Origin of the sequence: Streptomyces sp. YIM 98790 (assembly GCF_011421595.1) — a bacterium.
Classification (GTDB): Bacteria; Actinomycetota; Actinomycetes; order Streptomycetales; family Streptomycetaceae; genus Streptomyces.
Genome location: NZ_WTLH01000029.1, coordinates 1 through 44,646, shown reverse-complemented (window position 1 = coordinate 44,646; position 44,646 = coordinate 1). Strand labels below are relative to the sequence as shown.

The 44,646-nt window shown below is 74.4% G+C and carries 41 protein-coding genes; 17 read left to right on the top strand and 24 right to left on the bottom strand.

What is annotated here, in order from left to right:
- Window positions 1-824, top strand: an 824-nt coding sequence (locus tag GQS09_RS07960; protein WP_207957567.1) for a peptidoglycan-binding protein, incomplete at its 5' end; no start/stop codon positions are given.
- A 117-nt stretch (window positions 825-941) separates the two neighbouring features.
- Here the strand turns inward: GQS09_RS07960 and GQS09_RS07955 are convergent.
- The 4 genes from GQS09_RS07955 to GQS09_RS07940 form a co-directional block, all read right to left on the bottom strand.
- On the bottom strand, window positions 942-2,219 hold the full coding sequence (locus GQS09_RS07955) for a YncE family protein (RefSeq protein ID WP_207957566.1): 1,278 nt from the start codon (window positions 2,217-2,219) through the stop codon (window positions 942-944).
- A gap of 246 nt (window positions 2,220-2,465) precedes the next feature.
- Window positions 2,466-2,966 carry a nitroreductase family deazaflavin-dependent oxidoreductase gene (locus GQS09_RS07950; RefSeq protein WP_243761208.1) on the bottom strand — a complete coding sequence of 167 codons (501 nt, stop codon included), beginning with the start codon at window positions 2,964-2,966 and terminating at the stop codon, window positions 2,466-2,468.
- Window positions 2,963-3,517, bottom strand: a complete 555-nt coding sequence (locus tag GQS09_RS07945; protein ID WP_165985285.1) for a hypothetical protein — start codon at window positions 3,515-3,517, stop codon at window positions 2,963-2,965. The genes GQS09_RS07950 and GQS09_RS07945 overlap by 4 nt, the downstream gene beginning before the upstream one ends.
- A complete protein-coding gene (locus GQS09_RS07940; RefSeq protein WP_165985284.1) occupies window positions 3,514-4,113 on the bottom strand; it encodes a TetR/AcrR family transcriptional regulator in 600 nt (199 codons plus the stop codon). Before GQS09_RS07940 ends, GQS09_RS07945 begins: the two co-directional genes overlap by 4 nt.
- Window positions 4,114-4,378: 265 nt before the next feature.
- Here GQS09_RS07940 and lpdA point away from each other — a divergent pair, with 265 nt between their 5' ends.
- The 3 genes from lpdA (at window position 4,379) to GQS09_RS07925 (ending at window position 7,980) form a co-directional block, all read left to right on the top strand.
- Window positions 4,379-5,791: a dihydrolipoyl dehydrogenase gene (lpdA, locus tag GQS09_RS07935; RefSeq protein ID WP_165985290.1), complete on the top strand. Its 1,413-nt coding sequence runs from the start codon at window positions 4,379-4,381 to the stop codon at window positions 5,789-5,791.
- A gap of 342 nt (window positions 5,792-6,133) precedes the next feature.
- The gene (locus GQS09_RS07930; RefSeq protein ID WP_165985283.1) at window positions 6,134-7,336 is read left to right on the top strand and encodes a hypothetical protein; all 1,203 of its coding nucleotides are present in this window, start codon (window positions 6,134-6,136) and stop codon (window positions 7,334-7,336) included.
- Between the two features lie 32 nt (window positions 7,337-7,368).
- The gene (locus GQS09_RS07925) at window positions 7,369-7,980 is read left to right on the top strand and encodes a hemerythrin domain-containing protein (RefSeq protein WP_165985282.1); all 612 of its coding nucleotides are present in this window, start codon (window positions 7,369-7,371) and stop codon (window positions 7,978-7,980) included.
- Window positions 7,981-8,074: 94 nt separating this feature from the next.
- On the opposite strand, the gene GQS09_RS07920 is transcribed toward GQS09_RS07925, so the two are convergent.
- From GQS09_RS07920 to GQS09_RS07910, 3 genes are all read right to left on the bottom strand, one after another.
- Window positions 8,075-8,821 carry an SDR family oxidoreductase gene (locus tag GQS09_RS07920; RefSeq protein WP_165985281.1) on the bottom strand — a complete coding sequence of 249 codons (747 nt, stop codon included), beginning with the start codon at window positions 8,819-8,821 and terminating at the stop codon, window positions 8,075-8,077.
- A gap of 153 nt (window positions 8,822-8,974) precedes the next feature.
- Complete coding sequence (locus GQS09_RS07915; RefSeq protein WP_165985280.1) at window positions 8,975-9,166, bottom strand: DUF2795 domain-containing protein; 192 nt, start codon at window positions 9,164-9,166, stop codon at window positions 8,975-8,977.
- A 75-nt stretch (window positions 9,167-9,241) separates the two neighbouring features.
- On the bottom strand, window positions 9,242-9,403 hold the full coding sequence (locus GQS09_RS07910) for an alpha helical protein (protein ID WP_165985279.1): 162 nt from the start codon (window positions 9,401-9,403) through the stop codon (window positions 9,242-9,244).
- Window positions 9,404-9,583: 180 nt separating this feature from the next.
- Between GQS09_RS07910 and GQS09_RS07905 the strand changes: the two genes are divergently transcribed.
- Entirely contained in the window at window positions 9,584-9,844 is a 261-nt protein-coding gene (locus GQS09_RS07905; RefSeq protein ID WP_165985278.1) for a hypothetical protein, read from the top strand.
- A 106-nt stretch (window positions 9,845-9,950) separates the two neighbouring features.
- Window positions 9,951-10,532, top strand: coding sequence for an SPW repeat protein (locus GQS09_RS07900; protein ID WP_165985277.1), 582 nt, complete (start codon window positions 9,951-9,953; stop codon window positions 10,530-10,532).
- Window positions 10,533-10,577: 45 nt separating this feature from the next.
- On the opposite strand, the gene GQS09_RS07895 is transcribed toward GQS09_RS07900, so the two are convergent.
- Both GQS09_RS07895 and GQS09_RS07890 read right to left on the bottom strand, forming a co-directional pair.
- Window positions 10,578-11,165, bottom strand: coding sequence for a hemerythrin domain-containing protein (locus GQS09_RS07895; RefSeq protein WP_165985276.1), 588 nt, complete (start codon window positions 11,163-11,165; stop codon window positions 10,578-10,580).
- A gap of 459 nt (window positions 11,166-11,624) precedes the next feature.
- Entirely contained in the window at window positions 11,625-13,991 is a 2,367-nt protein-coding gene (locus tag GQS09_RS07890) for a LuxR C-terminal-related transcriptional regulator (RefSeq protein WP_165985275.1), read from the bottom strand.
- Window positions 13,992-14,241: 250 nt separating this feature from the next.
- Here GQS09_RS07890 and GQS09_RS07885 point away from each other — a divergent pair, with 250 nt between their 5' ends.
- Window positions 14,242-14,640: an ACT domain-containing protein gene (locus tag GQS09_RS07885; RefSeq protein ID WP_165985274.1), complete on the top strand. Its 399-nt coding sequence runs from the start codon at window positions 14,242-14,244 to the stop codon at window positions 14,638-14,640.
- Window positions 14,641-14,652: 12 nt separating this feature from the next.
- Here GQS09_RS07885 and GQS09_RS07880 read toward each other — a convergent pair whose 3' ends face one another.
- The 4 genes from GQS09_RS07880 to GQS09_RS07865 all read right to left on the bottom strand — a co-directional run bounded on the left by GQS09_RS07880 (window position 14,653) and on the right by GQS09_RS07865 (window position 17,172).
- Window positions 14,653-15,129 (bottom strand): AAA family ATPase, encoded by a 477-nt coding sequence (locus GQS09_RS07880; RefSeq protein ID WP_165985273.1) that lies wholly within the window; start codon window positions 15,127-15,129, stop codon window positions 14,653-14,655.
- A gap of 35 nt (window positions 15,130-15,164) precedes the next feature.
- Complete coding sequence (locus GQS09_RS07875) at window positions 15,165-15,404, bottom strand: DUF5988 family protein (protein WP_165985272.1); 240 nt, start codon at window positions 15,402-15,404, stop codon at window positions 15,165-15,167.
- Window positions 15,405-15,602: 198 nt separating this feature from the next.
- Window positions 15,603-16,274 (bottom strand): hypothetical protein, encoded by a 672-nt coding sequence (locus GQS09_RS07870; RefSeq protein WP_165985271.1) that lies wholly within the window; start codon window positions 16,272-16,274, stop codon window positions 15,603-15,605.
- 79 nt (window positions 16,275-16,353) lie between these two features.
- Complete coding sequence (locus GQS09_RS07865; protein WP_165985270.1) at window positions 16,354-17,172, bottom strand: DUF427 domain-containing protein; 819 nt, start codon at window positions 17,170-17,172, stop codon at window positions 16,354-16,356.
- A gap of 215 nt (window positions 17,173-17,387) precedes the next feature.
- Here GQS09_RS07865 and GQS09_RS07860 point away from each other — a divergent pair, with 215 nt between their 5' ends.
- A complete protein-coding gene (locus GQS09_RS07860) occupies window positions 17,388-17,840 on the top strand; it encodes a hypothetical protein (RefSeq protein ID WP_165985269.1) in 453 nt (150 codons plus the stop codon).
- A gap of 33 nt (window positions 17,841-17,873) precedes the next feature.
- Here the strand turns inward: GQS09_RS07860 and GQS09_RS07855 are convergent, their stop codons facing one another.
- Both GQS09_RS07855 and GQS09_RS07850 read right to left on the bottom strand, forming a co-directional pair.
- Window positions 17,874-18,680 carry a M23 family metallopeptidase gene (locus GQS09_RS07855; protein ID WP_165985268.1) on the bottom strand — a complete coding sequence of 269 codons (807 nt, stop codon included), beginning with the start codon at window positions 18,678-18,680 and terminating at the stop codon, window positions 17,874-17,876.
- Between the two features lie 15 nt (window positions 18,681-18,695).
- Window positions 18,696-19,205, bottom strand: a complete 510-nt coding sequence (locus tag GQS09_RS07850; protein ID WP_165985267.1) for a helix-turn-helix transcriptional regulator — start codon at window positions 19,203-19,205, stop codon at window positions 18,696-18,698.
- A 363-nt stretch (window positions 19,206-19,568) separates the two neighbouring features.
- On the opposite strand from GQS09_RS07850, the gene GQS09_RS07845 reads away from it, so the two are divergent.
- The 3 genes from GQS09_RS07845 (at window position 19,569) to GQS09_RS07835 (ending at window position 22,818) form a co-directional block, all read left to right on the top strand.
- On the top strand, window positions 19,569-20,423 hold the full coding sequence (locus GQS09_RS07845; protein ID WP_165985266.1) for a sulfotransferase: 855 nt from the start codon (window positions 19,569-19,571) through the stop codon (window positions 20,421-20,423).
- Window positions 20,420-21,625 carry a glycosyltransferase family 4 protein gene (locus GQS09_RS07840; protein ID WP_165985265.1) on the top strand — a complete coding sequence of 402 codons (1,206 nt, stop codon included), beginning with the start codon at window positions 20,420-20,422 and terminating at the stop codon, window positions 21,623-21,625. Before GQS09_RS07845 ends, GQS09_RS07840 begins: the two co-directional genes overlap by 4 nt.
- 194 nt (window positions 21,626-21,819) lie before the next feature.
- Entirely contained in the window at window positions 21,820-22,818 is a 999-nt protein-coding gene (locus GQS09_RS07835) for an LppY/LpqO family protein (protein WP_243761207.1), read from the top strand.
- Between the two features lie 35 nt (window positions 22,819-22,853).
- On the opposite strand, the gene GQS09_RS07830 is transcribed toward GQS09_RS07835, so the two are convergent.
- The 3 genes from GQS09_RS07830 to GQS09_RS07820 all read right to left on the bottom strand — a co-directional run bounded on the left by GQS09_RS07830 (window position 22,854) and on the right by GQS09_RS07820 (window position 26,551).
- Complete coding sequence (locus GQS09_RS07830; RefSeq protein WP_165985264.1) at window positions 22,854-23,504, bottom strand: DedA family protein; 651 nt, start codon at window positions 23,502-23,504, stop codon at window positions 22,854-22,856.
- Between the two features lie 86 nt (window positions 23,505-23,590).
- Window positions 23,591-25,819 carry an MMPL family transporter gene (locus GQS09_RS07825; protein ID WP_165985263.1) on the bottom strand — a complete coding sequence of 743 codons (2,229 nt, stop codon included), beginning with the start codon at window positions 25,817-25,819 and terminating at the stop codon, window positions 23,591-23,593.
- Window positions 25,820-25,942: 123 nt separating this feature from the next.
- The gene (locus GQS09_RS07820) at window positions 25,943-26,551 is read right to left on the bottom strand and encodes a TetR/AcrR family transcriptional regulator (RefSeq protein WP_165985262.1); all 609 of its coding nucleotides are present in this window, start codon (window positions 26,549-26,551) and stop codon (window positions 25,943-25,945) included.
- A 194-nt stretch (window positions 26,552-26,745) separates the two neighbouring features.
- Here GQS09_RS07820 and GQS09_RS07815 point away from each other — a divergent pair, with 194 nt between their 5' ends.
- Window positions 26,746-28,116 (top strand): glycerate kinase, encoded by a 1,371-nt coding sequence (locus GQS09_RS07815; RefSeq protein WP_165985261.1) that lies wholly within the window; start codon window positions 26,746-26,748, stop codon window positions 28,114-28,116.
- On the opposite strand, the gene GQS09_RS30620 is transcribed toward GQS09_RS07815, so the two are convergent.
- Together GQS09_RS30620 and GQS09_RS07805 are read right to left on the bottom strand one after the other, a co-directional pair.
- A complete protein-coding gene (locus tag GQS09_RS30620) occupies window positions 28,092-30,431 on the bottom strand; it encodes a polyprenyl synthetase family protein (protein WP_165985260.1) in 2,340 nt (779 codons plus the stop codon). The two genes, GQS09_RS07815 and GQS09_RS30620, sit on opposite strands and share 25 nt — an antisense overlap.
- Before the next feature lie 468 nt (window positions 30,432-30,899).
- Window positions 30,900-32,276 carry an alpha/beta hydrolase domain-containing protein gene (locus tag GQS09_RS07805; RefSeq protein WP_207957565.1) on the bottom strand — a complete coding sequence of 459 codons (1,377 nt, stop codon included), beginning with the start codon at window positions 32,274-32,276 and terminating at the stop codon, window positions 30,900-30,902.
- Window positions 32,277-32,615: 339 nt separating this feature from the next.
- On the opposite strand from GQS09_RS07805, the gene araA (GQS09_RS07800) reads away from it, so the two are divergent.
- Both araA (GQS09_RS07800) and araD read left to right on the top strand, forming a co-directional pair.
- A complete protein-coding gene (gene araA, locus GQS09_RS07800; RefSeq protein ID WP_165985259.1) occupies window positions 32,616-34,127 on the top strand; it encodes an L-arabinose isomerase in 1,512 nt (503 codons plus the stop codon).
- Between the two features lie 53 nt (window positions 34,128-34,180).
- Window positions 34,181-34,906, top strand: a complete 726-nt coding sequence (gene araD / locus GQS09_RS07795; protein ID WP_165985258.1) for an L-ribulose-5-phosphate 4-epimerase AraD — start codon at window positions 34,181-34,183, stop codon at window positions 34,904-34,906.
- Between the two features lie 129 nt (window positions 34,907-35,035).
- On the opposite strand, the gene yjfF is transcribed toward araD, so the two are convergent.
- The 4 genes from yjfF to GQS09_RS07775 form a co-directional block, all read right to left on the bottom strand.
- Window positions 35,036-36,043 (bottom strand): galactofuranose ABC transporter, permease protein YjfF, encoded by a 1,008-nt coding sequence (gene yjfF / locus GQS09_RS07790; protein WP_165985257.1) that lies wholly within the window; start codon window positions 36,041-36,043, stop codon window positions 35,036-35,038.
- On the bottom strand, window positions 36,040-37,056 hold the full coding sequence (locus GQS09_RS07785; RefSeq protein WP_165985256.1) for an ABC transporter permease: 1,017 nt from the start codon (window positions 37,054-37,056) through the stop codon (window positions 36,040-36,042). Before GQS09_RS07785 ends, yjfF begins: the two co-directional genes overlap by 4 nt.
- Window positions 37,053-38,609, bottom strand: coding sequence for a sugar ABC transporter ATP-binding protein (locus GQS09_RS07780; RefSeq protein WP_165985255.1), 1,557 nt, complete (start codon window positions 38,607-38,609; stop codon window positions 37,053-37,055). The genes GQS09_RS07785 and GQS09_RS07780 overlap by 4 nt, the downstream gene beginning before the upstream one ends.
- Window positions 38,610-38,726: 117 nt before the next feature.
- On the bottom strand, window positions 38,727-39,704 hold the full coding sequence (locus GQS09_RS07775) for an ABC transporter substrate-binding protein (RefSeq protein ID WP_165985254.1): 978 nt from the start codon (window positions 39,702-39,704) through the stop codon (window positions 38,727-38,729).
- Between the two features lie 379 nt (window positions 39,705-40,083).
- Here GQS09_RS07775 and GQS09_RS07770 point away from each other — a divergent pair, with 379 nt between their 5' ends.
- From GQS09_RS07770 to araA (GQS09_RS07760), 3 genes are all read left to right on the top strand, one after another.
- Window positions 40,084-41,070, top strand: coding sequence for a LacI family DNA-binding transcriptional regulator (locus GQS09_RS07770; RefSeq protein WP_165985287.1), 987 nt, complete (start codon window positions 40,084-40,086; stop codon window positions 41,068-41,070).
- Window positions 41,071-41,220: 150 nt separating this feature from the next.
- Window positions 41,221-42,897 carry a ribulokinase gene (gene araB / locus GQS09_RS07765; protein ID WP_165985253.1) on the top strand — a complete coding sequence of 559 codons (1,677 nt, stop codon included), beginning with the start codon at window positions 41,221-41,223 and terminating at the stop codon, window positions 42,895-42,897.
- Window positions 42,898-43,066: 169 nt separating this feature from the next.
- A complete protein-coding gene (gene araA / locus GQS09_RS07760; protein WP_165985252.1) occupies window positions 43,067-44,560 on the top strand; it encodes an L-arabinose isomerase in 1,494 nt (497 codons plus the stop codon).
- Window positions 44,561-44,646: the final 86 nt, after the last annotated feature.

Genomic DNA, 44,646 nt, shown 5'->3' with positions numbered 1-44,646 from the left:
CGGTGAGCGCGGCCGGCGGCCCGTCACCCGCGGGGGAGCGGGAGCCGTCCGGCGCGGCGGCCCCGGCACAGGTCCCGCCCGGCGGCGGCCCCGACCGGCCCGTGACCCCGGCCATGCCGCTCTGGCGCCGGGGACCGTGGATCGCGGCCGCGCTGCTCAGCGCCGTGCTGCTCACCGCCGTGGTGACCTGGAACGTGCGCGGTGCCGTGGATTCCCCGGGTCCGGCCGCCGAGGAGTCCGCCGAGCCCCGCGAGCCCGCCCCGGACGACGACCGCATGCTGTTCTCCGCGGAGTGCGCGGATGTGATCGCCTTCGGGCAGCACGACGACTGTGTGCGCGAACTCCAGGAACTCCTGGCCGGGCACGGCGCCCGGATCGGCATCGACGGCCAGTTCGGCCCCGAGACGCTGCGCCGGGTGCAGGCCTTCCAGGTGCTGGCCGGGCTGGAGGCCGACGGCATGGTCGGCGACGCCACCAAGGAGGCGCTCTACAGCGCGGACGTCTCGCTGGCCACCTGGACTCCGGAGCAGGTCACCGAGCGGATCCGGGAGGTGTTCACCGAGGAGCCGGACCTGGCCGTGCGGATCGCGGACTGCCAGTCCTTCCTGGACCCGCTGCACATCCTGGGCAACACCGACGGCAGCCGGAACTGGGGGGTGTTCCAGATCTCCGACGCCAGACTGCGCGATCTGCGGGCCACGCCCGAGGAGGCACTGGACCCGGAGTGGAACATCGAGGCGGCGTACCGGCTGTGGGCGCAGAACGAGGACTTCAGCCACTGGCCGCACTGCCTGGCCGCCGCCCAGGAGCCGGACGAGGAGTGACCGGCGTGCGGGGCCGGGGACACGCGCCGGCCCCGGCCGCCCGGCCGGGGCCGGCGCGTGTCCCCGGGCACCACGGGCTGCGGCTCACCCTCGCCTGAGGGGCCCCGGTCTCCGGGCTCAGTTCTGTGCGGGGGCGGTCCAGTCCGCGGGGATGCGGCCGAGCCGGACCCGCTGGGGGTGGTCGCCCACCGGGACGGAGGCGATCCGCTCGCCGGTGGCGAAGTCGATGGCGGTCACCCGGTCGGAGCCGCTCTCGGAGATCACACAGGACCGGCCGTCGCCGCTGACCGTCGCCCAGTACGGCTTGTCCGCGCCCACCAGCGGCCCCTCCTGGAGCGTCGCCCGGTCCACCACGGTGGCGTAGTCGTCCATGGTGCCGGCGACGCAGAGCTTGCTGCCGTCCGGGCTGATCGCCATGCCGTGGTGGCGCGAGTCGTTGACCCAGGTGGTGCGGTCCTCGTCGGTGTCCGGGCCGGCCGGCAGGGTCTTGACCCGGGTGATGGTGTCCTCGGCCACGTCGTACTCCAGGAAGCCGTTGAAGAAGGACACCTGGAAGTAGAGCCGGGACTCGTCGGGGGTGAAGACGGCCGGGCGCACGGCGTCGGAGAGGTCACGCCGGCCGAAGGCGTCCAGCCGCTCGCGCATGTCGATGATCCGCACGGTCTCGAAGGTCTCGGCGTCCGCCACGGTGATCCGGCGGTCGCCCTTGGTCCAGTCCAGCCAGGGCGCGTCGAGTGCGGTGGTGACCTCGCCGATGGACATGTTCCACAGCAGGCCGTCGGAGGTGAAGACGTTCTCGTGCGGCTTGTCGCCGGTGGCGAACGAGCCCAGCTCCCGGCCGGTGACGATGTCCAGCACGTGCACGGTGTTGGAGGTGGAGGCGGACACGGCGACCCGGGTGCCGTCGGGCGAGACCGCCATGTGGTCGGCACGGAATCCGGAGACCGGGAAACGCCAGTTGATCCGGCCGGTGGCGAGGTCGAGGGAGACCACGTCGGCGAAGCTGGGGCGGGAGACGACCAGCGCGGAGCCGTCGGGGGTGGTGTACATGTCGTCCACGAACTGGTCGTGTCCCTCGCCCGGACCGAGGCGGATCCCGAGGAAGTAGACCAGCTTCACCGGGTTGAGATAGATCTCGGTCAGCCGCTGCTGCTTGTCCGGGATCACATTGATCCGGCCGATCCTGGCGAAGTCGCCGTCGGCCTCGATGACATCGGCGGTGCCGTCCCAGTTGTTGCCCACGAACAGCACCTCGCGCAGGGACTCCGGCCGCTGCTGCTCCGCGGCGGCGGCCGGCGGTGCGTGCGGAGCGGCCACCGCGCCGGTGGCGGCCAGGACGACGGCGGCGAGGGTGCCCAGGGTTCGGGGACAGGGGACGCGGCGGTGGCCGGGCATGGTCATTCCTCTCCGGAGCGGGCGGCGGCGGAGCGCTCTCGCGCGCGGGTGAGCGGCATGAGGGGGGCATGCCAACCAATGGCTACTCGAAAGTAACAACACCCTCTGCCCCCGGCAACCCCCGCGGAACGGGCCCGTACCGGGCGCCGCCCGGAGTCCCGCCGGGGCGTTGCCGGGGCGTTGCCGGGGCGGAAGGGGGGCGGAAGCGAACGGAACGGGCGGGGACGGCGGGATGCCGGCCTGTGGTCAGTGCCCCGTGGTGTCCGGGCGGAGTTCGACCAGCGGGACGCCGTGGCACCGGTCCGCACCGAGGGCGCGGTAGTCGGCGGCGGTGCGCGGGCCGTGGCCGACGGCCTTCATCAGGCGGGCGGCCAGCCGGGGATGGCGGTCCGCATAGCCGGCCAGCCGCCGCCCGGACTCCTCGGGCGGCAGCGGCACCGCCGTGCCGGTGTACCGTCGCCGGCCCACCTGGTAGCGGACCCGGGGCGTGGCCAGCACATTGCGGAACCACTGGGACCGCCCGCCGTAGCCGGAGGCGATCAGCAGGCTGCCGGGTTCCCGCCCGCGTTCCACCACCTCCAGCACCACCTGCCGCGGCTGCCCGCTCACCCGCCCGGTGTGCGTGAGCAGCACCATGCGTCCGCCGAGCAGACCGCCCAGCCCCATCCGGTACAGCGCAACGGGGGCGCGCAGCACGGCACGGCGCAGACCGCCCCTGGGCGGGCCGCCCCGCAGCGGGTTGATCAACTGTCGGCTCCTTCCGGAAGCAGATGGGCGAGCAGCAGCTTGACCGCGAGTACCGGGGCCACCCAGCCCAGATGCGGCCCGGCGTCCGGCGGCACCAGCAGCAGGACGGCCGCCACCAGGGCGGCGGCCCCGTGCGCCACCGGGCGGCGCAGTGCCGGCGGCGCGCCCGTCACGGCCACCGCCGCGGCGAGCACGGTGCCGTAGGCGGCCGCGGCGGCGGCCCAGCCGTAGCCGGGAACGGCGAGCGCCAGCACGAACGGCTGCCCGTGCGCGGCGACGAAGGCCAGGTGGTGGCGTGCGCCCCGCCCGGGCCGGTGCCACCAGCGGCGGGCCGCGTCGGTGGCGTTGGCCGCCGCGCCGCCGAACAGGTCCACCGCCACCAGCGCCACCACGGCGTACTGCCACCAGCTCCAGCCGGCGCCCTGCCAGGCCGGCCATCCCGTGGCCAGCAGTGCCCCGCCGGCGGCGGTGGCGGCGGTGACGGTCCGCTCGCCCGCCGAGGCGCCGGGCCCGACCAGCAGACCGGCCGCGCCGGGCCGGGCGGCGCTCACGACGGCTCCCCGCCGGCCGGGACCAGCAGCCGCAGCAGCGGCTCGGTGAGCGCGGTCAGCTCCACGGAGGGATCGACCAGCCACTGGAGCAGGCAGCCCTCGATCGCGCCGACCAGTACCGCGGCATGCTGCTCCGGAGCCACCGGAAGTGCCGCGCCGTCCCGGGCCGCCTCGGCCAGCAGCGCGGCCACCGCCCCCCGGTACTCGCGGTAGAACGCGGCCAGGTCCAGCGGCTGCGGCTGCCCGGCGCGGTCCGCGGACCAGACGTCCAGCAGGACCAGGGCCAGGTCCCGCTCCCGGGCCAGCAGCGCCATCACCGCCCGCACCATCGCGGCCAGCCGCCCGGCGGCCGGGCCACCGCCGGCCACGGCCTCCTCCAGCACCTCCGCCGAGCGGGCCGCCAGCCCTTCGAAGGCCGCGCGGAGCAGCTCCTCCCGGCTGTCGAAGTAGAGGTAGACGCTGCCCTTGGCGACGCCCGCCTCGCGTGCCACGTCCTCGATCCGCCCGGCCGCGAAGCCGTGCCGGGCGAAGACCCGCACCGCCGCGGAGAGGATCGCCTCCCGGCGGGCCGTCCGGTCCACCTGCCTGGGCCCCATGCTGCTCCTCCCGTACATGACTGACTGGTCAGTCATTATAGCGCCCGGGGCGGACGGGCCCCCGGACGGCAGCCACGCCTCGCGCACCGGACTGCTCGCCACCGCCCGCCGCACCGCCGGCCCCGGTGCGGCGATCACCGTCCGCCGGCGGCGGCGCCGCCCCCCGGCTCCGCCCCGGCGGGCGGTGATCACCCATGATGGGGACGGAGCCGGCCCCGGCATCCGGGGCCGGAACACCGAGCCACCGCGCAGGAAAGGAACTCTCATGGACGAGCAGGGCGAGCGCTTCGACGTCGTGGTACTCGGAGCGGGCCCCGGCGGGTACGTCGCCGCCGTCCGCGCCGCCCAGCTGGGCAAGCGGGTCGCGGTCGTGGAGGAGAAGTACTGGGGCGGCGTGTGCCTGAACGTGGGCTGCATCCCGACCAAGGCCCTGCTGCGCAACGCCGAGCTGGCGCACATCTTCACGCGGGAGGCCAAGACCTTCGGCATCCGGGCCGAGGGCCAGGTCAGCTTCGACTACGGCGAGGCGTTCCGGCGCAGCCGCCGGGTCGCCGACGGCCGGGTCAAGGGCGTGCACTACCTGATGAAGAAGAACCGGATCACCGAGTTCACCGGCCGGGGCAGCTTCCTCGACCCGCACACCCTCCGGGTGGCGCTCTCCGACGGCACCGCACGCACGCTCCGCTTCGACAACTGCATCATCGCCACCGGCGCCGCCCCGCGGCTGCTGCCGGGCACCCGCCGCAGCGAACGGGTGGTGACCTACGAGGAGCTGATCCTCACCGAGGAGCTGCCCCGCTCCGTGGTCATCGCGGGCGCCGGCGCGATCGGCATCGAGTTCGCCTATGTGCTGCACAACTACGGGGTGAAGGTCACCCTCGTCGAGTTCATGGACCGGGTGGCCCCGCTGGAGGACGCCGACGTCTCCGCCGAACTCGCCCGCCAGTACCGGAAGCTGGGCATCGACGTGCTCACCTCCACCCGGGTGGACACGATCGACGAATCCGGTTCCCAGGTCCGCATCGCGGTCACCGGCAAGGACGGCGCCCAGCAGGTGCTGGAGGCCGACAAGGTGCTCCAGGCCATCGGCTTCGCGCCGAATGTCACCGGCTACGGCCTGGAGAACACCGGGGTGCGGGTCTCCGAGCGCGGCGCCATCGAGGTGGACGGCCGCTGCCGCACCTCCGTCCCGCACCTCTACGCCATCGGCGATGTCACCGCCAGGCTGATGCTGGCGCACACCGCCGAGGCCATGGGCGTGGTCGCCTCCGAGACCCTGGCCGGCGCCGAGACCATGGAGCTGGACTACGTGATGATCCCGCGCGCCACCTACTGCCAGCCGCAGATCGCCAGCTTCGGCTGGACCGAGGCACAGGCCCGGGAGCAGGGCTTCGACGTCAAGGTGGCCACGTTCCCCTTCACCGCCAACGGCAAGGCGCACGGCCTGGGCGACGCCACCGGCTTCGTGAAGCTGATCAGCGACGCCAGGTACGGCGAGCTGATCGGCGGCCATCTGATCGGGCCGGACGTCACCGAACTGCTGCCGGAGCTGACCCTGGCCCAGCAGTGGGACCTGACCGTGCACGAGGTGGCCCGCAATGTGCACGCCCACCCGACCCTGGGCGAGGCGGTCAAGGAAGCAGTCCACGGCCTGGCCGGCCACATGATCAACATGTGAGGAGGCAGGGGCGGGCCGCCGGTGGTGCGGCGGCCCGCCCCGCCCCTCGCTGGTTCGCCCCCTCGTTCTTCGCCATGGTTGCCCCCCCAGCCGTGCTCCGGGAACTGCCGCGGTGCGGCGTTATGGCCATGCCGGCGGGGAGGGCCGCACTTCTCCGACGGGGCCGTGGGACGGACGTCCGCCGTAGTGCCGGCTGCGCACGTCGGGTCACCCCGAGTGGACCGGTGCCGTGGATATCACTGCTCCATTCCGGCACCACCCGGCGGTCCGCACGGGCGTGAGCCATGCCGTCGCTCACAGTGAGAACGTCATCAAACCCCCACTCACCGGGAGCAACCACCCATGACGTTCAATCCCCTCGAACAGCGGGGAATCCCCCTGGACCGCCAGGTGCGGAACTGGAGCGAGCTGGCCGTCACCCCGATCGACCCCGACCACTGCGACCCCTACACCCGCTGCCGCATCATCACCATGAACGGCATCGAGACCGAAGCGGTCATGTTCAGCCACCACATGGCACGCCACTGCCCCGATCCGGAAGTCAAGCGGCAGCTCGCCGAGGTGCGCTACGTCGAGGCCCAGCAGCAGAAGGCGGTCAACTGGCTTCTGCCGGGCGTCTCCTCGGTGCTGGAGACCACCATCGCCTACGAGCAGGTGGCGGTGGACCTCACCGCCTGGGTCGCCCGGATGGAGCCCGACCCCTACCTGAAGCAGGCGTACCAGTTCGGCGTGCTGGAGGACTTCGACCACCTCTACCGGTACGCCAACCTCTACGAGATGATCGAGCACCGCAAGGCGGAGGCCATCGTCGACCAGCTCACCGAGGTGATGCCCGGCCGGCCCACGGTCCGGCACCACCGCCACCCGGCCGACAACGTGCGCGACCCCTACGACCGGCAGCGCGCCGACCCGCTCTCCAAGCTGCACGCGCTGACCATCATGTCCGCCGAGCAGCAGACCATGAACTTCTACATGAACGTCGGCCCCACCTACATGGAGCCGATCGCCCGGGAGCTGTACCAGGAGATCGGGCTGATCGAGGAGGAGCACGTCACCCACTACGAGTCCCTGGTGGACCCGGGTGAGACCTGGTGGGAAATGCTGGTCAACCATGAGTACAACGAGTGCTACCTCTACCACTCGTTCATGGAGCAGGAGCCGGATCCCAAGGTGAAGGCGATCTGGGAACTCCACCTGAACATGGAGCTGGAGCACCTGCGCCTCGCGTGCGACCTGATGCGACGGCACGACGGCCGCGACCCGGCGGAGATCCTGGCCCCCGAGTTGCCCAACGTGCTCACCTTCGAACCCAACAAGCAGTACGTCCGCGACCTGATCGCCGAACAGCTCGACCTCACCACCCTGGGCGCCGGATACGTCCGCGAGGCCCACGAGCGGTTCGAGCGCATGCAGCAGCAGCTCAACGGCGACGGCGCCCCGCCCAGCGAGCGCGTGATCGCACAGCACCAGGAGCTGTTCAACCGCGAGTACCGGATCGAGAGCGAGGGTTCCCACCCCGTGCCCGCGCTGCGCGAGCAGTACTGACCCTTCCCGCACCACGGCCCAGGAGCATGAAGATGACCCAGACCGAGCCCGGACAGGACCCGGTGCGCGACAGCGGCCGGACCAGCGCCGGCGCGGAGGAGGACGTGGTCGCGCTGCTGATGCGGCAGCACGGCGACATCCGCAACCTCTTCGACGAGGTGGAGCGGAGCGAGGGCGACGCCCGCCGCGACGCGTTCCACCGCCTGGTACGGCTGCTCGCCGTGCACGAGACCGCCGAGGAGGAGACCGTCCACCCCTACGCCCGCCGCGCCGTGGCGGGCGGCGAGGGCGTGGTCGCCGACCGGCTGGAGGAGGAACGCCGGGCAAAGGAGACACTCGCCCGGCTGGACGGCATGGACACCGACGATCCGGCCTTCCTCCCCGGGCTGCTCCAGTTGCGCACCGCGGTGATGGAACACGCCCGCGCCGAGGAGCGCTACGAATTCACCCACCTGCGGCGCACCGCCGACCCGGGGCGGCTGGCCGCCCTGGCCAGGGCGGTCCGCGCCGCCGAGGCCACCGCGCCCACCCGCCCCCATCCCGGGGTGGAGTCCGCCGCCGCCAACCTGGCGGCCGGACCGGTGGCGGCGGTCGTCGACCGCGCCCGGGACGCCGCACGCCGGGCGATGGACACCGGTTCCTGAGGACTCCGGGACTCCCGGCTCCCGGTCCCCCGGCGGCCGCCGTCCCGGGTCCGGCGCGGCTCCCCGCCGGACCCGGGACGGAACCGTGCCCGGCTCAGGGCCAGGACGGCTCGTTGCGCGGCACCACCACCAGCTCCGGCACGCAGCTCCCGGCCGGCACCGACAGGGCGTACAGCACCGTGTCGGCGACGATGTCCGGGCTCTGCAGCTTGTCCAGATCGGTGTCCGGGAACCGCTCGGTGATGAACGGGGTGTTCATGCCGCCGGCGATCACGCCGGTGATCCCCACGCCCAGGCAGTCCCGCTGGGCCTCCTTGAACAGGGTGTGGGTGAACGCCCGCAGCCCGTGCTTGCTGGCGGCATACGGACCGGCCTCCGTCCAGGTGCGGTTGGCCGCGGTCGACAGGATGTTGACGATATGGCCGCTGCCCGCCGCCACCATGCGGCGGTAGGCCTCCAGACAGGTGTACGCGGCGCCCAGCAGGTTGGTGGAGACGACCCGCGTGACCTCTTCCGCGGTCAGATGCTCCAGCGGTGCGGACACGTCCACGGCGGCGTCGTTCACCAGGATGCCGGGCGGGCGTCCGCGCTCGTCCAGCGACCGGAACGCGTCCGCCACGGCGCCGGAGTCGGTGACGTCCAGCTCCAGGAACTCCGCCTCCCGGCCCTCGGCCCGCAGCCGGGCGCAGACCTTCTCGCCCTGTTCCCGGCGGACGTCCGCCACCCACACGGCCGCCCCCGCGTCCGCCAGCCGCCAGGCGATGGCGGCCCCCAGTCCGCGCGCCGCCCCGGTCACCAGGGCGCGCCGCCCGCTGAGGTCGCATGCCACCGTCTTCTCCATGGGATTCTCCCTTCGGCCTCCGGAGTGCTGACCGCCGCCCGGGGTTGCCACCGGTGCCTGGCTGAAACACCGCCGCTCCGGGGCATCCTCCGGCGCGGGAGGAGAGGCGCGGGAGGGAGAGGAGAGGACCGGGGCCGCGCGCGGCTCTCCGTGCTACTCGTTGAACACCGCCTTGCTGACCTTGTCCGGCCCGCTGAATTCCTTCTCCTTCAGATGGGACAGCTTGTCGATGACGGCATCGTTCGCCTTCTGCTTGCGGGCGTGCTCGACGAGCTGGTCCCGCTTGGCCGGGTAGTCGACGCCGCTGAGCGCCTTCTGCAGGTCGATGGGGTTGATCGTGGCCATGGCTGTCCTCCGTGGGTTCTCCTCCGTGGGTGACCGTGGGTGACGGCGCCGCCGTGCGGCGGCGCGGCCGCCCCGCTAGGTCCTGGTGTCCGGCTCGTGGCGCCGGGTGGCGAACTCCTTGTGGCCGTTGGGACAGGCGGGGATCTCGTCCCCGGCGTCCACATGGACCTTGGCGCTGCATTCCGCGCAGAAGAAGTCGCCGGTCTTCCGGGCCTTCTCACCGGCCTTCGCGGTCATGGCAGCGGTACCTCCCGTCTCCGCCAGGTTCCGGTGCGGCCTGCCGGGTTCCCGCCCCGGGCCGCCGGTAACCGCCGTCCGGACCGCTCGGGACGGTTGCCGCCGGGAGCCGGGGATACCCGGCCGTCGGCATGCCGGCCGGCATGCCGACGCATGCGGACACGCAGAGGAGGGCCCGCCATGACGGTTCCTGAGGAGAACCGGCGCAAGAGCCAGAAGACCCAGGACGTGCTCACCCGGCCCGGGAAGATGCAGCAGCAACGGGAGCAGCAGCAGGAGAAGGAGCGGAAGCGGGAGCGGGAGGGCGGCCGGCGGGGCTCCGCCGGGGAGGAGGGCCTGCGGGGCCGTGCCGTACCCGAGGCGCCGCCGGCCGGTGAGCAGGCGGAGCCGGGCGGGACCGGCACGTCCGGGGGCGAGCCGCCGGAGCAGGAGCGGGGCTGATCCGGGGCCGGGAAACCGCCCGCCCGAGGCCGGCGCCGCGGGGTTTCCCCCGGCCCGGGTGGGCACCCGGGGGCTGAGTGAGCCGCTGCTCAGGGAGGTGGTCCGCATGGGCGGCCACAAGACGAGTCCGCGACGGCACGCGCGTCCCCGTACCCGGCCGCCGGCGGCGGCGTCCCCCGGGGTGCGGGCGCCGTTCCCGGAGGAGCGGGGGTCCCCGGAACGGCCCGGGGTGGTCCAGGGGCCTCCGCCGTCCGAGCAGACCGTGGTGCACCCGCCGGCCCTGGGCCTGCGTGACGACGTGATCGGCATTCTGCTGATGATCGCCGGTGTGTGGCTGTTCTTCGCACCGTGGCCGCTCGGCTACCCGTTCGCCGACGGGGCCACCGACGCCCACCTGGTGGAGAGCATCGTCGGTGTGGTGGTGTTCCTGACCGGGCTGGGACATGTGCTCTCCCGGGCCCGGGGCTTCTTCTCCGACATTGTGGTGATCGCCTCGGGCGCGCTGCTGGTCGGCGCCCCGTTCCTGTTCGACTACGGCAGCGGCCCGGACCTGGACGTGGCCCGGGTCAACGCGGTGTCCGTGGGGACGGTGCTGATCCTGCTGGGGCTGTTCAGCTTCGCGTTCGGCGCCCGGGCCCGCCGCAGGCGCCACCGGGCCCTCGGCCGGAGCCTGCCCGACGACCGGTGACCCCCCGCGCCGCGGCGGGCCCGCCGGGGGCCCGCCGGCGCGGCGTCACTGCTCGTCCTCGGCCTCTTCCTGCACCGCGCGGGCGAGGTCGTCCTTGTTCATCCGGGACCGGCCCGGGATGTCGTGCTCCCGGGCCTCCTCGTACAGCTCGTCCCGGGTCATGCCCGGGGCCGTGGCACCGCCGGCCGACGGCTCGTACTCCTCCAGCGCCTCCTCGCGGCGTTCGCCGAACTCCTCGGCCAGCTCGGCGAGGCGGTCCCCGGTGACGGCGTCCCGCAGCGCGGGCAGCACCTCGGACTCCTCCTTCTCGACGTGCTGGGTGACCGCGCCGACGAGCTGGTCCAGCAGGTCGTCGAACGCACCGCTGTCCGGGCCGGCCTCCAGCAGCCGGTGGATCAGCTCCTCGGCCTCCTGGTGCTCCTCCTCGCTGTGCTGGACCTCCTGCTCCTCGCCCGGCACCTCCTTGGCGATCACCGGGTAGACCCGCTCCTCCTCGGCGCGGGAATGCGCGATGAGCAGCCGGGCGACCTCCTCCATCAGGGCCGCCCGGTCTCCGCCGCCGTTCTTCAGCTGTTCGAACAGATCCTCCACCCTGCGATGGTCGCGGGTGATCAGGTCGATGACGTCCGCCACGGTCGGTTCCTTCCTCTCGGCCGCGCGGCCGGGTACCCCGGGGGCCGGAGCGAAACGCGGCCGTACGGGTGGCGGCGGGCCTCCCCGGCCCGGACTTCGCGCGCGGACTGTGCCGGCGGTCCGGCGACCGCCTCACCGTCCAGGCCCGTCCGTCCGGACCGCGGTGACCTCACCCCGCGGCCGGAACGGGTGGCGGAGGCCGGCCGAGCGCAGGGGCCGCCCCGTGCTCCCGACCGGTACCGGTGACCGGTACGGGCCGGGCGCCGCCGGGGGGAGGTGGTGGTGGGCGCCTCACCGTGACAGCCGTGGGGGATGGCTCTCCTGTCGGCGCCCGGGTGGGCCGGTCCCCCCGGCGGCACCCACAGCTTGCCGGGCCGCCGCCGCCCCGGGCATCGGTATCCGCCCCGGATCGGTATGCGGATCCCGGCCGCCGCCGGCGGCCCGCGGGTCTCGGTATACCTACGCCCGGCCGCCGGTGTCCTCCGGCCGGCCGGCCGGGTCCGCCTCGCGCGTGCCGCGGGCCCGGGGCCCGGGCAGCTCGTGCGGCGGCGGGATCTCGGTGCGCGAGCCGATGCCGAGCTTGGCGAGGATGTGCTCCACATGGGCGTCCGCCGTCCGCTTGGAGATCACCAGCCGCTCGGCGATCTCCCGGTTGGACAGCCCGCGGGACACCAGCGCCGCCACCTCCCGTTCCCGCGGTGTCAGCACCCCGCCGGCGGCGCGCACGCCCCGGGCCCCCGGCACGCCGGGCGGGGCGCCCGCGGACGGCGGCAGCTCGGCGTCGGCGCGCACCGCCTCCAGGATCTCCGTGCCGGACATCCGGGCCCCTGCCCGGCGCCACCGCTCGAACTCCTCCGGCCCCAGCGCGGCCCGCACCGCGGCCTGCGCGGACTCGTGCTCCTCCAGCAGGGACGGCAGCATGGCGACCGGGTCGCCGCTCAGCCGGCGGGCGTTCTCCGCGTAGCCCAGCAGCCAGCCCGCCCTGGCCCATCGGCGCTGCCGGGCTGCGTGCCAGGCCAGCACCAGGCAGGCCAGCGCGGCCACCAGCACCTCGCCGACCTCCGCCGCCGCCTCCAGCGCCTGCCGCGCCGGACCGGCACTGGCCTCGTGCTCGCCCGCCAGCCAGCGGATCACGCCCTGCACCACCAGCGTGGACCCGTAGAGCTGCCGCTCCCCGGTGCCCGCCAGATGGTCCAGGCCGGTCGCGCACAGCTCCAGCGCCCCGGCGGGGTCGCCCAGTACCGCCCGCAGCAGGGCCGCCTCGTAGTGCACCACCGCGATGCCCAGCCCGTCCCCGGCGGCCACGATGCGCTGCCGGGCGTCCTCCAGCTCGGCCAGCCCTCGCTCGGTTTCGCCGCTCAGCGCGGCCATGGCCCCCAGATAGGCGTCGGTGAACAGCTCCACCCGCCGCTCGCCGCACCGCCGCGCGGCCTGGCGGGCCTGGGGAAAGCACTCCAGAGCCGTCTCCAGATCCGCCGTCCACACCGCCGACACGCCGGTCATGAACAGCCCCCAGGCCCGCTCCGGACAGTCCTCCGGCACCAGCGCCAGCCCCTTGCCGATCCAGAACCGGCCTTCCGAGAGCGTGCCGGCCGCCCGCCAGAACGGCGCCAGCAGGGCGGCCAGCCACAGGCCCTCGGCGGCCCGGCCGCCGTCCGCGAAGGCGTGGCCGAGCGCGGCCCGCAGATCGGCGACCCGGGCGCGCAGCGCCCGGTGCAGCCCGACCTGGTCCGGGGTCAGCAGCCCGTCCCAGAACCGCTGCCCCAGTTCGCGGACGTACGCCAGATGACGGTCCCGCACGGCTTCCGCGCCGCCCGAGCTCTCCAGCCGGTCCGCCCCGAACTCCCGGAGGGTGTCCAGCATCCGGTAGCGGGCCTCCTCGCCGGCCACCCGCTGCACCACCGACTTGTCGACCAGCCCGATCAGCGTCTCCAGCACCTCCACCCGGGACAGTTCGCCGTCCGCGCACACCTGCTCGGCGGCGGTCAGGTCGAAGGGGCCGGCGAACACGGACAGCCGCGCCCACAGCAGCCGCTCCCGCGGCGTGCACAGCTCGTGCGACCAGCCGATGGCGGTGCGCAGTGTCTGGTGCCGGGTCAGGGTGCCGCGCTGGCCGCCGGTGAGCAGCTCGAAGCGGTGGTCCAGCCGCTCCGCCAGCTCGGCCAGCGGCACCGCGCGCAGCCGCACCGCGGCCAGCTCCAGCGCCAGCGGGATGCCGTCCAGCCGGCCGGCCAGGGCCCGCAGCGGCTCCCGGTTGGTCCCGGTCACGGCGAAGTCCGGCACCACGGCGGCGGCGCGCTGCGCGAACAGCTCCACGGCCTCCTCCGGCTCCAGCGGCGGCAGGTGCACGCAGTGCTCGCCGGGCACGTCCAGCGGCTGCCGGCTGGTGGCCAGCACACTGACCGCCTCGGCCTCGCGCAGCAGGATGTCGCAGAGCATCCCGCAGGCGTCGGCCAGGTGTTCGCAGGTGTCCAGCAGGATCAGCAGGCGCCGCCCGCGCAGGTGCGCCACCAGGGCGTCGATCGTCGCCATGCCGGACTGCTCGGGGAGTTCGAAGACCGTGGCGAGGGTGGCCGGGACCAGTTCGGGATCGCGCAGTGCCGACAGCTCGGCCAGCCACACGCCGTCGGGGAACCGCTCGCGCAGCGCGGAGGCGGCCCGCAGCGCGGTGCGGCTCTTGCCGACCCCGCCCGGGCCCACCATGGTGACCAGCCGTGACCGGTCCAGCGCCGCACAGAGCAGTTCCAGTTCCGCTGCGCGGCCGACGAAACTGGTGCGTTCCACGGGGAGCACCCCGCCGCGCCGCTGCCCGAACCCGAAACCCATGTGGCATGCACCCCCGTGACCGGTCTCCGGCGCACCGCGCCGCGCGGGGCCGTCCGTCCCAGCGTGGCGCAGGGCGGCGGGCGCGGTCCCGGCAGTGCGTGCCATTCACCCGATCGTGGGCAACGGGTTTGCATACGCCGGGAGTTCAGGGCAGCGGGCGGATGGTGACGCCGCCGTCCAGCCGGTGCCGGAGCGGCCGCTGGCCATCCGGGCGTGCACGCCGGGCGGCGGGGCGCCTAGTCTGCCGCCCATGCCGGGCGAGAGTGAGCTGCGGAAACTGCTGAGCGGGATGCGCCCGTATCTGCACCCGGGCCGCTACGTGTTCACCACCTGCCGGGGCGGTGTCCCGCCCGGTGTCTCACCGGTGGTCACGGTGCTGGAGGAGGAAGGGCCGACCCTGGTGCTGCGGCAGGAGGAGGCCGAGGCGGTGGGGCTGCCGCACGACTTCACGGCGGGCTGGATCACGCTGCGGGTGCATTCCGACCTGGCGGCGGTCGGCCTGACCGCGGCCGTGGCGCAGCGGCTCGCCGATGCCGGGCTGAGCTGCAACGTCGTCGCCGGATTCCACCACGATCACCTGTTCGTGCCCTACGGCCGGGCTGCGGAGGCGGTGGCGCTGCTGGAGGACCTGGCCCGGCGGTCGGGCTGACCGTGCCGCGGCTCAGCCGGCGGCCCGCTCGACGGGACGGACCGCGAAGCCGCCGCGGCCGTCGAGGCGCACCTCGTGCACGGCGTCGAACCCGTCCCCCGTGCGCGGCATCCGCAGCCGCCGCAGGGTGGCGAACACCCCCACGTCCGGCACCCGCTCCCGGCCCTGCCGCCGCGCGTTGCGCCGCAGCGACCCCGTGACATCCGGCGGGAACCAGTACGCCACCGCCCGGGCGCCGTGGGCGCGGGCCGCGGCGATCAGCGGCCGCCACTCCTCCGGCGCCGGATTGGTGTTGTCCACCACCACCGAACGCCCCTCCGCCAGCGCCTGGCCGACCAGCCGCATCTGCCGCTCCTGGCGGTGCCGCGCCCGGCGGAACAGATCCTTGCTGACCAGGGTGTGGCTGCCGGAGAACGCCTGCCGGTAGAAGGTCGACTTGCCGGCGGCCTGCAGTCCGACGAACACCACCAGTTCGGGCCGGTCGGCCACGTCCACCGCCTCCTCGGTGCTCCGGCGCGGAACGGCTATTCCGCCATGTAGGTGCGCCGGCTCCACCGGAACACCCTGAGCAGGTGCCCCTCGTGCTCGACGGTCTCCGAGGTCGGCTCGAAGTGCTCGTAGGCGTTGCCGCACGCGAGTTTGAGCGTGGCCCCGGAATCGTCGGCACGGTGCACCCGCGGGACGCCGTGCAGCCGGTCCGGGCCGCCGCGCAGCAGGACGTTCGGCGGCCCCGGCCGGGAGGGCGGCGCGGGGGAGGGCGGCATCGAGGGGGCCGGAGAGGGAGGGGGCGGCGGTGTGGAAGGGGGTGTGGAACCGGGTGTGGAACGGGGTGTGGAACGGGGTGTGGAAGAGGTCATGGCGCATCACGCTCCTGTGTTCGAGGAGACCGCGGGCCCGTCGGGCCCGCCTCGTGCGCCGCTCGCGGACCGGCGGAGCCGCCGCCGCTCCGGGCCGCCGCCGGGCTACCGGGCGGCGGCGGCCCGGTCGCGGACCTCCTGGTAGCCGTTGCGCTCGTGGCGGATGCGGACCAGGGAGTCCACCAGGCGCACGAACTCCCGGTCGCCGCCGGCCAGGGAGCGCAGCGCGGCGGCGTCCTCGCCCAGATCCAGCCGGGCCGCCGCGTCCAGGGCCTTCTTGTCCGCGAACGGCAGCAGTTCCGTCCACAGCATCTGCGCCTCGCGCACGAAGGCGTCCACCACGGTGTCCCCGATCCGGGCGAAGTGCCGCAGCAGGGCCCGCTCGCGCTCCGGGTCGCGCCCGGCGTCCTCGCGCAGCTCGCCCAGGTCACCGCCGTGGTCCTCCTGAAGGTGCAGGGCCGCGTCCCGCAGTGCCGTGGTGATCCGGTCGCTGTCGCTCTCCGGACAGCCGGCGTCGGTGAGGGTGCGGGAGACCTCCGCCGGATCGGCCTGCACCATGTGCCCGGCCGTGGTCCACCGCTTCTCGCGCAGTGCCGTGAAGGCGCGGACGGCCTCCCCGGGCGCCTGCCGCGCGTCGGTCAGCGCCGCGAGCTGGAGAAGCTGGTACAGCGAGTGCGGCGCGGCATTGAGGTTGATCTCGGCCTCCTCGGCGAGGCTGCGGTGCCCGTACCGCTCCAGCAGTGCGCCGGCGATCCGTTCCCGCTCCGTGCGGCTCATGGGGTCCACCTCTCGGCCGTGCTGTTTCTCCGAGTGTGCTGGCCCGCCCCGGGCGCTGCCACCGGGCCGCGGGGAGGGGTCAGCCGGGCGGCGGGCACGGCACCGGACGCCCGTCGACCTCCGTGGTGACCGACCGGTGCGCGAAGCACAGGTGGCCGCCCACCCTGGTGGCCTCCTCCAGCGGTTCCGGGTAGCTCCAGGCCACATCGGCCTCGCGCCGCCCGCCGCCGTCCGAGAAGGACCAGTAGGACGCGGTGCCCTTGTAGGGGCACACGGTGCGGGTCGGGCTGGCGTCCAGCAGCTCGGTCCGCACGTCCTCGGGCGGGATGTACCAGCGGTTCGGCAGCCCGGTCTCGCTGAGCAGCATGGGGCGGTCGGTCACGGCCACCGGGACGCCGTCCACCAGCACCCGGGCCCGGCCGCTGGTGCGGCGCACGTCCACCCGGTGGTAGGGGTCCCGCAGATGGCCGTGCACCTGCTCGTCCTCGTCGTACCAGGCGTCCGCCGTGTTCCAGTACAGGGCGAGGTGGCCGCGCAGCCACTCGGCACCGCTGATCGGCTCCGGATACGCCCAGACGCCGTTCTCCGCCCAGCGGTCGCCGGCCCGGACCGACCAGTAGACCGCCCGTCCCTTGTAGGGGCAGTGGGTGGTGTGGTCACTGGCCCGCAGCAGACCGGCGCGCACGTCCCCGGCGGGGATGTAGAGCTGGGGCAGCAGACCGGTCTCGTGCAGCAGCTTGCCCTCCCGGGTGTCCGCCACCGTCTCCCCGCCGAGCACCGCCCGCACCCGGCGCGGGAAGCGCTGGAGGAACAGGCGGTGCGCCGGGCCGGACAGCTCGTAGTTGACGGACTGCACGGGTGCCGCGGACAGCGGGCCGTGGTCCTTGGTGAGGGTCATGCGGCACTCCTGTCTGGTTCCGGACGCTGCCCTGCCGCCCGCGGCGGGTGGCGGGCCGGGCCGCCTGCGGCCTGCATCCGCCGCGTTTCCCGGCCGCCGGGCCCGCAAACCGCGGCATCCGGCGTTCCTCCGGCGTTCGATCGCCTCTGGCGGGGTACGCGGGGGCGGTGCCCGCTTCGGGCCTTCGTCCCACCGCGACGGAAGGACAGGACGAGATGCGTTCCCTTGCCCGGGGGCTGGTGGCCGGCGCGGCCGGCACCGTGGCCCTCAACCTCAGCACGTACGGTGACATGCTGCTCCGCGGCCGTCCGGCGAGCGGCATGCCGGCCGAGGTCGCCGACCTGCTGGCCGACCGGGCGGGTGTCCCGCTCGGCGAGGAGCAGCAGAGGTCCAACCGGGAACAGGCCGCCGGGGCACTGCTGGGCTATGCCGCGGGCCTGGGTGTCGGCGCCGTCTACGGACTGCTCAGCGGGCGGCGCACCCGGCTCCCCGCGCTGGTGGCCGGGCCGGTGATCGGCGCGGCGGCCATGGCCGGGAGCGACGCGCCGGCCACCGCGCTGGGCGTGACCGATCCCAGGAAGTGGAACGGCACGGCGTGGCTGTCCGACATCGTCCCGCACCTGGCCTACGGCGTGGTCACCGCCGCGGTGTACCGGGCACTGCGCTGACCCGGGACCGGCGGCCGGGCCCGCCGGTCGGGATCAGGGCGTGGCGGGCTCGGGGGCGGTGAAGTGCTGGTTGCGGGCGGGCACGCCGATTCCCGGCCAGGTGAACGGGATACCGTGCGCGGTGTCCGGATCGGGGCCGTCCATGAGCTGGAAGTGCACGTGGGGCTCGGAGGAGTTGCCGGAGTTGCCGCAGCGCGCCAGCAGCCGGCCCGGGGACACCCGGTCGCCGGCACGCACGGCCAGCGACCCCCGCTGCAGATGGGCGTACAGGGCGTACACCCCGCCGCCCAGGTCGAGCACGAGGTGATTGCCGATCAGCCAGCCGGGGCCCGCGGTGTCCCGGAACAGGGACTCGGCGAACAGATAGGGCAGGGCGGGCCAGGAATTGCGGCTGAGGTGGTCGCGCCGCCAGTCCGTGGCCCGGACCACGGTCCCCTCGGCCACCGCCAGCACGGGAGCCCCGAAGGACGGGAAGGCGGGGTTGCGCCGGACCGGCGGCCACCAGCCGAAGCCGGGCCGGGCGCGGTCCTCCGGCTCGGCCACCAGGTCGATGGCGTAGGCCTGCCCGTAGGCCCGGGTGCCGTGGCTGGGCACCCGGTCGGCGGGGCTGCTGCCCGCCATCCAGCGCCCGGTGACCGGCGGGGCCACCTCCACCGGCCGCCGCTCCCCGGACGGCCGGGTGATCCGGCCGGCGGTGAACCGGGCGGCCAGCGCGGCGGCGATGAGCAGCCAGCCCCACAGCGCCGTGAAATCCGCGAAGAATCCGATGACGAGCTGGAGCAGGAAGGCCGTCCACGCCAGGCGGGAGAAGACGGTCAGGAACTTGGCCGTGGTGCGCATGGTGCCTCCGGGCGGTCAGGAGCGGGATGCGGCGAGGACGATCAGCAGCGGCACCACACGGGCGGCCGGGATCTCGTACCGGCCCCGGGCCGCGGCGTGCAGCCACCCCTCGGCGGTGAGCTGCCGCAGATGGTGGTAGATCTGGCCGGTGGTGCCGAGGTCCTCCAGCCCGGCGAGCGCGGCGGCGGTCCGCCGGCCGCCGGCGATCTCCCGCAGCAGCCGCATCCGCACCGGGTGCCCGAGGGCGGCGAAGGAGGCCGCCGCCTCGGACCAGTCGGCGTCCAGCAGGTCGTCCGTGGTCAGCCCTTCCTGCCACTCGAACTGCCCGCCTCCGGGGAGCCGGACGGTACCGGCGAACAGCACTCCTCCGCCGTCGGCTCCCAGCTCGGCCAGCCTGGCCCGGAGCCCTTCCAGGGCCCACAGCGCGGACTCGGCGCCGGGGGCCGGCCGCTCGCCGTGCCGGGCGGCCCGCTCCAGCGCGGCCAGGCGGTGTTCCAGCTCCGCGACCCGCTCCTCCAGATCCATGGTGGTGAAGATACGTAACTACGTAGTTCTCTGTAAAGCCTGCCGGGGCGGGCGCCCGCCTGCGGAGTGCTCCCCTCCCGGGCAGCCCGCTGCGGCCGGTCGCGGGGCACGGCCGGCGCGGGACGCCGCCGGTCCGCGCCGCGCCGGGCGGCCGGACCGAGCGCGTTCAGCGGTCCCGCCCCGGGCCGGTGGAGCTGCACCAACCCACCGCGCACCGGCCCCCGGCGGAGCAGCACGGCGGTGCGGGACGGCAGTCCGGTCACCGGCCGGGACCCGCGGTCCGGCACCGCGGCCGCCGACGCGGCGGCGTGTCGCCCCGGTGTGCGCCGACACACCGGTGAGGGGTGTTTAGCCTCGCTTGGCATGAATGTGCTGCGCCGAGTGAACTCCGTCCTCGGGGCCGTCACCGGCTTCCGGATCTGCCGGGCCGGGCCGGCCCTCCCCGCCCGCGGGGCGGCCGGCGGCACGGCCGGTCCGGAAGCCGGGGAGCGGCCGTGGGGCGGGCCCCCGGAGTACCGTCCGCCCGCCGACCCGGCCACCGACCGGCTGCTGCGCCGGCCGGTCTTCGTGCTGGCGGCGGAGTGCCCGGCCGCCGCCGCGCTGCGGCAGCGGCTCGCCGCCCACCCCCGGCTGCACGTCGTCTCCGGGGTGCGGCTGCGCCGGATCCGGGTGCACGTCCCGCCGCCGGGCGCCGAGCCGCCCGTGCCGGCCGCCGCCGAGCTGGAACAGCTCCTGTGGGACCGGGTGCTCCACCGCGAACTGGTCCGGTCCGGCCGGGACGTCCTGGTGGCCGCCGGACCCGGTGACGTCTTCGCCCACCGGCGGCTGGCGGTGTGCTGGCCGGACGCCCGCTTCGTCTTCCTGCTGCGGCACCCGGCCGCCGTGGCCGGGGACCGGTACGCCGCCGCGCCGGGGCAGGGCGGAAGGGAGCAGGCGGTCCGGGACACGCTGCGCCGGCTCGGCGCCGTGGACCGCGCCCGGCGGGCCCTGCCCGGCCACACCCTGCGCCACGAGGACCTGGCCGCCGATCCGGCCACCGCCCTGCGTGGCCTGTGCGACTTCCTCGGTGTGGCCTGGGACCCCGCCATGGCCGCCGCGGTCCCGCAGGGGCCGGGGCCGGCCGCCGCCGTGCCGGCCGACACCCCGGAGCCGCTGCGGGCGCTGTGCGCCACCTGGGGCTACCCCCTCCGCCCCGTCCCGGAGGAACGCCCGGCATGAGAATCCGCTACCTGCTGCTGCACGCCTACGGCGTGGGCGGCACCATCCGTACCGTGTTCACCCAGGCCAACGCCCTGGCGGCGGCCGGCCACGAGATCGAGGTGGTGAGTGTGGTGCGGGCCCGGGCCCGCCCGCGGTTCGCCCTCGATCCCCGGGTCCGCCTGACCCCGCTGACCGATCTCCGCGCGGAGCCGGCCCCGGTGCCGCTCGGTCCGCTCGCCCGCCGCCGGCTGCCCCGCGGCGCCCGGGCCGCCGCCCGTCCCATGCGGTACGTGCCGCGCGGCGAGGCCGGGCTGCGCCAGTACCACCGCGGTGTCGAACAGCGGGTGACCGGCTATCTGCGCGGGCTGCGGGACGGCATCCTGGTCACCACCCGGCCCGGGCTCAACCTGCTCTCCGCCCGCTTCGCCACCGGAGGGGTGGTGCGGGTGGCCCAGGAGCACCGCAACCTGGCCGGCCACCCGGGCGACACCCGGGCCGCCATCATCCGCCACTACCCGGCCTGCGACGCCGTGGTGGTGCTCACCGGCCAGGACCTCGCCGACTACCGGGCGATGCTGCCGCGGGCCCGGGTGGAGCACATCCCCAACGCCGTGCACAGCCTGCGGCTCACCCCGGCGGACGGCTCCGCCCGGGTCGTGGTGGCGGCCGGGCGGCTGCGGCGGCAGAAGGGCTTCGACCTGCTCATCCCCGCCTTCGCCCGGGCCGCCGCCCGGCACCCGGACTGGGAGCTGCGGATCTTCGGCGCGGGCGAGGACGAGCCGGTCCTGCGCGCGCTGACCGCCCGGCACGGCATGGCCGGCCGGATCCGGCTGCCGGGCACCAGCCACCGGCTGGACGAGGAACTGTCCAGGGCCTCGGTGTACGTGCTGAGTTCCCGTTACGAGGGGCTGCCCATGGTGCTGCTGGAGGCCATGGCCCACGCCCTGCCGGTGGTGAGCTTCGACTGCCCGACCGGCCCCGCGGAGGTCCTCACCCACGGCCTGGACGGCCTGCTGGCCGAGCCGGAGAACCCGGCCGCGCTCGGCGACGCCCTGGCCGCGCTCATGGCGGACGAGGATCTGCGGGCGGACATGGGCGATGCCGCGCTGACGACCGCCCGTGCCTACTCCCCGCAGGCCGTGGCCGGGCGCTGGACGGCACTGTTCGAGGACCTCCTCGCGGACCGTGCCCGCCGCCCCGCCCCCGCCCCGGCCGCCTGACCCCGCGCCGGACCGCGCCGGACTGCGCGGGACTGTGGGGACGCCGCGGGGCTGCGCGGCCGCCCCGCGGACAGGCCCGGGGCCGCGGCTGCCGGCTGCCACTGGTGTGCGGCAGGTCCCCCGTACAGGTGGCTGTGGTGCCCGGTCCTTCCCCACCGCTTTTCAGCACTCCCCGAAGTTCTCATCATGACCGCATGAGCACACCAGCGGGGCGGGACCCGGACAGACGGACACGGACCACCCGGCGCGGCCTGATGGCGGCAGCGGCGCTGGGTCCCCTCGCGGCCGGGGCCGCGGGAGGGACGGCGGCGGCAGCCGCTGCCCCGGGCACCGCCGGGCCGGTGCGGCCCGTCCGGCCGGTCCCCACCACCATGGACGACTGGCGGGAGGTCGCGGAGCAGCTCGGCGGCGCGGGCGGCATGCGGCGCGGCCTGGTCTACGCCGTGTCGTTCCTCCGCGACGACCTGGACGTGAGGACCGAAGGCGTCGTCCTGCAGCCGGAGGTGGTGGGGATGCACAACAGCTTCGTCCGGTACGCCGACGGCCGGACGCTGCTGATGGGCGACCTCGCGGTCACCGAGGACGAACTCCAGGACGTCAGCCGGGCACTGCACGACCACGGCATCGCGCAGACCGCGATCCACAAGCACGTCCTGGCCCAGGAGCCCCCGATGTGGTGGTGTCACGTGCACGCCCACGGGCGCGACCCGGGGGCGCTGGCCCGCGGGCTGCGTGCCGCCGTCGATGCCGCGGGAGCCGCCCCGGGCCGGGCCCGGCCCCGCCCCGCCGGCGGGCCGGATCTGGACACCGCCGGCATCGACGCGGCGCTCGGCGTGCGGGGCCACCCGAACAACGGCATCTATCAGTGCCTGTTCGGACGCCGCGAGTCCATCGTGGACGACGGCATGGTCCTGCCCCCGGGGCTCGGCTCCATGACCGCCCTCAACTTCCAGCCGCTGGGCGGCGGCAGGGCCGCCCTGATCGGTGACTTCGCCATGGTCGCCGGCGAGGTGCCGCGGGTCCTGCGCCGGCTGACCCGTTCCGGCATCGACCTGGTCAGCCTGCACAGCCACAGCCTGGCGGAGGACCCCCGGCTGTTCTTCGTGCACAACTGGGCGGTGGGTGATGCCGTGGCGATCGCCCGCGCGCTGCGTCCCGCCCTCGATCTCACCAACACCGGACCGCTGGACTGAGCCTCCCGGCCCGCGGCGGGCGCGGGGGCGCACGGTCAGGGGGGTCCGGCGCCGCCGCGGTCCCGGCCGTTCCGGCCGTTCCGGCCGCGCCGCCGCCTGCGGACCGCGTACACGGTCTCGTGCCCGGCGGTGATGGCCAGGGCGAGGCCGAGCCCGAGTGCCAGGCCCTTCAGCGGGTCGTCCCGGAAGGCCGCGCCGCCCAGGAAACCAAGCCCCGCCGAGTACAGCGCCCAGGTCACGGCGGCGACGATGTCGAAGCGGGTGAAGGAGCGGCGCGGATAGCCGGTGGCCCCGGTGCTGAGCGTGGCCGCGGTACGGCCGCCCGGGATGTAGCGGGCCACGACGATCACCAGCCCGCCGCGCTCGTCGAGGATCCGGCCGACCCGGCGGTACACCCGCTCGGTGCGGCTTCCCGGACGGACTCTGGTGAAGACCCGGCCGCCGGCCTTCCGGCCGATGGCGTAGGAGATGTGATCCCCGCTCAGCGCGCCCAGCGCGGCCGCGAGCACGATCAGCACCGGATCGGGCCGGCCCTCGGCGGCGGAGAACACCGCCAGCGTGATCACCAGCGTCTCACTCGGCACCACGGGAAAGAACGCGTCGAGGGCCGCGAGGCCGAACAGCGCGAGATAGACCCACGGGCTGCTCACCAGACCCTCGACGGCGCGGAGGATTGCGTCGCTCACCCTGCGAGCCTAGGAATCGGCGGGCGGATACGCGCGCACGCCGCCCGGCGCGGCACCGCGCCGGACGGCGTGCGGCGGCGCCTCCGTCAGGCGCGGCCGGCCGCGGGCTGCCGTTCCCGCGCCGGCGCGGCGGCTGCCGGTGCGTGCCGCAGGGCCTCGCCCTCGACATCGACGTCGGGCAGTACCCGGTCGAGCCGGCGGGGCAGCCACCAGGCGGCCCTGCCCAGCACGGCCAGCACGGCCGGCACGACCGCCATCCGGACCACGAAGGCGTCGAAGAGTACCGCGACGGCCAGGCCGAAGCCGATCATCTTGATCATCGCGTCGGAGGAGCCGATGAAGCCGGCGAAGACACTGATCATGATCAGTGCGGCGGCGGTCACCACCCGGGCGCCGTGGGTGAAGCCGGTCACGATGGCCTGCCGCGGGGTCTCGCCGTGCACATGGGCCTCCCGCATCCGGGTGACCAGGAACACCTCGTAGTCCATGGCCAGGCCGAACACCAGGCCGACCATGAAGATCGGCATCAGGCTCATCACCGGGCCGGTCTGCTCCACGCCGAACACCCCGGCCAGCCAGCCCCACTGGAAGACCGCCACCACCGCGCCCAGCGCGGCCACCACCGACAGCAGGAAGCCCAGCGCGGCCTTGAGCGGCACCAGCACCGAGCGGAAGACCACCGTCAGCAGCAGAAAGGCCAGACCGACCACCAGGGCCAGGTAGGGAACCAGGGCGTCGTCCAGCTTCTGCGAGACGTCGATGGCCATGGCGGTCTGGCCGGTGACCATGACCTCGGCGGCTCCGGCGTCCTCGGCCCCGGCGGTCCCGCCGGGGCCGCCCGCCTCGGCACGGATGGCGTGCACCAGCTCCTCGGTCTCCGGGCTGCTCGGCGCGGCGGCCGGGATGACGGTGATCATCGCCGTGTCACCGGCCTCGTTGAAGGTCGCGGGGGTGACGGCGGCGACATGCTCCAGGCCCTGCAGTGCCGCGACGGTCTCCTCGGCCGCGGCCTGCGGGTCGGTGCTCTCCCGGGCGTCGACCGTCACCACCAGCGGCCCGTTGGTGCCGGCACCGAAACCCTCGGCGATCATGTCGTAGGCCTTGCGCTGGGTGGTGTCGGAGGGCTGGGAGCCGTCGTCGGGCAGACCGAGCTGGAGGTCGGCGGCGGGCAGGGCGATCAGCCCCAGGCCGGCGACGGTGGCCAGCAGCACCGCGGCCGGGCGGCGCAGCACGAAGCGGGCCCAGCGGGTGCCCGCGCCCGGCCTCTCCTCCGGCGCCGCCGTGTCCCCGCCGCGGAGGCGCTGCCTGCGGGGGAGGACCCGCCGCCCGGCGAAGCCCAGCAGCGCGGGGATCAGGGTCAGGGCGACCAGCACGGCGAGCACCACGGCCCCGGAGGCGGCCAGGCCCATCGTGGTCAGGATCGGGATGTTGACCACGGTCAGGCCGGCCAGCGCGATGACCACCGTCAGCCCGGCGAAGACCACGGCGGAGCCCGCGGTGCCGGTGGCACGTCCCACGGCCTCGGCCGGGGTGCGGCCCTCGGCGAGTTCGGCGCGGTAGCGGGAGACGATGAACAGCGCGTAGTCGATGCCGACCGCGAGGCCGATCATGGTGGCCAGGATCGGTGTGGTGCTGTTGAGGTGGAGCACGCCGGTGAGGGCGGTGATGGCGGCGACACTGATGCCGACGCCGAGAACGGCGGTCAGCAGCGGCAGTCCGGCGGCGACCAGCGAGCCGAAGGTCACCACCAGCACCACGGCGGCGATGGCCACGCCGATCACCTCGGTGGTGCCGGTGTGCGGGATGGTCTGGAGCGCGTCGCCGCCGATCTCCACGGTCAGCCCGGCGTCGCGGGCGTGCTGCGCGGCCGTCTCCAGGGCCTCGCGGGAGTCCTCGGTCAGGTCCAGGGCGGTGGTGTCATAGCCGACCTGGGAGTAGGCGATGGTGCCGTCCGGGCTGACCGCCCGGGCCGCGAAGGGGTCGACGGCCTGCACGACCTGGGACCCCCCGGCGAGTTCGGCGACGGTCTCCGTCACGGCGGCCCGGTGGTCCGGGTCGGTGAGCCGTTCGCCGTCCGGCGCCCGGAAGACCACCCGCGCGGTGGCCCCGTCCGGGCTGCTGCCGGGGAAGCGTTCCTCCAGCAGTGCGAAAGCCTTCTGCGCCTCGGTGCCGGGGATGGATATCGCGGAGGAGGCGGCCGAGGAGGCGGAGGCGGCGGCGCCCCCGGCGACCGCCAGCACCGCCACCCACAGCAGGGCGACCAGCCCGCGCCGCCGGAAGGCGAAGCGGCCGAGCCGGTACAGGAACGTGGCCATGTGGATGAGCTCCAGAGGGACGGAGGGGAGGGACAGGAAGGGAAGGGGACCGGGCCGGCGCCCGGCTGCGTCGGTGCACCGGCCGCGGCCGGGCGGCCCGGCCGGGCCGCCCGGCGGGCGGGGTCAGGCGATGCCGAGCACGGGGAAGACGGCGCCGCGCAGGAAGCGCTCCATGTAGGCGGCGTCCGCGTCCCGGTTCTCCAGCAGCCGCCGGGTGCTGAGCGCGCCGATGACCAGGTGCGGCACGAACTCCCGCGCCGGGTTGTCCGGATGCAGCTCGCCGCGTGCCTCGGCCCTGCGGAGCACGGCGTCGAGCGCGTCCAGACCGGGCCGGATGTGCAGCTCGTACATGGCCCGGTACAGCTCGGGGTCCTTGGAGACGGCGTGTGCCAGGCCGCTGAGCAGCGCGGCGTCCTCGGCGGCGTGGGAGAGGAAGGTGTGCACCATCTGCCGCAGGTCTCCGGCCAGGGAGCCGGTGTCGACCTCGGGCGGGCCCTCGGCGAGCCCGCGCAGCGCGGTCGCCACGAGCTTGGGCTTGCTCTCCCACTGGCGGTAGAGGGTCGCCTTGCTGGAGCGGGCGCGGGCCGCGACCGCGTCCATGCTCACTGCCTCGTAGCCCTGCTCGCGCACCAGGCCGATCACGGCGGTGAACAGCTCCCGCTCCCGCTGGGGCGACAGCCGGCTGCGGCGGGCCCGGTCCGGTGCCCGGGCGGTGGCCGGCGGTGGCAGCATGCGGCGCACTCCATAGAAACGAAACGGTTTCGTACGTCGAGGAGCGTAGCTTCCGCCGAGGGGAAACGCAAAAGTATCGAATCGTCTCCGTTTCGGTCGGCTGCCGGCGGCGGGAGAGCCGGGGAAGTCGGGGAAGGCGGGGACCGGCCGGTGCCGTGGTTGTCCGCCGGGCGGAGCGGTGGCAGGGTGCGGGCATGCCGCAGCAGCAGCCGTACCGGGGCCCCGCTCCGGCGGCGCGCGGCATCCGGATCGCCGTCGCCTGCAGCGGTTTCAAAGAGGCGCTGACCGCCGACGAGGTGGCCGCGGCCATCGCCGGGGGAGTCCGGCGGGCCGAACCCGCCGCCGTGGTGGAGACCGTCGCGGTTCCCGACGGCGGCGAGGGCACCGCCGCCGCCCTGGCCCGGGCCACCGGCGGCCGGCTCGTCCCGGTCACCGTCTCCGGTCCGCTGGGCGACCCGGTGACCGCCCGCTTCGCCCTGCTCGGCGGGGACGGACCGCCCACCGCCGTGGTGGAGATGGCGTCGGCCGCCGGACTGCGTCTGGTGCCCCGCGCCCGCCGCGACCCGGGCGCGGCCACCACGCACGGCGTCGGCGAGCTGATCTCCGCCGCCCTGGACACCGGTGCCCGCCGGATCGTGATCGGCTGCGGCGACTCCGGCACCTGCGACGGCGGGGCGGGCGCGCTGCGCGCCCTGGGCGTCCGGCTCCTGGACGCGGACGGCCGCGACCTGCCGCCCGGCGGCGCCGCGCTGTGCCGGCTGCACCGGGCGGACGCCGCCGGCCTGGACCCGCGGCTGGCCCGCACCGAGCTGCTGGCGGCCGTCAATCCGCACTGTGTGCTGTGCGGGCCGCGCGGCACCGCGCGCGTCCACGGGCCGCAGAAGGGAGCCGGACCGGACCGGGTGGCGGCCCTGGCGGCCGGGCTGGAGAACTGGGCCCGGGTGCTCGGCCGCGACCTGCCCCGGACCGGCGCCGCCGCCCGGACCGATCTGCGCCTCGGGCCGGGCACCGGGGCCTCCGGCGGGCTGGGCGCCGGCCTGGCGGCGCTCGGCGCCCGCCTGGTGCCCCGTTTCGACCTGCTGCTGGACCGGATCGACCTGGACGGCCCGCTGGCCCGCGCGGATCTGGTGATCACCGCCGAGGGGGCGCTGGACGAACAGACCTTCCCGGGCAAGACCCCGGCCGAGGTGGCGCGCCGGGCCCGGCGGCTGGGCCGGCCGGTGATCGCGCTGGCCGGGTCGGTCGGTCCCGGCTGGGGACCCGGAGAGCACCGGGCGCGCGAGTCCGGCATCGAGGTCTGCGTGGGCGTGCTGCCCGCCCCGCTGCCCCTGGAGGAGGCGCTGGCCCGGTCCGCCGAGTTCGTGACGGACGCGGCGGCCGCCGTCACCCGGCTGCTGGTGCTGGGCCGGGGGCTCGCGGACCGGGGCCCACGGCCGGTGACCGGGACCGGGACGCGGCCGGAACCGGGGCCGGAGCCGGGGCCGGAACCGGGGCCGGGCGCAGGGCGGGCCGCGGGGCCGCCCCCGCGGGCCCGGAAGCCTCACCGCCGGCGGGAGGCGAAGTAGCGCACCGCCCCGCGCAGCAGCCCGGTGTCGAAGGGCAGCCGGTCGCAGGCCCGGTCCGCGGCCCGGACCTGTTCGGCCATCAGCCGCCGCGCCTCGGCGGCGCCGTGGTCCCGGACCACATTGGACTTGCGCAGGTCCTGGCCGGCCGACTTGCCCAGCACGGCGGCGTCCGAGGTGGCGTCCAGCAGGTCGTCCCGGAGCTGGAAGACGATCCCCGCGGCGTCCGAGAACCCGGACACCGCCTCCACCTCGGTGTCCGGCCGGTCCAGCAGCAGCATCAGCGGCACCAGCGCCGACTCGATCGTGGTGGAGGTCTTCAGCCGGTACATGGTGAGGATGTCGGCGACCGGGACGGGCGGGGCACCGGCCGGGCGGTGAGCCGCGGACAGGTCCAGGTGCTGGCCCCGGCACAGCCGTTCACTGCCCAGCACGGTGCCGGCGTAGGAGATCACCTCGGTGACCCGGCGGGCCGGGAACCTGCCGGACAGCCGGGGGAGCAGGCCGAAGGCGCGGGAGATCAGCGAGACCGCGGCCAGCTGCACGGCGCCCTCGTCGTACACGGTGTGCGCGGCCGGCCGGCCCCGGCGCATGGCGGCGTTGTCCTGGGCGGGCAGGTCGTCGAAGATCAGGCTGGCGGTGTGGAACATCTCGCCCGCGGCCAGCAGGGGCTCCAGGTCCCGGTGGGCCACGCCCAGGCTGTCGGCGAGCATCAGGGTCAGGCCGGCCCGGACCCGCTTGCCCGGGGCGTGCAGGGTGTACGCGATGATCTCCTCCAGCCCGCGGTCCCCGCCGCCGGTGCCGTCCGTGGCGGGCGGGGCCCAGCCGCGGACCACCCGGTCGATGTACGGCAGCCGGTCCGCGAAATACACCCGGACGTCCCGGCCGGTGCGGGGGATGCCGCGGGACACGTCGGCGACCCGCTGCTTGAGCCGCTTGTCGAACGGCAGCACCCGGCGCCGGAGCCGGCGGCTGCGCAGCGCCCCGGCCGCGGTGTCGAAGAAGGCACGGATCTGCGGCGTCGCCTCGTACTCCGCCGCGATGCGGGCGGCGGCACCGGGATCGGCGGCCAGATGGGGGGCCAGCGACTTGGCGCCGAAGTAGCTGAGCGTGTCCGCCACCACCGGGTCGTCCCGGTAGATCTCGGCGGTGACATACGCCTCGTAGGCGAACATGTCGTACAGCGGATTGGCCGCCGATCCGTTCCGCGGCAGGGTGAAGACCGTGGCACGGCCCGCGGCCAGATCCTCGGCGCGGTCCTTGAGGTCGTCGCGCAGCTGGCTGAGGAAGATGGTGTTGACGCAGCGGGCGTAGAACCCGGCCGGCAGTGCGCGGCGGCCCAGGATGTTGGCGATGCAGCGGCTCATCCCGGCCTTGACGAACATGCAGGGGTAGCGCGTGGCCGGGTCCCCGCCGCCGGGCTCCGGGCCCGGGACGGCGGCGTCCAGGTCCTGCGCGAGATACATGGCGGTGGCCGCCCGGTACAGATGGCGATGGGTGGCGAAGGGCCGGTCGGCGAGCAGCGCCCGGTGCAGGTCCGCCAGTTCCTCGGCGAGGGGATGGTCCGGGAGCTCGCCGGGCTCCGGCGGCACGCCCTCGCACAGGCCGTGCAGCAGCATCCGGTGGCATCGCTCGCGCTCCCCGGGCGGCAGCACGCCCGGCGGCGCGTCGTGGAAGGCGTCGTCCACGATGGCGTAGGCCGCGCCCAGCGCATAGCCGCCCAGCACGGTGCGCCGCAGATGCGCGCGCTGCTCCTCGCGGGGACACCCCGCGGTGTCGTAGGCGGCGATGGCCAGCACCCCGGCCAGGGTCCTGGCCACCTTGCCCATGCCGCCCTCCCGCAGCACGCGTTCGGGCAGCCCGGCGCGGAGACGCTCCAGGCGCCCGGCCAGCCAGTCCGCCTCGGGAGCATCGCGCAGTACGGGGAAGGCGCGGTGCAGCGCGGCGAGCAGCCCGGGCGCACCGTGGCTGCGGTAGCTGCGGGCCAGCCGGTCCGGCAGCTCGGACAGCCGGGGCGGGGCGTCGTCCAGCACCCGGCCCACCAGGTCCGGGCCGGGCACCTCGGCCAGGTTGTAGATCCCGAAGTAGGTGATCTCGCGGGCGAGATGGTCCCGGTGGGCGGGGCGGCGGCGACGGTGGTCGGCGGCCAGCCGCCGGGTGTGCACGGTGTAGCGGTCGATGTGCGCGGCGATGCGCGGGGCGTTGCGGTCCCGCCAGACGGCGAAATGGCCCAGGGTCCGGTGCGCGCCCTCCACCAGCCGGCCGAACCGCAGATCGGCCTGCCGGAAGGGGAACGGGCTGGTCATGGTTCCGGTCACGGCGGGCCCCTTCCTTCACCGGTTCCTGCTGTCTGTCGGGACATGCCCGCCCCCGCCCCGATCGAAAGCCTGTCCGGCCGGAGCGGGTGCCCGACGGGTGTGACACCGCTGCTCGCGGCGACCGAGCCGACGGAGACCGCCACCGCGTCGCGGAGCACGAGGGCCCCTGGTCCCGGAAGAGGCGCGAGGGCTGCTGCCACACGTGGGCACCGCGGCGGTACAGCGCCTCGGCGGCGGCGCCACCGGCCCGCACACGACGCCGGAAGCCGGGGCCAGCACCAGCACGGCCCCGGCCGCCGGTGCCTGCTTCAGCCCTCGTCCCGCCCGGTGCCGGGCCGCGGCCGCCGGGCGAGCCGGCCGGCCATGGCCCGCCCGCCCCGATGGCCCGCTCGTCCGGGCCGTCCCCGATGCTCCTGCCGGTTCCCGCACGACCGGTGACGGCGCGGCTGCCGGCCGCCCGGCGGCCGGTCAGCGTTTCCCGACGCCGGACGCGGCGGCCTCCCTGAGGTTCTGCCGGGCGTCGCCGGGCAGCAGGTAGCCGGCCAGGACGTTGCGCGCGTCGGCGCGGTGGACGGCGGAGACGTAGCCGCCGTGCGAGCGGTGGAGCCGGCCGAGCAGGTCCTCGTCGAACGGGACATGGGTGCCGAACAGGACGCAGAAGGTCTCCCCGGAGTTGTCGCCGGTGTTCAGCGCGGTGGGCACCGCCACCTGGGAGAGCCTGATGCCGCCGAGCGCCAGCCCGAGTCCGTCACGGGCCTTGGTGCCGTCCGGGGCGAACTCCAGCGCGGGTGCGGTCGGCGGGCGGACGCCGTAGCGGTCCCACCGCACGAGGTGGTGGTAGGCGGCGGCGATCACATGGTGCAGCGGAGCCCGGCTGAACGGCGGCCGGTCGCACTGGTAGACGGGTGCGGCGCCGAGGTCGCGGGTCAGCACCGGGCGCCGGTAGTCCTGGCCGTGCCATCCGGAGTGCGCGGTGCCGGCGACCTCCCAGCGGCGGTAGCGGTCGTCGTCGGGCCGCCGCACCGGGGTGCGCACGTCGGTCTCCGACAGGACGTGGAACACCGGTTCCTCGCCCTTCCGGGACGGCGCCGGGCCCACGATGTGGGCGAAGGCGTCGAAGACGGGTTCGGTCTGCGGCAGGACGTGGTCGTAGTAGACGGTCATCCGCCCGGCGGACTGCGACGCTCCGACGGCCAGCACCGTCCTGGCCCTGAGCGGGCCCAGCGGGGCGGTGCCCTCGCGGCTGCGCAGGGCGCGGGCGGCCTGCGCGAACACGTCGTAGGACAGCTCGTCGGCCAGGAACCGGCCCTCGCCGGTGACGTCGAGCTCTCCGTAGCGGGCGGGGCTCCAGTCGCGCAGCTGGTTCACGCCGACCCGCTGGGCGGAGACGCCCACCCAGGCGTATCCCTCGCGGATGATCTGCTCGGGGGACCACAGCGCGTCGAGGTCGTGGCCGGCCGTGACGTTCTGCCACTCGGTGAGGACGGTGCCGTTGAAGCGGCCGGGGTCGGCGGGGCGCCGGACGATGATGCGGGTGGTGTACGGCACGTCGGAGGCGACGAGTTCGCCGGTGGGGCCGTAGCCGTCCGCCTCCCCGGACAGGTAGAACTCCTCCTCCACGTATCCGGCGGCGGCCAGATCCGTGACCGTGGACATCCACGGATAGGTGTCCTCGACCCGCGGGGCCGAGGGATCACCGGGCACCGTGCCGGCGACCGGGCCCTGCACGACCGGCAGGCCGTCCGCCGGCGCCGGCCGCGGGGCGGCATCGGCGGTCCCTCCGGTCAGCGCGGCGGCGACCAGAACGGCCGGCAGAATCCGCGACGTTGTGCGCCATGCGGTCATGTGCGTCTGGCTCCTCTCCCCGGACGGACCGTGCGTCCGCCCGTCTGTGAGGAGGATGGCCAGCGGGGCCGCGGAACCCATCGGCCGGATCACCGGCCTCGGAACGGCCGGCGCCCTGCGTCCGCCGGGACCCCGGCGCCGCCGGGCCACCGGGGGCGAAGCGCCCCCGGAGCACACGGGCCCGGCAGTTCCGCACCCGCCCGCTGCGGCGCTGCTCACGCCACCGCGGGCGCCGTTGACAGGGCAAAGCCGGGGCGGATACGTTCCCTTCAGGATCTCGAACGCTGTTCGGTATGTCGAACCGCCTGAGCAGTGCACGGGTACGCAAGGAGCGAGCGCATGACCGAGCAGCCCCGCCGGGACCGGGAGATCTGGTTCCTCACCGGCAGCCAGGACCTCTACGGCGAGGAGACCCTGCGCCAGGTCGCCGAGCAGTCCCGCGATGTGGCGGAGTCCCTCTCCGAGACCCCCGGGATGCCCGCCCGCCTGGTGTGGAAACCGGTGCTCACCGACGCCGAGACGATCCGCCGGCTGTGCCTGGAGGCCGCCACCTCCGACAGCTGCATCGGGGTCATCGTCTGGATGCACACCTTCTCGCCGGCCAAGATGTGGATTGCCGGCCTGAGCGTCCTGGACCGGCCCGTGCTGCACCTGCACACCCAGTACAACCTGTCGCTGCCCTGGCAGAGCATCGACATGGATTTCATGAACCTCAACCAGGCGGCGCACGGGGACCGGGAGACCGCCCACCTCGAAGCCCGCCTCGGCCTGCCGCGGAAGATCGTCGCCGGCCACTTCAGCGACCCCCGCACGCGGCGGCGGATCACCGACTGGGCGCGCGCCGCCGCGGGCCGGCACGCCGCACGCACCCTGCGGCTGGCCCGCTTCGGCGACAACATGCGCGACGTCGCCGTCACCGAGGGAGACAAGGTCGAGGCACAGATCCGCTTCGGCTTCTCCGTCAACACCCATGGCGTCAACGACCTCGTGGAGGTGGTGGACGCCGTCGCCGCGAAGGACGTCGACGAGCTGGTCGAGGCCTACGAGGACCAGTACCGGGTGGTGCACGCGCTGCGGCGCGGCGGCCCGCGGCACGAGTCCCTGCGCTACGCCGCCCGCATCGAGGCCGGCCTGCGCACCTTCCTCGCCGAGGGCGGCTTCACCGCCTTCACCACCAACTTCGAGGACCTCGGCGGTCTGCGTCAGCTGCCGGGCCTGGCCGTGCAGCGGCTGATGGCCGACGGCTACGGCTTCGGCGGCGAGGGCGACTGGAAGACCGCGGCCCTGCTGCGCGTCATGAAGGTCATGGCCGAGGGACTGCCCGGCGGCACCTCCTTCATGGAGGACTACACCTACGACCTGGGCCCGGGCACGCCGAGGATCCTGGGCGCCCACATGCTGGAGGTCTGTCCGTCCATCGCGGCGGCCACCCCGAGCTGCGAGATCCACCCGCTCTCCATCGGCGGCCGGGAGGACCCGGTGCGCCTGGTGTTCGACGCCGCGCCCGGCCCCGGTGTGGTGGTCGGCCTCTCCGACCTCGGGGACCGCTTCCGGCTCACCCTCAACGAGGTGGAACTCGTGCCCCCGGCCCTGCCGCTGGGCAGGCTGCCGGTCGCCCGCGCGGTGTGGGAACCGCGCCCCTCCTTCGCCGAGTCCGCCGAGAGCTGGCTGCTGGCCGGCGCACCGCACCACACCGTGCTCAGCTCCGCCCTGACCACCGAGGTGCTCACCGACTTCGCCGACATGTGCGGGGTGGAACTCCTCGCCATCGGCGCGGACACCACCCCCGGGCAGCTCGCCAAGGAGATCCGCTGGAACCAGGCGTACTACCGCCTCACCCGCAGCCCGTGATCCCCCGCCGCCGCGCCCAGGCCCCGACCGAGCCCAGGAAAGGAACACCCCGCATGACCGCCACCGTCCCGGACGCCCTGCGCCAGGAGGTACTCCAGGCCAACCTGGCCATCCCCGAGGCCGGGCTGGCCACCCTCACGTGGGGCAACGTCAGCGGGGTGGACCGCGAGGCAGGCGTCTTCGTCATCAAGCCCTCCGGCGTCTCCTACGACCGCCTCACCGCCCGGGACCTGGTCACCGTGCGGCTTTCCGACGGGGCCGTGGTCGACGGCGACCTGCGGCCCTCCACCGACACCGAGACCCACCGCTGCCTGTATCTGGCCTTCCCCTCCATAGGCGGCGTCACCCACACCCACTCCACGCACGCCGTCGCCTTCGCCCAGGCCCGCCGGGACATCCCGGTGCTGGGCACCACGCACGCCGACACCTTCAACGGCCCGGTGCCCTGCACCCCGGACCTCACCGCCGAACAGTGCGCCGAGAACTACGAGTACAACACCGGCCGCGCCATCGTGGAGATGCTCCGGGGCGACGACCGTCGCGCCGAGGAGGTTCCCGCGGCGCTGGTCGCCCACCACGGGCCCTTCACCTGGGGGAGCAGTGCCCGGAAGTCCTTCGAGCACGCGGTGATCTGCGAAGCCGTCGCCGAGATGGCCCTGCGCACCATGGAGCTGGCCCCGCCGGCCGCACCGCCGCAGCACCTGCTGGACCGGCACTACACCCGCAAGCACGGCCCCGGCGCCTACTACGGCAATCCCGAGGCCGGTCTCCGGGTCTGAGGTCCAGGGGCCCGGGGGGCCCGGGGGGCCCGGGGGTCCGGGGGGCCGGGTCCGGAAGCCGGACGGCCGGCCGCCCCCGCCAGGCGCGGGGGCGGCCGGCCGTCGGTGTGCCGGGCCGGTGATGTCCGCTCAGGTCTTCAGCGCCGGCTGCCGGACGATGAGGCGCTGGAGAATGATGAAGGCCAGCAGCAGCACCCCGATGACGATCTTGGTCCACCAGGAGCTGAGGGTGCCCTCGAAGGAGATCAGGGTCTGCACGGTGCCGAGCACCAGCACGCCCGCCACCGAGCCCGCCACGTAGCCGACGCCGCCCGACAGCAGGGTGCCGCCGATCACCACGGCGGCGATCACGTCCAGTTCCATGCCCACCGCGTGCAGGCCGTAGCCGGAGAGCATGTAGAGGCTGAACAGCAGACCGCCCAGCGCCGAGCAGAACCCGCTGACCGCGTAGACCCCCACCTTGGTGCGGCTGGTGGCCAGACCCATCAGCCGGGCCGAGGACTCGCTGCCCCCCACCGCGTACACGGTGCGGCCGAAGCGGGTCAGATGCAGCACGTACACGGCGACCGCCACGGCGGCCAGGGCGATGACCACGCTCCAGGTCACCAGGATGTCGCCGGGCAGGGTGAGGGTCGCGGTCGCGAGGTCGCGGAAGGCGGGGTCCTGGATGGACACCGACTCCACGCTGATGAGGAAGCACAGCCCGCGGGCCAGGAACATGCCGGCCAGCGTGACGATGAAGGGCTGCACGTCGAAGTAGTGGATGACCAGGCCCATCAGCAGGCCCAGGGTGCTGCCCGCGGCGAGCACGGTGAGCACCGCCAGCCACGGCGGCCAGCCGGCCTGCAGGGTGGCGGCGGCGATCATGGTCGACAGCGCGGCCACCGCGCCCACGGACAGGTCGATGCCCCCGGTGAGGATCACGAAGGTCATCCCGACGGCGAGCACGATGAGAAACGCGTTGTCGACGAACAGGTTCGCCACCACCTGCCCGGAGGCGAAGCCCTCGTAGCGGAACGAGCCGACCCCGAAGGTGACCACGAAGACCGCGAAGGTGGCGACCACCGGCAGGAAGCGCTGGGGGAGGCGGGAGGGAAGCAGGCGCCCGGGGAGACGCGAGAGGGCCGGAACGCTCATCGGACGCCCACCTCCTGGGGACGCGGAACGGAAACGGAGGGCTTCCTGGGCCCGCGCCGGCCACGCAGCAGGCCGGCGGTGCGCGGCGACTGGAGCAGGCACACGGCGATCACCACGAGGGCCTTGAACACCAGGGTGACGTTGGTCGGGACGCCGATGGTGTAGACGGTGGTGGTCAGGGTCTGGATCACCAGGGCACCGACCAGGGTCCCGGCCAGCGAGTAGCGGCCGCCCGCCAGCGAGGTGCCGCCGATGACCACGGCGAGGATCGCGTCCATCTCGATCCACAGCCCGGCACTGTTGGCGTCCGCGGCATTGACGTTGGAGCTGATCATCAGGCCCGCGACACCCGCGCACAGCGCGGCGAAGACGTAGACCGTCCAGATGATGGTGCGCGAGCGGACCCCGGCCAGCCTGCTGGCCTGCGGGTTGACCCCGACCGCTTCGATCAGCATGCCCAGGGCGGTGCGGCGGGTCAGCAGTGCGACACCGCCCAGCACGGCCAGGCTGATCAGGATCGCCACCGGCAGCACCACGAAGCCCGCGCCGATCTTGCTGTAGAGGGAGTCGTTGATGGTGATGATCTGCCCCTCGGTGAGCAGCATCGCCACACCGCGCCCCGCCGTCATCAGCACCAGGGTGGCGATGATCGGCTGGATGCCCACGACGGTGACCAGGAATCCGTTCCACAGCCCGAGCAGGATGCACACGCCCAGCGCCATCACCATGGCGGTGACGGCGTTGCCGCCGTCGGCGATCCAGGTGCAGGCGATCGCGCCCGCGATGGCGGCGACCGCCCCCACCGAGAGGTCGATGCCGCGGGTGGCGATCACCAGGGTCATGCCGACGGCGATGAGCATCGTCGGCGCCCCGTTGCGCAGGATGTCGATGGTGCTGCCGAACAGATGGCCGTCCTGCAGCCTGATGTCCAGGAAGGACGGTGTGACGATCACATTGAGCACGATCAGCGCGGCCAGCGCGGCCAGCGGCCAGAGAAGGTGTCCCGGCTTCATGAGGCCACCGCCGCCGGATGCCCGGTCTGGCCGCCCTGCGCGGCGATCGCCGCCATGACGTCGTCCACGGAGACGTCGTGGCCGTCGAGTTCCGCCACCATGTGCCGGTCGCGCAGCACCACGACCCGGTCCGACACCCGTACCACTTCCTCCAGTTCGGCGGAGATGAAGACCACCGCCATGCCCTCGGCGGCCAGGTCCGCCACCACCTTCTGAATCTGCGCCTTGGCACCGACGTCGATGCCCCGGGTGGGCTCGTCCAGGATCAGCAGCCGGGGCCGGGTCACCAGCCACCGCGCGAGCAGCACCTTCTGCTGGTTGCCGCCGGAGAGATTGCTGATCACCGCGTCCGGGTCGGCCGGCCGGATGTCGAGCTTCCCGATGTACTCCTCGACCAGGGACTCGGCGGTGCGGCGCGGCACGGGACGGGCCCAGCCCCGCGCGGCCTGCATGGCCAGCACCAGGTTGTCGCGCACACTGAGGTCCGCGATCACGCCCTCGCCCTTGCGGTCCTCCGAGCAGAACGCGACCCCCTGCGAGATCATCGACCGCGGTCCGCGCAGGCGCACGGGCTTCCCGTCCACCGCGAGGGTGCCGCGGTCCGGACGGTCCGCGCCGAACAGCAGCCGGGCCAGTTCGGTGCGGCCCGAGCCGAGCAGCCCGGCCAGCCCCACCACCTCGCCGGCGTGGATCTCCAGATCGAAGGGCGCGATCGCGCCCGTGCGGCCCAGACCGCGGGCCTGGAGCACCGGGTCGGAGCCGGGAGTGCGGCGGTCGGACCGCCGCTGCACCTCGTCCAGCGTTCCGAGTTCGCGGCCGAGCATGGCGGACACCAGGTCCAGGCGGCTCAGTTTCCCGGTCGGGTACTCCCCGACGAGGCGGCCGTTGCGCAGCACGGTCATCCGGTCGGCGATCTCGTACACCTGGTCCAGGAAGTGGGAGACGAACAGGATCGCCACCCCCTCCGCGCGCAGCACCCGGATGATCCGGAAGAGTTCGGCGACCTCGTCCGCGTCCAGGCTGGAGGTCGGTTCGTCCAGGACCAGGACCTGCGCCTGCACGGCGAGCGCCCGCGCGATCGCCACCAGCTGCTGCACCGCGATGGGGTGGCTGCTCAGCTGGGACGCCGGGTCGATGTCCAGGCCGATGCGCCGCAGCAGCCCGGCGGCTGCGGCCCGGGTGGCCCGGCCGTCGATGCCGCCGAAGCGGCGCGGCTCCCGGCCGAGCAGGATGTTCTCCGCCACGGTCAGGTTGGCGCAGAGGTTCACTTCCTGGTAGACGGTGCTGATGCCCGCCTGCTGCGCCTGGGCGGGGCCGGTGAACGCCACCGTCCGGCCGTTCAGCCGGATGGTGCCCGCGCTTGTCCGGTACACACCGGTGAGTGCCTTGATCAACGTGGACTTGCCCGCCCCGTTCTCGCCCATCAGGGCATGCACTTCACCCGGGAAGAGCCGGAAGTCGACCTCCGAGAGCGCCTTGACGCCCGGGAACTCGACGCTGATGCCGCGCATGTCGACCACCGGAGCGCCTTCATGCGCTGAGGAATCGGTCATGACCAGTGCTTTCTTCGTGAGGGATACGGTGGTCCCCGCCACCGCTCCCGGGCCGCGGGGCAGGCCGGAAGGCTGCCCGGGCGGGGGAGACCGCGGTGGCGGGGACCGTCGCGCGGATCAGTACTGGCGCTCCGGGAGCACGGCCTTGGCCTGCTCCTGGGTGAACGTGGTCTCCTCGGTGACCACCCGCTTGGGGACCTCCTCGCCGGCCACGACCTTCTCCGCGAGGTCCATCAGCTGCTCGCCGAGCAGCGGGTTGCACTCGACGATGAAGTTGATCTCGCCGTCGGCCAGGGCCTGCATGCCGTCCTTGACCGCGTCCACGGTGATGATCTTGATGTCCTCGCCCGGCTTCTTGCCGGCCGCCTTGATGGCCTCGATGGCGCCCAGCCCCATGTCGTCGTTGTGCGCGTACACCACGTCGATGTCCGGGGTGGACTTCAGGAAGGCCTCCATGACCTGCTTGCCGCCCGCGCGGGTGAAGTCGCCGCTCTGGGTGGCCACGATCTTGATGTCGGGCCGCTCGGCGATGATCTCCTCGAAGCCCTCCTTGCGGTCGATGGCGGGCGCGGCGCCCGTGGTGCCCTGGAGCTCGACCACATTGACCGGGCCCTCGGTGTTGTCCACCAGCCACTGGCCGGCCTTGCGGCCCTCCTCGACGAAGTCCGAGCCGAGGAAGGACTCGTAGAGCGAGGTGTCGTCGGAGTCGATCGCGCGGTCGGTGAGGATGACCGGGATGCCGGCCCGCTTGGCCTCCAGCAGCACCGCGTCCCAGCCGGTCTCCACGACCGGGCTGAAGGCGATGACGTCCACCTTCTGCTGGATGAACGAGCGGATGGCCTTGATCTGGTTCTCCTGCTTCTGCTGGGCATCGGAGAACTGCAGTTCGATGCCGGCGGCTTCGGCGGCCTCCTGGATGGACTTGGTGTTCGCCGTGCGCCACCCGCTCTCCGCGCCCACCTGTGAGAAGCCCATGGTGATCGTGCCGTCGTCCTTGCCCCCGGGGGAGCCGGAATCCGAATCGCTGCCGCCGCAGGCGGCCAGCGTTGCCAGCAGCAGGACCGCGCCGGCGGCCTTGGTGATCTTCTTAAGCACTGCTCATCCTCCGTGGTCAACAACCGTCCGCGCCCGCAGCGGCGGGCTTGGTGACCGGGGTCACTAGGCGTCAAGAGTGAGCGCTCACAATAGGGCCGTCAACCCCTGGGAAGCAGATTTTCGCGTCGTTGCCACGTCTGCGGAGCTCGGTTATGTTAGCGCTCACCTTTCGTTCTGCCCCGAGGGTCAGGGCCTTCGCACCGCCACCGGACGCCGTCGTGGGGTGCGTAGACTCCCGGTTGGCCGCGCGGTGCGCCGGACCGGCCGGCAGCGTCCCGCGGTTACCGTTAACAACCGGCGGTGCGGAACAGAACACCGGAAATCTCAGGGAGTACGGGTGGAAGACTCAGAGGGCGGCCAGTCGACACGCGCACCGGCCATGACCGATGTCGCCCGGCTCGCGGGCGTTTCCCACCAGACGGTGTCCCGCGTGCTCAACGGCCACCCCAACGTGCGCGAGCAGACCCGGCTTCGGGTGCGGGCCGCCATAGAGGAGCTGGGCTACCGGCCCAACCGGGCGGCCCGCACCCTGGTCACCGGGCGGTCCCAGCTGCTCGGGGTGGTGGCGCCGAACTCGACCCTGTTCGGTCCCGCCTCCCTGCTGGCCGCCTTCGAACTCGCCGCGGGGGCGGCGGGGTTCTCGGTGAGCGTGCGGCGGGTCAGGGTGCTGGACCGGCCGTCCATCGCCGCCGCCGTGGAGCACCACCGCGATCAGCGGGTCGCCGGCATCGTGGTCATCGCCCCGACCGCCTCGGCGAACGAGGCGCTGGCCGAGGTGCCCGCCGCCGTTCCCGTGGTGACCGTGGACGGCGACCCGGAACGCGCCGCCGCCCTGGTCACCGTGGACCAGGAGGCGGGGGCCCGGGCCGCCACCCGCCACCTGCTGGACGCGGGCCACCGGACGGTCTGGCATGTCTCCGGCCCGCCCGACTGGTTCGACGCCGCCGGCCGGGTGCGGGGCTGGCAGCGGGCGCTGGAGGAGGCCGGCGCGGAGGTCCCGCCGGTCACCCCGGCCGACTGGAGCGCGTCATCCGGCTACCACGCGGGGCAGATGCTGGCCCGCATGCCCGAGGTCACCGCGGTGTTCGCGGCCAACGACCATCTGGCGCTGGGCATTCTGCGGGCGATGAACGAGCGCGGCCGGCCGGTGCCCGGCGAGGTGAGCGTGATCGGCTTCGACGACGTGCCGGAGGCCGCCTACTTCATCCCGCCGCTGACCACCGTGCGCCCGGACTTCGACGCGGTGGCCACCGAGACCCTGAATCTGCTGCTGAAGCGGATCGCCGCCGGGGAGCCGGGCCCGGCCCGGCGGATCCTCACCCCCACGCTGGTGGAGCGGGGCAGCGTGGCGGCCCCGCCGCGCTGACCGGAGACCCGGCCGCCGGGCCCGCCGGTGCCCGGCGGGCCCGGCGGCCCGGGACCGCCCGGACTCTTGACGGAGAACGCCGACCACAAGATTGTTAGCGATAACAATCAGCGGGCGAACAAAGCCCCCGACATTTCCGAAGGTGACTTCATGGCCGACGAATCCGAGCCGCTCGTGGTGGGTGTCGACTTCGGCACCCTCTCCGGCCGCGCGGTGGTGGTCCGGGTGCGCGACGGAGCCGAGCTCGGCACCGCCGTGCACGAGTACCGGCACGGGGTGCTGGACCGCGTCCTGCCCGCCACCGGCAGGCCGCTCCCCCCGGACTGGGCGCTCCAGGTGCCCGAGGACTACCTCGACGTGCTGCGCACCGCCGTCCCTGCCGCGATGGCCGACGCCGGGGCCGACCCGGCGCAGGTGATCGGCCTCGGCACCGACTTCACCGCCTGCACCATGGTGCCGACCACGGCGGACGGCACCCCGCTGTGCGACCTGCCCCGATTCGCCGGGGAGCCGCACGCCTACGTCAAACTCTGGCGGCACCACGCCGCCCAGCCCCAGGCGGACCGGATCAACGAGCTGGCCCGGCAGCGCGGCGAGAAGTGGCTGCCCCGCTACGGCGGCCTGATCTCCTCCGAATGGGAGTTCGCCAAGGGCCTGCAGGTGCTGGAGGAGGCCCCCGAGGTCTATGCCGCGATGGACCGCTGGGTGGAGGCCGCGGACTGGATCGTCTGGCGGCTCACCGGCCGCTACGTCCGCAACGCCTGCACCGCCGGCTACAAGGGCATCCGCCAGGACGGCGGCTACCCCTCGCCGGACTTCCTGGCCGGCCTCAACCCCGGCTTCGCCGGCTTCGTGACCGACAAGCTGGACCAGCCCGTCGGCAGCCTCGGCGACCGGGCCGGCGGGCTCACCGCCGAGGCCGCGGCCTGGACCGGGCTGCCCGAGGGCATCGCGGTCGCGGTCGGCAATGTGGACGCCCATGTCACCGCGCCCGCCGCGGGCGCCGTCGAACCCGGGCAGATGGTGGCCATCATGGGCACCTCCACCTGCCACGTGATGAGCGGCGACGTGCTGCGCGAGGTGCCCGGCATGTGCGGGGTGGTGGACGGCGGCATCGTCCCCGGCCTGTGGGGCTACGAGGCGGGCCAGAGCGGCGTCGGCGACATCTTCGCCTGGTACGTCGCCAACCAGGTGCCGCCCGCCTACCACGAGCAGGCCCGGGAACGCGGCATCAGCGTCCACGAGCTGCTGACCGAGCTGGCCGCCGGGCAGCGGGTCGGCGAGCACGGGCTGATCGCGCTGGACTGGCACAGCGGGAACCGGTCGGTGCTGGTGGACCACGAACTGTCCGGCGTGGTGCTCGGCCAGACCCTGTCCACCCGCGCCGAGGACGTCTACCGGGCGCTGCTGGAGGCCACCGCGTTCGGCACCCGGGTCATCGTCGACTCCTTCGCCGAGGCCGGCGTGCCGGTGACCGAACTCATCGTCGCGGGCGGACTGCTGCGCAACCCGGTGCTGATGCAGATCTACGCGGACGTCCTGGACATGCCGCTGTCGGTCATCGGCTCCGCCCAGGGACCGGCCCTCGGCTCCGCGCTGCACGCGGCGGTCGCGGCCGGCGCCCACCCCGGCATCCGTGCCGCCGCCGCGGCCATGGGCTCGGTCGAGCGCGCGGTCTACCGGCCCGATCCGGAGGCCGCCGCGGCCTACCGGCTGCTGTTCGCCGAATACCTGAAGCTGCACGACCACTTCGGCCGCGGCGGCAACGACGTCATGCGCCGGCTGCGCGCGATCCGCCGCGCCGCCGCCGGCGGGGGAGCGGAGTAGCCGGGCGGACACGGCACGCGCCGCACCCGCCACCACGCCGGCCGTCCACGGCCCGTCAGCGGGCCCGCACACCGGCCCGGCACACCGGACCGCCGCCCCCGCCGCGGCGGACCGGCCCACGAGCGCCACCCACACGTCTACGGGCCACCGGCCCACGAGGGGATCACCGATGACTTCCGCCGCCACGCCCCAGGTCTGGTTCCTGACCGGCAGCCAGCACCTCTACGGCGCCAAGACCCTGGAACAGGTCGCCGATCAGTCCCGGCAGATCCAGCACATGCTGGCCGGGTCGGGCCGGATAGGCGCCGAGATCGTGTGGCAGCCGGTGCTGACGGACTCCGCCGGCATCCGGCAGACCCTGGAGGCGGCCAACGCCGACCCCGCCTGCGTCGGGGTGATCGCGTGGATGCACACCTTCTCCCCGGCCAAGATGTGGATCTCCGGCCTGGACGTGCTGCGCAAGCCGCTGCTGCACCTGCACACCCAGCTCAACCGGGCGCTGCCGTGGTCCACCATCGACATGGACTTCATGAACCTCAACCAGGCCGCCCACGGCGACCGGGAGTTCGGGTACATCCAGACCCGCATGGGGGTGCATCGCAAGACCGTCGTCGGGCACGTGTCGGACCCGCAGGTGGCCGGGCGCATCGCCGACTGGACCGCCGCCGCGCTCGGCCACCGGAAGCTGCGCACGCTGCGCCTGGCCCGCTTCGGCGACAACATGCGCGACGTGGCGGTCACCGAGGGCGACAAGGTCGAGGCCGAACTCCGTTTCGGGGTGAGCGTCAACACCTACGGGGTCACCGAACTGGCCGACCTGGTGGACGCGGTGGCCGAGAGCGACGTCGACCCCCTGGTCGAGGAGTACGCCGACCGCTACCGGCTGGCGCCCGAGCTCGCCCCCGGCGGCGAACGCCACGCCTCGCTGCGCTACGCGGCCCGGATCGAGGCGGCGCTGCGCCAGTTCCTCACCGCCGGCGGCTTCGGGGCCTTCACCACCAACTTCGAGGACCTCGGCGGACTGCGTCAGCTGCCGGGCCTGGCCGTGCAGCGGCTGATGGCCGACGGCTACGGCTTCGGCGGCGAGGGCGACTGGAAGACCGCGGCCCTGCTCGCCGCCGTCAAGGCGATGGGCCCGCAGGCGTCCTTCATGGAGGACTACACCTACCACTTCGGCCCCGGCGAGCCGAAGGTGCTCGGCGCGCACATGCTGGAGGTCTGCCCGTCCCTCGCCGGCGGCCGGCCCTCCTGCGAGATCCACCCGCTGTCCATCGGCGGCCGGGAGGACCCGGTGCGGCTGGTCTTCGACGCCGCGCCCGGCCCCGCCTCCGTCATCGGCCTGGCGGACCTCGGCGACCGCTTCCGCCTGGTGGCCAACGAGATCGATGTGGTCGCCCCCGACGAGCCGCTGCCGGGCCTGCCGGTCGCCCGGGCGGTCTGGCAGCCCCGCCCCTCCCTGTCCACCTCGGCCGAGTGCTGGCTGATCGCGGGCGGCCCCCACCACACGGTCCTCACCCGGGCCGGGTCGGCCGTGCTGCGCGACTTCGCCCGCATGGCCGACACCGAGCTGGTGCTGATCGACGGCCGGACGACACCGGACGACTTCGCCGACCGGCTGTCCTGGAACCAGGCCTACCGGCGTCTCGCCCAGGGCCTGGCCTGACCGGAGCGGCGGCCCGGCGACCCGGCGGCCGCGCAGGGCGGGCCGCCGGGCAGGGGCCCGCCCCGCACGGACGGGGCGGGGCGGGC

Bases quoted from the DNA above. Each gene is read 5' to 3' on its own strand.
- GQS09_RS07955 (WP_207957566.1), bottom strand. From the start codon at position 2,219: ATGCCCGGCCACCGCCGCGTCCCCTGTCCCCGAACCCTGGGCACCCTC.
- GQS09_RS07940 (WP_165985284.1), bottom strand. From the start codon at position 4,113: ATGGGGCCCAGGCAGGTGGACCGGACGGCCCGCCGGGAGGCGATCCTC.
- lpdA (WP_165985290.1), top strand. From the start codon at position 4,379: ATGGACGAGCAGGGCGAGCGCTTCGACGTCGTGGTACTCGGAGCGGGC.
- GQS09_RS07930 (WP_165985283.1), top strand. From the start codon at position 6,134: ATGACGTTCAATCCCCTCGAACAGCGGGGAATCCCCCTGGACCGCCAG.
- GQS09_RS07925 (WP_165985282.1), top strand. From the start codon at position 7,369: ATGACCCAGACCGAGCCCGGACAGGACCCGGTGCGCGACAGCGGCCGG.
- GQS09_RS07920 (WP_165985281.1), bottom strand. From the start codon at position 8,821: ATGGAGAAGACGGTGGCATGCGACCTCAGCGGGCGGCGCGCCCTGGTG.
- GQS09_RS07915 (WP_165985280.1), bottom strand. From the start codon at position 9,166: ATGGCCACGATCAACCCCATCGACCTGCAGAAGGCGCTCAGCGGCGTC.
- GQS09_RS07910 (WP_165985279.1), bottom strand. From the start codon at position 9,403: ATGACCGCGAAGGCCGGTGAGAAGGCCCGGAAGACCGGCGACTTCTTC.
- GQS09_RS07905 (WP_165985278.1), top strand. From the start codon at position 9,584: ATGACGGTTCCTGAGGAGAACCGGCGCAAGAGCCAGAAGACCCAGGAC.
- GQS09_RS07900 (WP_165985277.1), top strand. From the start codon at position 9,951: ATGGGCGGCCACAAGACGAGTCCGCGACGGCACGCGCGTCCCCGTACC.
- GQS09_RS07890 (WP_165985275.1), bottom strand. From the start codon at position 13,991: ATGGGTTTCGGGTTCGGGCAGCGGCGCGGCGGGGTGCTCCCCGTGGAA.
- GQS09_RS07885 (WP_165985274.1), top strand. From the start codon at position 14,242: ATGCCGGGCGAGAGTGAGCTGCGGAAACTGCTGAGCGGGATGCGCCCG.
- GQS09_RS07875 (WP_165985272.1), bottom strand. From the start codon at position 15,404: ATGCCGCCCTCCCCCGCGCCGCCCTCCCGGCCGGGGCCGCCGAACGTC.
- GQS09_RS07870 (WP_165985271.1), bottom strand. From the start codon at position 16,274: ATGAGCCGCACGGAGCGGGAACGGATCGCCGGCGCACTGCTGGAGCGG.
- GQS09_RS07865 (WP_165985270.1), bottom strand. From the start codon at position 17,172: ATGACCCTCACCAAGGACCACGGCCCGCTGTCCGCGGCACCCGTGCAG.
- GQS09_RS07860 (WP_165985269.1), top strand. From the start codon at position 17,388: ATGCGTTCCCTTGCCCGGGGGCTGGTGGCCGGCGCGGCCGGCACCGTG.
- GQS09_RS07855 (WP_165985268.1), bottom strand. From the start codon at position 18,680: ATGCGCACCACGGCCAAGTTCCTGACCGTCTTCTCCCGCCTGGCGTGG.
- GQS09_RS07850 (WP_165985267.1), bottom strand. From the start codon at position 19,205: ATGGATCTGGAGGAGCGGGTCGCGGAGCTGGAACACCGCCTGGCCGCG.
- GQS09_RS07845 (WP_165985266.1), top strand. From the start codon at position 19,569: ATGAATGTGCTGCGCCGAGTGAACTCCGTCCTCGGGGCCGTCACCGGC.
- GQS09_RS07840 (WP_165985265.1), top strand. From the start codon at position 20,420: ATGAGAATCCGCTACCTGCTGCTGCACGCCTACGGCGTGGGCGGCACC.
- GQS09_RS07835 (WP_243761207.1), top strand. From the start codon at position 21,820: ATGAGCACACCAGCGGGGCGGGACCCGGACAGACGGACACGGACCACC.
- GQS09_RS07825 (WP_165985263.1), bottom strand. From the start codon at position 25,819: ATGGCCACGTTCCTGTACCGGCTCGGCCGCTTCGCCTTCCGGCGGCGC.
- GQS09_RS07820 (WP_165985262.1), bottom strand. From the start codon at position 26,551: ATGCTGCCACCGCCGGCCACCGCCCGGGCACCGGACCGGGCCCGCCGC.
- GQS09_RS07815 (WP_165985261.1), top strand. From the start codon at position 26,746: ATGCCGCAGCAGCAGCCGTACCGGGGCCCCGCTCCGGCGGCGCGCGGC.
- GQS09_RS07805 (WP_207957565.1), bottom strand. From the start codon at position 32,276: ATGACCGCATGGCGCACAACGTCGCGGATTCTGCCGGCCGTTCTGGTC.
- araA (WP_165985259.1), top strand. From the start codon at position 32,616: ATGACCGAGCAGCCCCGCCGGGACCGGGAGATCTGGTTCCTCACCGGC.
- araD (WP_165985258.1), top strand. From the start codon at position 34,181: ATGACCGCCACCGTCCCGGACGCCCTGCGCCAGGAGGTACTCCAGGCC.
- yjfF (WP_165985257.1), bottom strand. From the start codon at position 36,043: ATGAGCGTTCCGGCCCTCTCGCGTCTCCCCGGGCGCCTGCTTCCCTCC.
- GQS09_RS07785 (WP_165985256.1), bottom strand. From the start codon at position 37,056: ATGAAGCCGGGACACCTTCTCTGGCCGCTGGCCGCGCTGGCCGCGCTG.
- GQS09_RS07780 (WP_165985255.1), bottom strand. From the start codon at position 38,609: ATGACCGATTCCTCAGCGCATGAAGGCGCTCCGGTGGTCGACATGCGC.
- GQS09_RS07770 (WP_165985287.1), top strand. From the start codon at position 40,084: ATGACCGATGTCGCCCGGCTCGCGGGCGTTTCCCACCAGACGGTGTCC.
- araB (WP_165985253.1), top strand. From the start codon at position 41,221: ATGGCCGACGAATCCGAGCCGCTCGTGGTGGGTGTCGACTTCGGCACC.
- araA (WP_165985252.1), top strand. From the start codon at position 43,067: ATGACTTCCGCCGCCACGCCCCAGGTCTGGTTCCTGACCGGCAGCCAG.